We start from the raw sequence: 57416 nt of genomic DNA, 5'->3' as shown, positions 1-57416 counted from the left end.
TATTGTATATAAAGAGCGAAGGCGATATTAACCTCACCGTTCCGCTTTACGAAATAGGGGTGCAGGGTATTTTTACCAAAGCCCTGGACAGCGCGCTGCTTCAAAAAGAAATTGATGTTGCTGTACACTCTTACAAAGATGTTCCAACACAACCGGCAAAAGGAATTGTGAAAGCGGCAGTGCTCAAACGGGATTCGTACAAAGACATTTTAATATATAAAGCTGAAACAGCCTTCCTGGAAGAAGAACTGGGTTTTTCGGGAGGAAAATGGCTGGAGAAATATGATAATACCCCCGGTGGAATTTCAAACTTTACCATCGCTACCAGCAGCACACGCCGCAAAGCTCAATGGTTGCACCGCTATCCCCATCACAGCATTGACAATCTTCGCGGAAACATCAACAGCAGGCTTAGAAAACTGGAGGAAAGCAAGTGGCAGGGAGCTATTTTTGCCGCGGCTGGTTTGGATCGTATTAATCTGCGTCCGTCAACGGGTATTGAATTAGACTGGATGTTGCCTGCACCGGCCCAGGGAGCTGTTGTGGCCGTTTGCCGGGAAGAAGATCAATGGTTAAGAGAGGCTTTTGATGTATTAAATGATGAGTATACAGATATATGCACCCGAACAGAAAGAGACTTTTTGCGCGCATTATTGGGGGGCTGTTCTACACCAATAAGCGCACTGGCACAAATTGAAAATGGGTTCCTGCAATTTAAAGGGAGCATTGTTTCGGTTGATGGAAAAGAAAAAGTTGAAACAGAAAGAAAGGTAGCGTTAAATAAAGTTGATGGTTTAGGCAGGGAGGCGGCCTTGGAAATTTTAGCCAATGGCGGTGATAAAATAATTGAATCTATCCGGAATGGTGGAAAATAAAATTAAAATATTATCAACACGGACCCTGAACGGTGAATTGTTGCACAAAACAGTCTTGCAGGATATGGATGTGGAGGCGGATACTTTTATAAAAATCATTCCGGATGTTTCGAAGGAAACGGATGCATTCATTCAATCCCTGGCACTGCAGCCGGCAGCCGTTATTTTTACGAGTGTTAACGCAGTTAATGCGGTTACAACGCGGCTAACTGTTGTTCCTTCATGGAAAATTTTTAGTATCGGCGGAGCTACCAAAGATGCCCTGCTGCATTTTTTTGACGCGTCTTCCATTGTTGCTACTGCTAAAAATGCCACCCTCCTGTCTGAAAAAATAATTGCTTACGGAGATATAAAAGAAGTGGTATTTTTTTGCGGCAACAGGAGAATGAATCATTTACCGGAAAGGCTTGGCGATGCAGGAATAAGGGTAGAGGAACTGCTTGTTTACCAAACTGTGGGAACGCCCGTAGCCACCACTAAGGAATATGAAGGCATATTGTTTTTTAGCCCCAGTGCTGTAGATAGTTTTTTTTCAATAAATACCATACCTGTACATACTGTATTGTTTTCCATTGGTGAAAGCACTACCGCTGCAATAGAATCTTATTGCAGTAATAAAGTGATCACCAGTCAATGGCCGGGGGAATCCAACATGCTGGAGATGGTTGCAGATTATTTTAAATGATATGAAGAACGATTTGTTATTAAAAGCACTTAGCGGTAAACCTGCAGAACGACCGCCTGTATGGATGATGCGCCAGGCCGGCCGTTATTTACCTCAGTATATGAAATTGCGGGAGCAATACGGCTTTTTTGAGCGTTGTCAAACTCCTGAACTTGCCTGCGAAATTACTTTACAGCCTGTAGATATTATTGGCGTGGATGCCGCTATACTTTTTTCGGATATTTTGGTGGTGCCCCAGGCCATGGGACTTGAAGTGCAGTTGATAGAAAGCAAAGGCCCATTTTTACCGGATCCCATTAGAACGGAGGCAGATTTACAGCGGTTATTCATACCCGATGTTCATGAAAAGCTTCAATATGTTTTTGATGCAATACAATTGATTAAAAAAGAATTGAATGACCGTGTGCCCCTTATAGGTTTTGCAGGGGCGCCGTGGACAATTCTTTGTTATATGGTTCAGGGCAAAGGCAGTAAAACCTTTGATGAGGCCAAAGCATTCTGTTATACCCAGCCCCAGCTGGCGCATCAACTGCTGCAAATGATTACCAACACCACCATAGCCTATCTTGAGGGACAGGTTGAAGCGGGTGCGGATGTGATACAAATTTTTGACAGTTGGGGCGGATTATTGGGGCCTGCAGATTTTGAAGCCATTTCATTGAAATACATCAGGCAAATCGTAAACGCACTAAAAGATAAAGTGCCTGTTATCATTTTTGCCAAGGGCGCCTGGCATGCATTGGAATCTATGGCTGCAACCGGCGCACAGGGGTTGGGTATAGACTGGTGCATTACCCCGCAGATGGCCCGGAGCTTAGCCGGCAATAAAGTAACTTTGCAGGGTAATTTTGATCCCGCAAAACTATTATCGCCTGTACCTGTTATTAAAAAGGAAGTAAAAGAAATGCTCTTTGCTTTTGGCAGTGAACGGCACATTGTAAATCTTGGACATGGCATTTTGCCCAATGTACCTGTTGATCATGCCCGGGCGTTTGTAGATACGGTTAAGGAATGGCGCAACAGCGGGAGCAATAATGCGCATTTCGATTAGTACCTGAATGGGCGTATTGAAGTAGGCTGTATTAAACAAACTGAAAGAAATGAAAACCCATAATCTGTCGTCTGGCATTGACGAATCATTGACTACTCACCACTCACCCCGTCCGAACGGTTCAGCCGGGCGGGCACTCACCACCGACAGTTGGGTCAATTATATACATGAGCTCCAGGATCGCATATGCAATGCATTGGAGCGGGAAGACGGGAAAGCCGGGTTTATAGAAGATAAGTGGGATCGTGCAGAAGGCGGGGGAGGAAAAACGCGGGTGATAGCGAATGGGAATGTATTTGAAAAAGGAGGGGTAAACTCATCCGTTGTTTATGGGAAAGTGAGTGATGCGATGCGAAACCAGTTGAATATCAATGGCGATAACTGGTTTGCATGCGGGCTCAGTATTGTTATGCATCCCCTGAATCCTTTTGTACCCACTGTGCATGCCAACTGGCGCTATTTTGAATTATACAACGCATCAGGGAAAGTGGTGGACAGGTGGTTTGGAGGAGGCGCAGACCTTACCCCCTATTATTTGTTTGAAGAAGACGCAAGGCATTTTCACCAAACATTGCATGATGCTATTCTCCCTTTTGGTGAAGATCTATACCCTAAATTTAAGCAGCAATGCGATGCCTATTTTTCCAATACCCATCGGGGTAATGAAATGCGTGGGATAGGAGGCGTTTTTTATGATTACCAGCGGCCGGAAAATGAAGAAGACGCCAATCGTTTGTTTGCATTTCAGCAAGCCAATGGCAATTGTTTTATCAATGCATATATGCCGCTTGTAGCAAAAAGAAAACATACAGAATGGAACGAAACGCATAAGCACTGGCAGGAGATCCGTAGGGGCCGGTATGTTGAGTTTAACCTCATACACGACCGCGGAACATTGTTCGGGCTAAAAACAAACGGGCGAACAGAAAGCATTTTAATGAGCCTGCCTCCCACTGTACGGTTCGAATATGATTATCAGCCGGAACCTGGAAGTGAAGAAGACAAACTATTACAGGTTTGTTTGCATCCACGGAAGTGGGTGTGAGGGTTGAAAGAAGAAGGTAACGAAGCATGCAAGCCCGAAGCCGTAAATGCGAAATCCGAAAAGAAGAACCAAAAGACAAATAACAAGAACCAAATGAAAATACAGATGTTTCGTTCTTCAGCATGACAGGAGAATCCGAAGAAGAAAATCCGAAATCCGAACGGCTTCAATCTTAGATCATAAATTTCAAATTAAAAATGTATTTACAACGCAGAAACCGTATACTTCGCAATAACGCTTCCATAAGGAATATGGTAGCCGAAACAGTATTAACACCCGCCGATTTTATTGCACCCTTATTTATTGATGAAGGTGAACACATCTCTTACGAAATTCCATCCATGCCCGGATATTACCGTCATTCACTTGACAACACGATTAAGGAAGTGAAAACTTTGTGGAGCATGGGTATTAAAAGCACTTTGCTTTTTATAAAATGCAATGATGAGTGGAAAGACAATACCGGCAAAGAAGCATGGAATGAAAACGGATTAATGCAGAGAAGTATCAAAGCCATTAAAGATGCGGTGCCCGAAATGATTATAATGACGGATGTGGCATTGGATCCCTATTCTGAATATGGGCACGATGGTATTGTAAAAGAAGGCAAGATCGTAAATGATGAAACCGTGGATGCTTTGGTGAAAATGAGTGTAAGCCATGCTGCTGCAGGTGCAGATTTTGTAGCGCCGAGCGATATGATGGACGGCCGCATTGGGGCTATCCGGAAAGCCCTGGAAGAAAATAACTTCACGCATACGGGCATTATGGCCTATAGCGCCAAATATGCCTCCTGCTTTTACGGCCCATTCCGCGATGCTTTAGACAGTGCGCCGGGCTTTGGCGACAAAAAAACTTACCAGATGAATTATGCCAACCGTATTGAAGCCATAAAGGAAACCATAACGGATATAGAAGAAGGCGCTGATATTGTAATGGTAAAACCTGCCATGGCTTACTTGGATATTATCCGCGAAGTAAAAAATGCGGTAACTGTTCCTGTAAGCGCGTATCATGTAAGTGGTGAATATGCCATGATAAAAGCCGCTGCAAAAATGGGCTGGCTCGATGAGCCAAAAGCAATCATTGAAAGTCTTACTGCTATTAAAAGAGCCGGGGCCGATCTTATTGCAACGTATTTTGCCAAAGACGCGGCGGGGATGCTGACATGAGGGAAGTGAATAGTGAATGAGGCAATGGTGAATGAATACATCCGGGATGAGGCGTAAGTGTAAAACAATTATTTTGCAGATATTTCTTCATCTAAAAAATACTGCCTATGTTTCTCAAACTCAATCACCAAAAGTTAGAAGTATATACTTATTCAAGAGCATTTACATTAGCATGTTACAAGCTTACAAAAGCATTACCGGTAGAGGAAAAATTCGGAATGATTTCTCAAATAAGAAGAGCTGCATTGTCAGTACACCTCAATATTGCAGAAGGGGCCTCTAGAAAATCTGAAGTGGAGAGAAAAAGATATTATGAAATTTCAAGAGGTTCAATGTAGAAGTGGATGCGGCATTAGATATAGCCAGTGATTTAAACTATTTGAATAACGTTGATATGAAAGATTTAGAAGAAAAGATAGTCGGCACCTTTAAATTATTGACAGGTTTAATATTATCTTGTTCAAAGCATTAATATAGACATTGCAATTCACTATTAACTATTCACCATTCACTTATTCACCATGATCCATCAATCCAGTAAAGCCTTATTTGAACGTGCCCAACATTCCATCCCCGGCGGTGTAAACTCTCCGGTACGGGCATTCAGAAGTGTTGGTGGCACTCCGGTATTTATCGAAAAGGCCAAAGGCGCTTATTTGTACGATGTTGACGGCAATGAATATATTGATTTTATCAATTCCTGGGGACCGATGATCTTAGGTCATGCACACGAGCCTGTTATAAAAGCTATCCAGGATAAAGCCGTGGCATCTACTTCTTTTGGCGCCCCAACTGAACTGGAAATTGAAATAGCGGAACTGATAAAAAAGATGGCGCCGAACGTTGATCTGATCCGCATGGTGAACAGCGGTACCGAAGCCTGCATGAGTGCTGTAAGACTGGCGCGTGGATATACACAAAAGAATAAATTTATAAAGTTTGAAGGCTGTTATCATGGCCACGCAGACTGCTTTTTGGTAAAGGCCGGTAGTGGGGTAGCCACGTTTAATATTCAAAAGGTACCGGGCGTAACGGCAGGCGTTGCCAATGATACGCTTACCTGTGCATACAATAATATAAGTGCCGTAGAAAAATTAGTGGCAGAAAACAAAAATGAAATTGCCGCTATTATTATTGAGCCTGTAGCAGGTAATATGGGTTGCATTTTGCCGGAGGAAGGATATCTGGAAGCGCTTCGTAAAATTTGCGACAGGGAAAACGTACTGCTGATCTTTGATGAAGTGATGACAGGATTTCGTCTGGCAAGAGGAGGTGCACAGGAAAAATTAAAAGTCAATGCCGATATTATCACCTTTGGAAAAATAATTGGCGCGGGAATGCCGGTTGGTGCTTTTGCAGGCCGAAAGGAGATCATGCAGCATATAGCACCACTTGGGAGCGTGTACCAGGCCGGTACGCTGAGTGGTAACCCACTGGCGATGATAGCGGGTTATACCCTGCTTAATGAATTAAATATCAACCCTGTAGTATATGAGGAGTTGGAAGCCAAAGGCGCTTACCTCCAAAAAGGTTTAACAGAAGTGTTGAAAGCAAAAGCGCATCCTTTCCGTATCAATCGCATGGGAAGTATGATTAGCGTGCATTTCAGTGATCAGGAAATTGTAGATTTTAACTCGGCTGCGGAATCCAATATTGAAATGTTTAATAAGTTTTTTCATCATATGTTGAATTCCGGCGTATATTTGCCTCCCTCTGCTTTTGAAACATGGTTTATAAGTAATGCCATTACCTATCAAGACCTGGACCGTACCATTGACGCGGCGTCCCGTTTTTGATCCATCATATCAGTAAAGGTCACCCTGAGTGACCTTTTACCATTTTAACCAAGTAAGCATATCAAACATGACAAATACATCAGCCAGGCGCGGAATAATATTGATGAACCTGGGTTCACCCGACTCAACAGAAGTAAAAGACGTACACCGTTACCTCATGGAATTTTTGATGGATGGGAGAGTAATTGATTATAGCTACCTGGCGCGTTTGCTGTTGGTTGGGGGCATTATTGTGCCGTTTCGGGCGGCAAAGTCTGCAGCAGCCTACCGTTCTGTATGGACCAAAGAAGGTTCTCCTCTTATTGTAATAACGCAACAATTGCAGAAGGCGGTACAGGCAAAGCTGCAAGAGCCCGTAGAAATAGCCATGCGGTATGGAAATCCATCTGTTGCCGCTGCATATGATAATTTATTAAAGCGATTGCCCGGGCTGGAAGAAGTGATCGCTATACCCTTGTACCCGCACTATGCCATGTCGTCTTATGAAACGGCTGTAGAACACGCCAAAGCAGTGCACAAAAAAGGGAAATATCCTTTTTCGCTTTCTTTCATCCGGCCCTTTTACAATGAATCAAATTATATACAGGCATTAGCGGAAAGTATTGGACCCTATCTGCAGCAGGATTATGATCATATATTATTCAGCTACCACGGCGTACCGGGCAGGCATATACGCAAATCCGATATCACAGGCAATCATTGTTTACAAACGCCCGACTGTTGCCAAACAGCTTCTCCTGCCCATGCTTTTTGCTACAGGCATCAATGTTTTACAACAACCCGGCTTATAACCGAAAAATTAAACATTCCCGAAAACAAATACAGCATTTCATTTCAATCAAGGTTAGGAAAGGGATGGCTGGAACCTTTTACCGATATACGTTTGGCAGAACTTCCAAAAGAAGGTAAAAAGAAATTACTGGTACTTTGCCCTGCCTTTGTAAGTGATTGCTTAGAAACCCTTGAAGAAATAGCAGTGGAAGGAAAAGAAACCTTTTTGCATGCAGGAGGCGAATCCTTTACTTTTATTCCCTGTATGAATACCAGTACTGCCTGGGTGGATACCATCGCTTTATGGATGAAAGAATATGCGGATGGTGAACGCAGCATGATCTTTTAAAGCAATTTCATTTCATGAAAGCATTGGTATATAAATCTACAGGAAGCTGGTATGTGGTTAAAACCCGCGACGGGTCATTGTATAATGCCAGGATAAAAGGTAAGTTTAAGCTGGATGGCATTACCTCTACCAACCCGATAACGGTAGGTGATGAAATAGATATTGAAATAGAAGAAGGAGAAGACCAGAGTGCCATCATTACCCGTATATACGAGCGCCGCAATTATATTAACCGGCAATCTCCCTCCCATAAATACCAGCATCACATTATTGCGGCCAATCTTGATCAAACTTTACTGGTTTGCACACTCAGGGAACCGCGTACATCGCAGGGGTTTATGGACAGGTTTCTGGTTGCTGCCGAAGCATATCATATACCTGCAGTACTTGTATTTAATAAATCCGATCTGCACAGGGAAAAAGAAACGGTTCAGTTTGAAGAAAGAAAGGAAATGTATGAAGCAATAGGGTATACTGTGATTTTGATGAGTGTGGAAAAAAACGAAGGCATAAAAGATATACAACAAATTTTACAGCATAAAACTTCTTTGGTCAGCGGGCATTCCGGCGTGGGAAAATCTTCATTCATTAATACCCTTATCCCCTCCTTTGCCCTTAAAACGCAGGAAGTAAGTGGCTGGAGCGGTAAGGGCCTGCATACCACTACTTTTGCGGAAATGTATGATCTGCCCTTTGGTGGAAGGATAATTGATACGCCGGGGATACGCGAATTTGGGCTGGTGGATATTTCAAAACAGGAACTTTCGCATTATTTTCCTGAAATGCGAAATATAATATCCGATTGCCAGTTTAATAATTGCTTGCACATTAATGAGCCTGGCTGTGCAGTTAAAGCTGCTGTTGAAAATGAAACCATTCATATAGACAGATATATAAGCTATTGTAAAATTTTTGATTCCATCAACGGCAAAGAATACAAATAGCTATTGTAAAATGATCATCATGCCTGTTCAAAAAAGATATACGGTCTTTGTTGCGTTATGTATAATGTATATAATATCCTGTGTAGATGAAGATAAAAAAGCTGATACTAGCGATGGTATTCCCGAAAACAAAACACAACTTATCCCCTATAGTGTTGTAAATAGTATGCCTCACGACACTCTTGCTTTTACCGAAGGCTTATGCTGGTATAATGGAAAGCTATATGAAAGCACCGGGTCGCCCGGTGAATTGCCACAAACAAAAAGTTATTGGGGCATAATAAATACTGCTAACGGAAAAGTAGAGAACAGGCATGAACTGGATAGAAGTATTTTTTTTGGAGAAGGCATAACCATACTACACGACAGGCTTTTTCAACTTACTTACAAAAACAGGAAGGGGTTTGTTTATGATCTTCACTCCATGAAAAAAATCGGGGGATTTAGTTTTTTTAATGAAGAGGGTTGGGGATTAACCACTGATGGGCAATACCTGATTATGAGTGATGGTACCAGCAATATTACTTATATGGACCCCAAAACATATAAGCCCTTAAAAAATTTACCCGTTACCGAAAATGGAAATCCGGTTGATCAATTAAACGAGCTGGAATATATAGATGGCTGGCTGTTTGCCAATGTATATCGTACCAACTATATTGTAAAAATCAATCCGGAAACCGGCGTAATTGCAGGAAAAATGGATCTGTGGCCGCTGGTTAAAATGGCTAAGGATGAATATCCGCGAACGTTGGAAATGAACGGCATTGCATATAATCCTGGTTCAAAAACCCTATTTGTAACAGGGAAGATGTGGCCCAGGATTTTTGAAGTAAAACTTAATCAGTAGCAAAAACAGCTCTAAAGACGATGATAGAAATTGTGCTATGGTTTTGATTGAAACTCCGGGAACTGGCATTTTGGTAAAAGCCGTAGCACGGCAGCAAAAAAGAAATGTAATAGGCAACGCCCTTTTATAAACGCTGCTTCATTTTAAAACATTTGTATTTTGTTAGTGTAAATTTTCGTTAAAGCAACTGCTGCTAAAATTTTATTTGATCTGCAGTATCAATATTTGCTCATTCTTTCGTTTTTAAAATTAAAATTCATGAGAAGATTTACATTCCTCTTCCTGATTGCTTTCATAATGATATCTGCCGTGAATGGTCAAATACAAAAAGGGACTACGGTATGGGGTGGTAATATCGGTTTTAATACTCAAAAGTACGATCCCGGTCCAGGCGGAGGTTCAATCAACACCAATCGCAGCTTCAATGTAGCGCCGTTATTTGCCAAAGCTATAAAGCAAAACTTTATTGTTGGAGGCGACGTTACCTATGGAAATTCTTTCAATAAGCAAGAATCCCCTGCCAATGCTGTTTATAAAACAGATAATAATTCTTATGGTATCGGCGCGTTCATAAGAGGATATAAAAATCTAGGCAATTCGGGATTTTATCTTTTTCTGCAAAGCAGGTTAGGAGCAAATGTTACAAAAGGTAAAACCAGCAATACAGGCAATCCTGGTCCGGTTATGAAGAGCGACAATAATGGGTTTGATATTCGGCTTAACCTTTATCCGGGCGTATCTTATGCTATAACGCCTAAAATGCATATAGAGACCGGCTTAAATGATTTATTCCAGGTGGGCTATGGCAACAGCAAGACGACTTCCGGTAATCAAACTTCAGAAACAAAAACCAAATCAAGTGGTTTTAATGCAGGTATAGGGTTGGGCAGTTCCACGTTATGGACAGTTGGGGTAAAGTTTTTTCTGGGTTCCTGATGTACAAAACTTACGCAATTCCGCAGAGGCTTCTTTGCGGGTTTTGTGGTTTATGATGTTTATTGCAAAATGAAGGTGAGATGTGAGCATTTCACCTTTCATGTCTGCCATCTCGTGATTAACATGGCACTTTATAATTTACAGGTATCCCTCTGTTACCTTTGTGCCTGTCATTATTTCAAATGATCTTCCAAAACCCTGGCCAGCTCTTTTATCGCTTCATTGTCTTTTGCTACAGCATTTTTAAGCCGCACGGGCAAAATGGATACGCCGTCATATATATTATAGTGCAGAGTAAGCTTGTGTCCATTGAAATTGAAGTCCCAATAGGATGTATCAAGGTCATCAATTTTGTTGGTAAAATGTACCTGTAGCTTTTCTGCAAGTAAACCGGCAACTCCATAAAATTTGTCGAAGCCGCAGTTTTCATCAATTACAGCTTCAGTACAGCCATAATCGTTACGTAGGGTTAGGTTCATAACTTTATTTTTTAAGTGGTGAAACTAATTTTTAAAGGACTTCGCTTTGGGTGCTTTTTCGCCGCTCAAAATTCTTTCAGCACCAACACTTTTGCCATTGGCCGGGCATCCGTATTTTGGTGAACAGCCACATATATACGACACAAACAAAAGGCTGCATGCTGCATAAATGATCATTTTTTTCATAGCATTATAGTTAAGCGTTGGCGTTGGTTTCCCGTTTTATTTTTTATTAATAAAAACGGTTCAGGATGATTTTTGGTATATAAGTATACTAAAAGCTGTTAAAACAGAGTTATCCTGCTTATCACTTGGGCATAACCATTTTCAAAAAGAAACTGCATATATCGTTTTACAAAGGATATTTGCCTCTACTAATTATAACAAAAAGAGAAAGAAAATGTTACTGGCTACTGACCTTGATGGCACTTTTTTAGGGGGAACACCTGTACAGAAGGAGCAGTTGTACCGCATTATAAACAATGGTAAAGGCATTCAGCTTGTTTTTGTAAGCGGAAGAGGGTTGGCTACTATCCTCCCCCTTTTTAATGAGCCGTTCATGCCAAAGCCTGAATTCATTATTTGTGATGTAGGCGCCACTATTCTTAATGGCAATACGCTTCAGCCCATTGAACCGATACATTCTTTGATTGAAGAAAGATGGCCTGGCGAAGAAATGGTATCCGGATTATTAACCAGTGTAAAAGGACTGGTGCCGCAGAATGTGCCGCAACAAAGACGTTGTTCGTATTTTTTTAATGAGCATACCGATGTTGATGATCTGAAGTATAAAGTGGAACAACTGAATTGCGACCTGGTGCTCTCTGCCGGAAAATTCGCCGATGTGCTGCCAAAGGATATTAATAAAGGATATACCTTACAAATGCTGGCAAAGCAATGCCATTTCCCTATGGAAGAGATTTTGGTTGCAGGCGATACTTTCAATGATCTTTCTTTATTTGCCACGGGTTATAAGGGAGTAGTGGTTGGCAATGCCGAGCCCGGTTTGTTAGAGGCAACCGCCGGCTGGCATGCTATCTATCATGCAAAGGAAGAAGGCGCAGGTGGCATACTGGAAGCCATGCGATACTTTAGCCTCGTTGAAGAATAGATCAGCTATTGCTGTAATTATATTTTAGGTTAGTTTATATCCACCGGGCCTATACGAAATGCTAATGGTTTTATGCGGGGTATAGCCGATGTCAAACCCATCTTTTTCTTTATCTTTCTTATGCAAAATTCCAGAACGATGTCTGAAAAAAAATTCCAACCCTTTATAGCGCCCGAAACCAAAATGGCCGAGTTTACAATTAAGGCAGTGCTAACCGGTTCGGCTTTTGGTATTATTTTCGGCGCGGCTACAGTGTATCTTGCGCTTAAAGCCGGGCTAACCGTTTCCGCTTCAATTCCCATTGCAGTGATGGCCATAACCCTCAGCCGTATTTTTTTAAAGACCACTATACTCGAAAATAATATTATTCAAACCACGGGGTCCGCAGGTGAAAGCATTGCCGCAGGGGTTGTATTTACGCTACCCGGCTTTTTATTTTTAAGTGATAAAGCCAATGAAGATTATTTCAATTATGTTACCATACTGACCCTTGCCATACTGGGTGGTATACTGGGCACATTAATGATGATACCATTGCGGCGTCCTTTAATTGTAAAGGAACATAGTACGCTTCCTTACCCCGAAGGAACCGCCTGCGCTGCTGTGCTGAAAGCGGGAGAAAAGGGCGGGGATTTTGCCAAAACGGCTTTTATTGGTTTGGGGTTTGCACTGCTGTACGCTTTTTTACAAAGAATTGTTCATGTAATTGCCGAAACACCCGCGTTTATGACGAAGCAGGTCAATAAGTTTCTCCCTTCAGCCAAGATCAGCGGTGAAATAACACCTGAATACCTGGGAGTAGGTTATATCATAGGCCCTAAAATCGGGGGTGTGCTGGTGGCGGGCAGCGTACTGGCTTCTTTTGTACTTATTCCTTTGCTGGCAACATTGGTACCTGCTGATGCCTTTGCCGCCCAATTGGTAAAACTGGGTGTACTCGCCGGCGTGAATACAGAAGGAGGGAAAGGTGGCTGGAACCCCGACACGCACACCTTTGCAGATCTTTCAGATGCTATTTATTGGGCGTATATCCGGCAGATAGGCGCAGGCGCTGTTGCAGCAGGCGGCTTTATAACACTGCTGAAAACCTTACCCACTATCGTCTCTTCATTTAAAAGCAGCCTGGGATCTTTAAAAAATAAAAATACCGGCAACATGATCACTGAAGAAGCCCGTACAGAAAAGGACCTGAGCTTAAAACTGGTGGGCTTTGGAAGTTTGGGACTGGTATTGATCGTATCTGTTTTACCGTTCATACCCGGTGAAAATTTCATAAGCCGTTTGCTGGTGGGCATACTCATTGTAGTGTTTGGCGCTTTATTCGTAACCGTTTCTTCCCGTATTGTTGGTTTGATCGGTTCTTCCAATAATCCTATTTCGGGCATGACGATAGCTACTATTCTGGGTACCTGTTTAATTTTTATAGCCGTGGGGTGGACGGGCAAATCCTACGAGCCCATGGTACTGGTTGTAGGTGGAATGATATGTATAGCCGCGGCCAATGCCGGAGCTACCTCTCAGGATCTTAAAACCGGCTATATAATCGGTGCTACTCCACGTTACCAGCAGTTGGCCTTGTTTATCGGTGTCATCGTCTCTTCGCTGGCAATAGGGATAACCATAAAAGTGCTGGATACTCCCACGCCCGAAATGGTAGCGCAGGGCATCCATCATGCCATTGGCCAAAGCACATATGCCGCTCCGCAGGCCACATTAATGGCTACACTAATAAAAGGTGTTTTATCGTTTAACCTCGACTGGCAGTATGTGCTGGTGGGTGTGTTTATAGCTGTGGTGGTAGAACTCTGCGGCATTAAAGCATTGTCGTTCGCCATTGGTTTGTACCTTCCTTTGTCAACCACCTTACCCATTTTTATAGGCGGCGCTATACGTGGTATTGTTGACTGGCAGGCTAAAAAGAAAGGCGAAGTGTTACAACCCGGTGAAGAAGACCTGGGCAAAGGCAATTTGTTTGCAACGGGATTGGTGGCAGGCGGCGCTATAGCCGGTGTTATCGTTGCCTTCTTATCGGCCAACGATATTATTTTGAGCGGATTAAAAAAGCTGAGCTTTGAACATGGCATAACCAATGTACTGGGTGGCGCATTGGGCTATGAAATATTAGGGGTAATATTTTTTGCAGCGCTGGGCGGCTTATTGTATAAAGTAGCAAAAAAGAAATAGATTCCTGTTAAGCAGTTCGATATATGTCTCCATTTACTATCATAACATTCGTTACCGGCTGTACGCTTGTTGTTATGAGCATAATAACGCTCTTCTATACGCCTAAAAAAATCAATTCTTCTTACGGTTACAGAACAAAAGCTTCAATGCGCAACCAGCAAACCTGGGAGGAAGCCAACCGCTATTCTTCAAAATTGATGTTGTTTTGCGGACTTGCTCTTCTAATAATTGGTCTCCTTTCTTTTTTTGTTTCATTCTTAAACCAAACAGGTATAATTACCGGAACAATACTTACTTTTTTATTTACCCTGTTGCCCATTCCGCTTACGGAACGGCATTTAAGAAAGTCGTTTGACAAAGATGGGAACAGGAAAACAGAATGACCGGCCATTTTGCAGTCGGTATACAACGAAGGAGGGTCAGACTGCAAAATGATTAGATGTTCTTTGGCCTTATACCTGCATAAAAGGAATATACTTACCCGGTCTGACGCTGCACATACCGACAGGGTAATCCGAAATACGTTTGTATAAACCCTCCGCTTCATTTAGCTTATATTTATATCAACGTTTTGCATTACAGTAATGGCTACCTGAAGTTTTATTCTGTTCAACATTTAAAAAAATTCTTAGCAATGAAGCGCTATTGTTTACTCATCATTTCACTTTGTCTTTTGATTACTGCGTCAGTAAAAGCGCAAACAACTTCATCTGAGAAGCAAAATGAATACACACTCTTCTACGGCAAAAAAACCAATTACCGGATTGCCATTAATGCCACCGCATCGGAGTCTGAACGATGGGCGGCCAAAGAACTGCAGCACTGGCTGAAGGAAGCGAGCGGTGCCGATTTTCCTGTATCCGCTATTGGTGATTTGCATGCAGGCCCCCAAATCATACTGGGATATAATGAAAGCGTAAAGTCCGAAACCGGCGCCGAAGCTCCGGCAGATCTGGATGAATCTTTCGCGTATTTTAATGTAGGTCCTGATATTTTTATTTACGGTGGTAAACAGCGGGGAACAATGTACGGCGTAATGTCTTTCCTGGAAAACGAACTGGGCTGCAGGTGGTATACGCCTTCCGTTTCAGTTATTCCTAAAAAAGATGAATTGAAATTCTATGCATATAAGCATGCGGAAACACCCGGAATAAGAGTACGTAATGATTTTTATTTTGAAGCATTTGATCCCACCTGGGCCGCAAGAAATAAAATGAATGGCAGGATGGGTTTTGCAGAACAACCCGGCGGCGTGGAAGCCTACTGGTCGGTGCATACTTTTTATCCTTTAATGCCACCGGAAGAATTTTTTGACAAGCACCCCGAATATTATAGTTTGATCAATGGAAAGCGTACGCACGACAGAGCCCAGCTATGCCTTACCAATGCGCATGTTTTAAAAATTATTACAGAAAGGATTAAAAAGCAGATGCGGGATCATCCCGAATACCTGATATATTCCGTATCGCAAAACGACTGGTACAATCCCTGCCAGTGCAACAAATGCCAGTCCATTGTAAAACAGGAAGGAAGTGAATCCGGTCCGCTTATTCGTTTTGTGAACAAGGTAGCAGAGGCGGTTGAAAAAGAATTTCCGGATAAATTTATTGGTACACTGTCTTACCAGTATACCCGCACTCCACCTAAAACATTGCAGCCACGTAAAAATGTAGTAATTCGTTTGTGCCCTATTGAAGCCTGCGTTGCCCATAGTTTGGAAAGCTGTCCGCAAAACCAGTCGTTTTTGAAGGATCTCAAAACATGGTCCTCTATATCGCCGCACCTGTATATTTGGGATTACGTGGTAAACTTTGCGCACTACGTGATGCCCTACCCGAACTTCGGGGCGCTTCAACCCAACATCAAAACCTTTCAGTCAAATAAAGCGATCGGCATTATGGAGCAGGCTGCCTATCAAAGCCGCGGCGGGGAATTTTCCGAACTAAAATCCTACCTCATTTCCCGCTTGCTGTGGAACCCGGATTGCAATACAGAAGAAGTGATTGATGATTTTATGTATGGGTACTACGGAAGATCGGGTAAGTATATCCATCGGTATTTCGATTTGCTGCAAAGCCGTATTACTCCGGAAACACATATGCATATCGGGTTAAAGCCGGATGACAAGATATTTTCGGACGACTTCGTCAACGAGTCCGTTCAGCTATTTGAGAAAGCGAAAATAGTAGCAGATAATAATGAGATATTACATCGCGTTGAAATGGCTTCCCTTCCTGTATTATACCTGAAATGCAAACGCACGCCGGTTATTGCCCGCAATGATGGTACTTATGAAAATTTTAAACGCATTGCACAGCGCGAAAAAGTAACGCATTATGCCGAAGGATGGACTGCTGAGCTTGTTGAGCAAAACCGTAACAGGTTTAATGAAGCCGTGGAAAATGCCAAATAATAGCATCGTGTTCAATGATGGTTAGCGTTCCTGTATTTTTAAAAAAAGAATGAACCTCAATCGCTGACATTCTAAATCAGAATCATGAAATTCTTTTCTTCGAGGCTCCTTTTTGTGGCGATCAGTATGGTGGTTTTCGGTGCATGTGTTCCCCAAAAGCAAATGCAAACCGCCGCGGGGTCATTTATCAATGGTGATGCATTACCCGACGCTCCGGAACTGGCGGCAAGAGGACCATACAAAGTAGGTGTGCGAACTTTAACCCTTGTAAATAAAAGCCAGCCGGATATACTGCATTCGAAGGGAGGCGTTGATCCATTATACGATCGCCCGCTGAAACTTGAAGTATGGTATCCTGCTATTGTGCCTGAAGGCAAAACAATGCTTGCTGTTTACGAAGATGTATTGGGTAGCGCCAATGATTCATTAAGACCTGTTGTTCCATTTACATTTAAGGGCAGGGCATTGCGTGATGCTGCTCCGGTTAATGGATCAGCGGCCTTTCCCCTGGTCATTGTATCACATGGTTATCCGGGTTCAAGGGTATTGTTATCCTACCTCACTGAGAACCTGGCGTCCAAAGGGTATGTGGTAGTGGCAATTGATCACACCGAATCTACGCATAGTGATACAAAGGGTTTTCAAAGCACCTTGCTTAACCGTTCAAAAGATATCCTTTTTGTGCTTAATGAAATGGCGGAAGCAGGTAAAGCAGGTAGCGGAAGTTTTTTATCAGGATTAGCAGATGCCGGCAATACGGCGCTTATCGGGTACTCCATGGGTGGCTATGGTGTATTAAATGTAGCCGGGGCCGGTTACAGTGAAAAATTAGCAGGCTTTTTTACTGCTATGACGGGGGGAAGCAAAGCAATCAATGTACGCACTACCAATAACCCGCAGTTTGAAGCGTCTTTGGACTCACGGATTAAAGCCGTAGTGGCCTTTGCGCCATGGGGTATGCAAAGAGGCGTATGGGATGCAGAAGGATTAAAAGGCTTGAAAATACCTGTTTTTTTTGTGGCGGGAAGCAAAGATGATGTATCGGGGTATGAGGATGGAACAAAAGCCATGTATAACGGAGCGATAAATGCCAGCCGTTACCTGCTTACCTACGAAAACGCAAGACATAATGTAGCGCCCAACCCCCCTCCGCCTGAATCACTACAACCCGGGCTATCTATGCAGGAATATTATCATTATGCTGAACCGGCCTGGAATGAACGGCGCATCAACAATATTAATCAACACTTCTTAACCGCTTTTCTGGGAGTTTACCTGAAGAAAAAAGACTTTGACAAATACCTGTTGGTAAACGAATCCGCCGGTGCAAATGCATGGCCGGGATTTAAGCAACGAACACTGGTAGGCTTGGAATTGCTGCATGCGGCTCCTGGAAAATAAACGAAACACTTTTCTCACTGCCAATATTGATCCCGGCAGTTATTGAAAATGGAATACACTCATATAATTTCCCCACCTTCGCATAAATGCGCAGTACATGGATAATAATGCTATAATTGGAAAGATTACATCTGTAAATCACGAAAAACAATATGTATCCATTGAATACATCCATAAGGATAAAAAGAAAACGATTACCTGCAAAACAGATGATAAAGAAAAAGGAAAGAAGCCTCATCAATATCGCGCAGGCGATGCAGTGAGTTTTCAGATAAAAGGCGCCGACCGCGGCAAAAGGATAGTAGCCTGGGATTTGAAATTCCTGTATAATACTGCAATAGAGCAACTCATTCATAAAGCCGGAACCGATAATCGCTTTAAAGGGTATTTGAAATTAGTAGATAATCAATTTTTTGTAAAAGAATGGGATAATTATCTTTTCTTCCCGCTCGTATTATCCAAATGGGAAAACCCGCCTGCTGAAAAAAGCTTTAATGAGCCTGTTGAATTCAAATTACTTCATCCTGATAAGCCCAACAAGCTGGCAGCGGAGTTGTTTACACATGATTATATTCCTGAATTCCGCAAAGCTGTTCAACATTTTAAGAATAAAACTGAGATAGATGCTCCTGTTGCCAAAGTTTCACCTTACGGCGCGTATTTGGATCTTTTTGGCGATAAAATACAGGTTAAAATCCAACTACCGGCAGAAGAGCTTTCGACCTTAAAAACAGGTGATATGCTAAAAGTGATCATTACTCACTTAAGTAATACCCGCATTGTGGTGGAGAAAGTGAAGTAACATATTTTTTTAACCACATAGGAGGATTATAGATGCACATAGGTACACATAGTTTTGTTTTATCCCTATTGTGCTCCTATATTGCTATTGTGTCTATGTGTTCAATATCTCCCATTTTCTTTTTTAACATATAGGATCATTAGAAACACAAAGTTTTTTGTCTACCCATATTTGTTCCTATGTTACTACTGTGCATTTACGCTATGATTTTTGCTCCAAAATATTTGTGCAACACTTCGGGTAGTACTATATGATTTTCCTGTTGATTATTTTCGAGCAGGCAGGCTACTATACGGGGCAGGGCCAGCGAGCTTCCGTTTAAGGTATGGAGCAACTGGTTCTTTCCGTTTTGATCTTTAAACCGGATCTTCGCCCTGTTGGCCTGGTAAGCTTCAAAATTACTTACAGAACTTACTTCCAGCCAGCGTTCCTGGGCAGCGCTGTATACTTCAAAATCGTAAGTAAGTGCTGAAGTAAAGCCCATATCGCCACCACACAATTTTAAAATGCGGTAAGGAAGATTTAAAGTGCCCAGTAATTTTTCCACATGCGCTACCATTTCTTCTAATGCATCATAACTTTTGTCGGGATGGGTGAGTTGTACAATTTCTACTTTTTCAAACTGATGTACCCGGTTTAATCCACGCACATCCTTACCAAAACTACCCGCCTCTCTCCTGAAACAGGGAGAATAGGCCGTCATTTTCAGAGGCAGATTTTCTTCCTTAATAATTTCATCGCGGTAAATATTGGTTACCGGAACTTCGGAAGTAGGGATCATGTAAAAATTATCCGCAGGCATATAGTACATCTGCCCTTCTTTGTCGGGTAACTGCCCAGTGCCATAGGCGGAGGCTTCATTTACCATAAATGGTGGAAGATATTCTGTATAGCCTGCGGCCGTATTGTAATCCAAAAAATATTGAATCAGCGTTCTTTGCAGTTTAGCGCCCTGTCCTTTATACAGTGGGAATCCACTGCCGGTGATTTTTGCGCCGGTTTCAAAGTCAATGATATCATATCGCTTTATTAAATCCCAGTGGGGAACTGAATTTTCGGGCAATTGAGGTTTGGCGCCGCCTTCCCGCACAACCACATTATCTTCAGGGGTTTTACCCGCAGGCACCTTATCGGATGGCAGGTTGGGCAATTTTACCAACTCATCCATCAATAGTTTTTCTGTTTCAGCGAGCTTTTCATTCAGATCGCTTATTTGCAATTTATAGCCGGCTACTGCTTTTTTTGCATTTTCAGCTTCATCCTTCTGCCCTTTTGCAATCAGTTGTCCAATTGCTTTGGAACTGCTGTTCACTTTAAACTGAAGGGTTTCAGAATCTGTTTGAAGCTTTTTTCTTTCATCGTCTAATGCAATGATCTTATCTACCAAACCGGGGTTTGAAAAGTGTTTAACTGCCAGCCTTTCTTTAACCCGGGCTACATCCTGCCTGATGATATTTATCTGTAACATTTTCAGCAATTTCAGGCAAAGGTAATTGTTGGCTGATTTCAAATCCCCGTATTTTTGCTGTTATGAACAATATTGAAAGTGATTTACAAACGCGTTGGTGGAATCTTGAAGCACAATTAGTGGAACGCTTTGGAAAGAAACCGGATATGGAAGCCATTTTGTTTTTGATCGGCATACAGGAGTTTGGGGAATTAAGGGATAAGTTTACCAAGGAGCAGAAGCAGGATTTGATGCATGTAGCTGTTTGCAGTTTGTTTGCACAAAGCGGGTATTATGAGATGGAAAAGGTGGATGATGACGGCTGGCCGCATTTCAGGCAATTAAAACCCCTTCCGGTAATGGATTTACGCGAACAGGAAAATTTTATGAAAGACCATGTTTTGTTGTACTTTGAAAACAATCATCTGATATAAAAATTATCAGGGAAAGATTAATAAAAAGAAGGATCAGCAATTCATTCAACCGGATCTTTTTATCCAGGAAAGAGATTCTCATCAGTAACCGGGATTAATCCAACTGTTTTTTGTAATCTTTGCAACACAAAAACACAAACCATGAATTTTCCTGAAAACTTGCGCTACACCAAAGACCATGAATGGGTTCGTTTGGAGGGTGATACAGCGGTAATAGGCATTACCGAATTTGCCCAGAATGAATTGGGTGATATAGTGTATGTTGAAATTGAAACCCTGGATCAGCACCTGGCTGCAGATTCCGTATTTGGTACAGTGGAAGCCGTGAAAACTGTGAGCGATCTTTTCTTGCCCATAACAGGAACTATAATTGAAATCAACCCTGAATTAAACAATCAGCCCGAACTGGTAAACAGCGATCCTTATGGGGAAGGCTGGATGGTTAAAGTTAAAGTAGATGATGCTGCAGATATGGAAGCTTTGCTGAAGGCTGACGCCTATGCTGCACTCGTACAGGGCTGATGTTAATTGCGTATGAAAAAAAAATTGCTGCATTCCATATGGCCGCCTGTTGTGTGGTCCGTTATCATTTTTGTTTTATTGATTATACCGGGAAGCGATTTTCCTGAAGGGCCCGAAATCCCTCTTTTTGACAAAATCATTCACGTTTTCCTGTTTGGTGTACAGGTATTTTTATGGTGCAGGTATACCGGGTATTCAAATACCCAACCGCCTTTGTGGATATTTTTGCTCATTTTCCTCATTTCGTGCATATATGGTATCGGGATGGAGTATGTTCAGAAATACTGGGTAGCCAACAGGGGGTTTGAAACGGGTGATATGGTAGCTGATATTATCGGTTCCTTTTGTGGATGGGTGGGTTACCGCTTTTTCTTTTTGAAGAAACAGGAAGCCCTGTAAAAAAAATTGGCCTCTATAGAAATAGAGGCCGCAACCAAAACTAACTGCTTATGAGAAAATTGACTGTTTTTATAATCTCTTTATATTAAGACACAAAACAAAGAAGAAAGGTTTATTCCTGTTTTGTTAAATATTTCTAAAGAACTTTTTCTAAACGTAATATACAAAATTTAATTGCAATTACAATGCCATTGTTTGTGAATACAAAGATCATCAAAAAGTAGCCACTACACTCTTAATGGTTTGTAAAAATGTCTTAAAGAACTGTTATTCATTCAGTTTTCATTTTGAAATAAGCGTTTCTCCCTTGTTACGAGAATAATATCTCTTCCCGATACCTACTGTTACCCGTGCTGCTTCATTTTTTATGCACAATGTGTATCTTTAGTTCTCTTCAACTCCTGATTTTTGAAACAACGCTTTTACGCTTTAGATGTATTTAGGGGAGCCACAGTAGCTTTTATGATACTGGTAAACAACCCCGGAAGCTGGAAATATATATACCCGCCGCTGGATCATGCGGGGTGGCATGGCTGCACTCCTACCGACCTGGTATTTCCGTTTTTTTTGTTTGCAGTAGGGAACGCCATGGCCTTTACTATGCCCCGGTTCAGGGAAGCCGGAGATGCAATGATGTGGAAAAAAGTAGCCAGAAGAACAGTATTAATATTTTGCATTGGTCTCTTTTTGAATGCTTTTCCTTTCGTAAGATATAATGCTGAAGGGGTTTTAGAATTAAAAGCTTTTCAAAACCTCAGGATATTAGGGGTGCTTCAGCGGATTGCACTATGCTACTTTCTTGCTGCTGTTATGGTTTATTATTTACGCCCTGCAAGGCTTTTTACAGCAGGTGTGGCGCTGTTGCTCCTGTATTGGGTGATGTGTTTGTTTTGGGGCGGCGCTGATCCTTACAGCCTGCAAGGTTGGTTTGGAACGGCGATAGACAAGACGGTGCTGGGTGAAACGCATATGTATCATGGAGAAGGAGTGGCATTTGACCCTGAAGGATTAATGAGCACCATACCTGCGGTGGTGCAGGTAATATTGGGTTATTGGGCGGGCAATTTCATTATCCGGACAAAGAATACGCCGGTTGAGAAAAAGCAGGAGCCTGCACAGGCGGCGAATGGTCTTTATCCGCTGCTGACAAAACTATTTGTTGCAGCCATGCTATTGATCTTTACCGGGCTATGTTGGAACACCATTTTCCCGATCAACAAGAAAATATGGACGAGTTCTTTCGTAATATATACTTCAGGGATGGCAATTGTTGTATTGGCCACGCTGATTTACTTCATTGAAATAAGAAAATGGCGTGGCGCCTGGAGTCATTTTTTTGATGTATTTGGAAAAAACCCGTTATTCATTTTTGTATTAAGCGGCATTTGGGTGAGGTTATACGGATTGGTGCGGATAGCAGATGGAATAAAAGAAGGAAAGCCGGTACATAAAGGCTTAGGCGGCTGGATGTACGATCATGTGTTTGCTCCTTTGTTTGGCAATATGAACGGCTCCTTATTGTATGCTGTCTTTCATATCCTCATCTTCTGGGCTATAGCCTGGTGGCTTGATAAAAGAAAAATCTATATTAAAGTATAATAATCCCTTCATTGTATGACCAAAGCTCCTTCTCCCCGGTTTTTAGCCCTTGATGTTTTAAGAGGCATGACCATTTGTTTCATGATCATTGTAAATACGCCCGGAACCGGCGCCGAACCATTTGCTCCTTTATTGCATGCCTCATGGCATGGGTTTACCCCTACCGACCTGGTATTTCCCACCTTTATGTTTGTTGTGGGCAATGCCATGAGTTTTTCCATGCCCAAATACAGACAATTGGGAACCGGCAGCGTGTTGGGTAAAATATTTAAACGTACAGTAATCATTTTTCTGCTGGGCTATCTCATGTACTGGTTTCCTTTTTTCAGGGAAGCGCAGGGGGGCGGGTACGAGCTTTCACCCATCAGCCATACCCGTATTTTGGGTGTGTTGCAACGTATAGCCCTTGCCTATTGTGCGGCAGGCTTAATGATCCATTTTTTATCAAAAAAAACAGTGTGGGCTTTAAGTATTATTTTTTTGGTGAGTTACTGGCTGATTCTATATGTTGGCGGCGATTACAGCATGACAGGCAATGCGGGGCATAAATTGGATGTAATGCTGTTTGGGGAAAACCATTTGTACCATGGGGAGGGCGTAGCTTTTGATCCTGAAGGGCTGTTGAGTACTTTGCCGTCTATAGTAAACGTAATAGCTGGTTATTATGCGGGTATTTTTATTCAGCGAAAAGGAAAAAGTTTTGAAACGGTGGCTAAGCTGATGATTGCCGGTTTTGGACTGCTTTGCGTCGCTTATTTCTGGGATTTTGTATTTCCCATCAATAAAAAGCTTTGGACGAGCACTTTTGTGTTGTATACTGTAGGGCTCGATCTTGCCATTTTGGGCATACTTATTTTTATTGTAGAAATAAAAGCGATAACAAAAGGAACTTACTTTTTCCAGGTTTTTGGGAGAAATCCTTTGTTCATCTATATACTGTCCGAAATATTGTACGTTGTGTTTTATATGATCAAAACAGGCCCGGAAACACCACTGTTTGTGGGGATCAATAATAGCATTTTTCAAAAAATACTTCCCGGCGCCTGGGGTTCATTCGCCTTTGCACTATGCTTTATGCTCCTGTGCTGGTTAGTGGGCTACTGGATGGACAGGAAAAAGATTTATGTGAGAGTTTAAGTAAATGGTGAGTTGTGGAAGTCGCAGGGGCAATAATCATTATTCCGGGACTGAACAAATACTTTTAGCATTATTCCGGTGACCTGTCTCCCGGGAACAATACCTTTGCATAAACCCGCAACTATGCCATTTAGCCTTAATGAACTGGTAACGGTTATATTTACCCTTTTTGCGGTGATTGATATTATAGGGTCGGTACCTATACTGATTTCAATCAAGCAAAAAATGGGTGGCATAAATGAATTCAGAGCCACGCTCATTTCAGGTGCATTAATGATCTTATTTTTATTTGCAGGAGAGGAATTTCTGCAAATTCTGGGGTTAGACATTAAAACATTTGCCGTAGCCGGTTCGGTGGTCATTTTTATACTGGGATTGGAGATGGTGCTGGGACTGGAGTTTTTTAAAAGTGAAAAAGATGTAAAAGCGGCTACGCTGGTCCCTATTGCTTTTCCGCTCATTGCGGGTTCCGGAACACTCACTACCATTGTATCGCTTAAGGCCAATTTTCATGACCTTACCATATTCCTGGGTATTTTTATCAATCTTATTGTGATATATGTGGTATTGCGATCGCTTAATTTCATAGCCCGTTTGTTGGGTAGTGCCGGATTAATTGCGGTGCGTAAGTTTTTTGGTGTAATTTTGCTCGCCATTGCCGTAAAAATATTTGCGGAAAATGCACATGGGTTGATTAAGTAATTTGAAAATTTTGGAATTCAATCATTTTCAAATTGGCTAATTTTCAAATTTTTGAGGGCTAGTAGTACAATGCCCGCCCGACTGAACGCCGTTCTGACGGGGATAGTATAAGAGTTTCCGAGACGTCCCGGCTGACGTAAAAGGCTATAGGTTCGAATAGTATAAATTAGTTCTTGGCCTCGTAGTACAATGGATAGTATAAGAGTTTCCGAAGCTCCAGATCCAGGTTCGATTCCTGGCGAGGCCACGCTACCGCTTTTCCCATGTTTTATGCTTATGTGTTAAAAAGTATTGAGCATGACTACTATTATAAGGGCCATCGGGATCTTGAAAAAAGATTACACCAGCACAATTCAGGAATGACAGAATCAATCCGGCCTTATATTCCTCTCACATTAATCTATTTTGAAGCGTTTGAAACAGAGCCGGAAGCAATAAAAAGAGAAAAATACTATAAGTCTGCTGCCGGAAGACGATATTTAAAAAAAGTACTGCCCTCGTAGTGCGATGCCCCCCCGGTTGAGCACCGTTCGGACGGGGATAGTATAAGAGTTTCCGAAGCTCCAGATCCACCCGCCCGAACGCCGTTCGGTACGGGCGGGGGTTCGATTCCTGGCGAGGCCACACTACCGCTTTTCCTATGTTTTATGCTTATGTGTTAAAAAGTATTGAGCATGGCTATTATTACAAGGGTCATTGCCAGGATCTTGAAAAAAGATTACACCAGCACAATTCAGGAATGACAGAATCAATCCGGCCTTATATTCCTTTCGCATTAATCTATTTTGAAGCGTTTGAAACGAAACAGGAAGCAATAAAAAGAGAAAAATACTATAAGTCTGCTGCCGGAAGACGATATTTAAAAAGAATACTACCTCGTAGAACAATGTCTGCCCGCCTGCCCGACTGAGCCATTCAGGCGGGGTTGAACGCCGTTCGGACGGGCCGCCCGGATGAATCTTCTGCCCTCCCAGATGACAACAGTCGGACGTGATCTGGCGTTCGGGCGAGTGTTACTCACCTATACTGTAACAATTCTAATGAGCAAAGCGAATAGCAATATAATAAATAGTCATCCCGCAATTGATGATGGATTGCCCAAAGGATAGGGTGGAAGTATTCTGGCATTTAAAGGGACTTGCGTAAGAGATATCACTCCCCAACCCATCCCACCTAATTATCCTATTTTTGCCGGCAATTACATAAAGTTATTATTATGCAAAAAGGACCCGTATCGCAGTTTATTCAACATCACTACAGGCATTTTAATTCCGCCGCGCTGATGGATGCGGCTAAAGGATATGAAACCCATTTACTTGAAGGCGGTAAAATGATGATCACGCTCGCCGGCGCCATGAGCACCGCCGAGCTGGGACTGTCGCTGGCCGAAATGATCCGGCAGGATAAAGTGCAGATCATTAGTTGTACAGGTGCAAATCTGGAGGAAGATATCATGAACCTGGTGGCACACAGTCATTATAAACGCGTGCCCAATTACCGCGACCTGAGTCCGCAGGAAGAATGGGACCTGCTGGAAAATCATTACAACCGCGTAACCGATACCTGCATCCCCGAAGAAGAAGCTTTTCGAAGGATCCAAAAACATATTGTAAAAATATGGAAGGAAGCAGATGCATTGGGCGAACGTTATTTCCCGCACGAATACATGTACAAACTGTTGCAAAGCGGTGCACTGGAGCAGTATTATGAAATTGATCCTAAGGATAGCTGGATGCTGGCCGCAGCGCAAAAAAATATTCCTATTGTTGTGCCGGGTTGGGAAGACAGCACCATGGGCAATATTTTCGCGTCCTATATTATTAAACAGGAGCTAAAAGCCAGCACCATGAAAAGTGGCATAGAATATATGGTTTGGCTTACCGAATGGTACAGGGCCAACAGTGGCGGAAAAGGAGTCGGTTTTTTCCAGATCGGCGGCGGTATTGCCGGCGACTTTCCCATATGCGTGGTGCCCATGATGTACCAGGACCTGGAATGGCATGATGTACCTTTCTGGAGTTATTTCTGCCAGATCAGCGATTCCACTACTTCCTACGGCTCTTATTCAGGCGCAGTGCCCAATGAAAAAATTACCTGGGGTAAATTGGATATCAATACGCCAAAATTCATCGTGGAAAGTGACGCCACCATTGTAGCGCCGCTGATATTTGCCTGGCTGCTGGGATGGTAAAACAAATAAAAATTTATAAAAGCCGGTGATTTTATTGCCGGCTTTTTATTGTATTAAAATACTTTTAACCGTCCTTAGATATTTCATGCGCTAAAGAAAAAACAGATCATCAACCATTGTAAACGATGCAAAGAAAAAACATTCTCGCCATTTCAGGCAGTACCAGGAAGCATTCATCAAACCTCAACCTGGTAAAAGCCATTGAAAAATTATATGCAAATGAATTATCCATAAGGATCTACGATGGTTTATTAGACCTTCCGCAATTCAATCCTGACGATGATACTGAAAATCCACCCGCGCCGGTAACAGATCTCCGCAAACAAATAAAGGAAGCAAATGGCATCCTGATCTGTACGCCGGAATATGCCATGGGCATCCCCGGTAGTTTGAAGAACTTATTAGACTGGACCGTTTCCTCTTCCGATTTTTCAAACAAACCGGTAGTTGCGATAACGGCGTCTTCGCTGGGACAAAAGGCACACGCTTCGTTAGTAGGTACGTTGCAGGTGATTGAAGCAAGGATCACCGAAAACACACAACTGCTGATCCCTTTTATTAAAACAAAAGTGAATGACCGGCAGCAGATCACAGATGAAAATACATTAAAGGATGTGAGGAGCATAATGGATGCATTTATAGCCGTGTTAAATAATTAAAGCATCTTCACAGCGAATTGGAGCTATAAACGGCCGGTCATCATTAACAGCCCGTTCATTACCGCCTGCCCGCGTTTTTTATTCATACGTTTATTTTTTTCGTAGCTTAGTTCTTTTGTATAACTAACAGCATAGCATATACGAAATTTCCCTTACTTACATTTTAACCACATCAATGAAACGCAGAAATTTTATCGGATTGGGAACTGCTGCTGGCATAGCCGCAGGCTCAGCGTCGCTTCTTTCTTTTAAAGAGAAAGACTTCAGCCAAAAGAAAGAGAAAAGATTTCAGAAAGGAGTGAGTCCATGGCCCATTTGCCTTGATACGGCTACTATACGGCCGGCATCGCTTACCGATAAAGTAAAAATAGCCGCCAAAGCGGGCTTCGATGCCATAGAACCCTGGGATGGTGAGCTTGCGGAATACGAAAAAAATGGCGGCAATCTTAAAGATCTCGGCAAACAAATCAAAGACCTGGGTTTATTTGTGCCCAGCGTTATTGGCTTATGGAATGCCCTGCCTCCTACAAAAGAACTATTTGATGCTTCACTTAAAGATACCCGCCGCCGTATGCGCATGGCATCGGATATTGGTGCGCAGCATATACAAACCATTCCCAATACCGTTGGTGAAGATTTTGACCGTAAATGGGTGGCAGACCGTTACCGGGATATTATTGAAATAGGCCTGAAAGAATATAACATATTACCCGCCCTTGTTTTTGTAAAGTTCTTTCCGCTAAAAACACTGGGGCAGGCAGTTGGTATTGCCTTAGACGCCAATCACCCTAAAGCGATGGTCATTCCGGATGTATACCATATGTATATAAGTGAAGGTGGATTTGAAGGCATTAAGCTGATGAAAGGCGATGCATTCGCTATTTTTCAATTCAACGATGCACCATCCACTCCTGCCTTGGCGCAATTAGAAGATAAGCACAGGGTATATCCCGGCGATGGCATATTGCCACTCACTTCTATTTTAAAAGATTTAAAAGGAACCGGCTTTAAAGGATGTGTGTCGCTGGAAATGTACAATCCCGAATACTGGAAGCAGGATCTCCAAAATGTAGCGGAAACGGGGCTCAGGAAAACGCTGGAAGTAATACAAAAAGCGGGGGTGTAAAGAGAATTGTTGATTCACGAAATGAAGATGGGTTGTTGCATGTTACAGGTTACAGGGGCTGTCCTTACCCTTGTTAGCTTCCCACCCTGAAACTTGTACTCTGTAACCTTTCTCACCCTGCAACTTGTACCCTGCAACCCGCACCGGCTACCTCCATTGCATCAACGCTGAATTCAGGGCCTGCTCTACACGCCAGCGGGGCTTGTGAAAATATATCATGCCATGGCCGGGCAGCATAATATCAGAATCTACTTTGGCAAAGCGCCGCAGCGATTCCGTATATATTTTTTTATCGAAATCAATGGAACCATCCCAGCCAAAATCACCCACCAGCAGGGTGCCGATCACATCGCCGCTGATGACGAGTCTCTTGCCTGTCCATTCAAATAAAAAAGCCGTACAGCCCATGCTGTGTCCGGGCAAATGCATGGCTTCTATTTCAACACCCAACAAACTGAACTTTTCTCCATCTTTCACCAATTGATCAACAGTAACAGGAGTAAAAGTTTTGTGATAGAGGTAACCACAGCAACGTTCATCACCCGAAGCCACGGCATCGGCAGTTTCACGTATGGCTACCAACTTCACGCCTCTCTTTTTAAGTATATGCGCTCCGCCGGCATGATCATAATGCGGATGCGTAAGCACACAATAACGTATATCGTTGGGCGACAAATCCCAGTACCGCATATTATTAAAGATCTGCTCTATCGTATCTCCACAACCACAATCAAACATGATCAGCCCTTCAGCCGTTTTTAAAATATAGGAGTTACCATCATTCCATAAAGCATCCGGCACATCAAATGTTATACCATTGATATCACCCCCAACCTGGAAAAGATCTTTTAAAACCTGCATAGCTTTTATTTACAATGAGAAAAATAAAGTGTTTGAATACTATATGCCCAAAAATTGGCACACAATTGTAAGGTAGTATAGAAAAAGAAATCATGAAAAAGAAAAGAGGGCAGCAATACCTGCAACAAAAGCGTGAAAAAACAAATCCATTAAAGAAAGAAGACATTCAGGGCAATCCGGATAATCATATTGACCAGGATTATCCCGGATTTCCACACGCTCCTGCTAAAGAAGAGATCATTCATCCAAAAACCAAAACAGAAAAAAAGACAGCCGCTGTGCATCAGAAAGACGGAGAGAAATGATTATGCTTTAATTTTAAACCATGCGATCACTAAAGCTCTACATGGTACTGCTGGGCTGCAAACCCGAAGGAAGGCATACAGAACAGCATGATGTTTTTTTTGGGATTGGCTATGAATTGGGCGATCTTTTGCCGGATATGTATGCTTTTTGGCCGGAAGCTAACGGCAAAATACATATAGATTCCTGGCGGGAGGTAACGCAGGTAGCTGGTTATACGGTAAAAGTTATACCCCGAACTGAACTTTCTGCGGATATTCAACGAATGGCAAAATTGTTTTTCATAAATCTCGGAGGATACAAGGAAAATGACCCGGAAGAGTATCATTACAAAATGCTGGTAGCCTGTGCAGACAAAGGCATTGCGGTACAAGAGGCAAAACAAACCGCATTTTACCGTCATACCGGCTTTGCCGGCGCTGTTTCACATATTGATGATAAATATGGTGTGGATGTGGATGATATATATGAGATCGGCGATATTCTGCCTGATACTGTTAAAGAAAAATATGCAATTGTACTATCTCCTGCTACACAAAATACAGAAGACGAAATGCATGTTGGATATCTTAAAGTGGAAAAATTGTCCAGAGTCTGAAAGCCATCAGCATCAAAGCACCTGGTTAAACTCCAGCCTTTCCCCATCGGGACCAATAATGTTAAAGTATTTACACCCGTTTTGCCAGAAATTTAGAAATACAGGCGCCGCTTCCGCAATAGTAAATCCTTCTTTTTTCAATACGGCAAAAGCTTCATTAATATCAGGCACATCAAAAGCAATATGATCTATATGCCCGTCTTTACGGTTGCCGATACTTTCCAGTTCCCTGCCGGGCAACTGGTACAATTCAATAATCATATCCTTCTGCTTCATCATAACACAGGTGCCAGGCTCCTGGTTATGCAAAAATTCTGCCTGCATTACATTGATAAATCCCAACTGTTTATAGAAAGTCTCTGACACAATGATGTTGGTAACCGGAATTCCAATATGTTGTATGGAACGTATAGAAAGCGGAAGAGGATTTTTCATTATCACATTATAAAAACTTAGCTCCCTCTTTGTGAACCCGTATTGGTTTGTTTGCTTACAAAACCTGTGGCTTTGGGTTTTTGTATGAATTTGGATCCCTGGTTACTGGCCAAATTGGCTTTCTTATTTCCCTTTTTTTTGCCCTTGTTGTTTTGTTGATTCAGCAATGACATAATGCTATATTTTTTTATAAAGATACGTCTTATACCGCATTCTGAGCCTTCATAAAAAGCAAAAATGCAATGGGATGAAGATACGGGTAATTTATTCTACAGGATTACAATTATTTCATTAAAGGTATGCAGTAATAGCTGTGGTATGATTTATGAACTTAATGAAGGAAAATGTTCATATGGAAGATATTAAAAATTTATCCGATGATGCGGCTATTAACAAACTCAAAGCACTTGCTGAAAATAAAATATGCCTTTTTTGCACGTTCGAAGGAAACGAAATTGTTTCAAGGCCAATGAGCACACAAGGCATTGATGATAATGGAACCATTTGGTTTTTTAGCAGCAGGAATAGTCTTAAAAACATACAAATAACAGCGGATAATAAAGTTTATCTGATGTATGCCGATACAGGCGCACAACATTACCTGTCGCTTACAGCGTATGCTCAAATTGTAGATGACCGAAAAAAAATTGAAGCGTTGTGGACTCCACTGGCTAAGGCCTGGTTTGAACAGGGTAAAGAAGACCCGGATATTACACTCATAAAAGTACATCCCGATGTAGGGCATTACTGGGACACGAAAAATGGCAAGCTTATTTCCATGATAAAAATTGCTGCGGCAGCCCTCACAGGAAACCAACCGGATGCAGGGGTTCATGGTAGCGTAAAATATTAATCAATAAAAAAGGTACACGAAAACCGGGCATTAACCATTTTGCCGGGTATCTAAAACACTTTCAATAGGACGTAGGGGGAAAGAGTCCCTAAAACAGAAATGATTCTCAAAAACGAAATGCCTAAAAATATATTACGATGGAAAATAAAAAGCATGGTAAAAAAGGAAAGCCTGAATTTCCGGATATCAAAAAAATCGAAAAAAATATTCACCCCGGCAGTAAAAAAATAACAGAAGTTCCGGAAACACCAGACGATATTCCATATAAAAAATCACCGGAGGAAGTACCGGATATTACGCCCGATGAAACAGATAAAAATCTGGACGATCCGGATATAGATTCAGACCCGGATGCAGATGTAACCCCTGATGAAAGAAAAGACCTTGCAAATGCGGCGGAAAAGATGCCAACAGATGATGAAAATGTTTTGCGGCGCGCAAAATTAGATATAACAGACGATGAAGGGGAATTACTGAATGAGGGCAGCGGCTTAAGTGGCAGCGACCTGGATGTGCCGGGAAGTGAAGCGGATGATGCTGATGAAGAAATAGGTGAAGAGGATGAAGAAAACAATTCCTTCAGTACAGACAATGAAACAGAAGACAGGAATAAAGATATAGAGTAGTATTATACCCGCATCGCATCGGGCAACCAATCTTTAATAGCCTGTTTAATTGCAGCAGGAGGCAGTCCTTCTTTTAACGTACGGTGTATAAGTGGAACAAGCTCTTGATCGGAAGCAAACCGCAATGCAGCCAGTTGCCTGAAGCTTAACTGCTGTTCTATATTTTCTAAACGTTGCTGTGTAAGCTGGTAATAACGCACACGAAGTTCCAGCCGCACTATACGGTTTTGAGTGGTTAGCGCATAATGTTGCCTCACCATAAAGCTCAGCCATCCTGTAATCACGGTTAACAAAGTAACCATTATCCACAGCCATTGGTTGGCAGCATCAATCCATACTCCCCGGATGCTGATAAAAAGCAGTAATATAATAACCGGGTAAAAAATAAAGTGGTGCGGAGGGTAATAGCGCACATGGTTTCTATACTGCTGATTTTTCATATTGCTGATTTTTATTCGGGTAAGCATACAAATTACATGTCTTTTTGCTTCTGGTGAAATCCTATACGGATCATTAGAAAAGAAGAGTCCTTATTATGCAAAAAATTTATGCTTTATCTTTCATGAGTATATGCGAACTTTATTCTGCATCGTAAGTATGTAACCCAATCTTATTTAAACATCTGTTATGAATTCCCGCCGCGATTTTTTACAAAAATTATCTATCGGAATAGGTGCTGCTGCACTGGCCCCGTTATCTTCTTCCGCATCTTTGTTTCCCTCTTTTAAAAAACCGGGTAAAAAACTTCGTGTGGCCCTTATGGGCCTTGGCGGCTATGCCAATATTGTAGCCAGGGCCATGAAAGAATGCCAACTGGCAAGCCTTACAGGTATTGTTACCGGAACGTCTTCCAAAATCGCTGTCTGGAAATCTAATTATGGAATACCCGATAAGAATGTCTATAATTATGGCAATCTCCATACCATAGCCAACAATCCTGATATTGACCTGGTATATATTACTACGCCCAATTCACTGCATCACAAGCATGTATTGCAGGTAGCCGCCACAGGTAAACATATTATTTGTGAAAAGCCCGTTGCCGATAATGCACAGCAGGCAAGGGAAATGATTGCCGCATGTAAAAAAGCAGGTGTGAAGTTTTATGTGGGCTACCGCCTGCATTTTGAACCCCATACCCGCGAATTGATAAGAATGCGTAAAGCCGGTGAATTTGGCAGGATCATGCACGTAAATAATTACATGGGCTTTAAAATCGGCGATCCAACACAATGGCGTTTAAAAAAAGCGCTTGCAGGTGGAGGCGCCATGATGGATGTAGGTGTATATGCGCTTAATGGCGCCCGTTATGCTACCGGCGAAGAGCCCATTTGGGTAACGGCCCAGGAAACCAAAACAGACAGGGTTAAATTCGCCGAAGTAGACGAAACTGTTACTTTCCAGCTTGGCTTCCCCAGCGGCGTTGTCGCCTCCTGCGGAACAACGTACAATTTTAATAATTACGAAAGGCTGTACCTTATCGGTGAAAAAGGTTTTGCAGAACTTAGCCCTGCTTTTGGGTACGGGCCTATCGGGGGGAAAACCCACCTGGGACCCATGAATCAGCCGCTGATCACACACCAGGCGGCACAAATGGACGGCCTGGCCGATTGCATACTCAACGGGACACCCGATCCCGATATGACCGGCGAAGAAGCGTTGAAAGATATGATAGCGATTGATGCCGTGTACGAATCGCTGCGGAAAGAAGGACGAAAAATTTATTTAGATAAAAAATAAAACCACGCTTAGAATAAGGCGTGGTTCAATCATTTGAAATCTTGTCAGGAGGTTGTAAAGCAAACGTTATTTGGTTTTTATTCAAGGGTACTGACGGGACTTCACAGTTTCTTTCAAGGGATAAATTGGATACGGTTTTTCAGGTTGACTTTTGTTTTTTCCTAAGTATCGGATCTTTCTTTCTAAGGATCAGGTTTCGGGACCCGGGGCAGTTGTTCAAAGGATTGGGATTTCAGTTTTCATTGGGTTAACGTCATCAACTATAACAGTACAAATATGTAAAACATTAACCGGGTATGAAACTTAATTCGATTAAGTATTGTTTTGCTTCGACTACAGGGAAAAAAGGTTCGATAAACCACTTTGCTTTGAACTAACTTATTTTAAATAAGCCCGTGAATAAGTCTATTATACTGATGCAGGGTTCGCTGCTATTGGCTGTTTACGGCTTTTCGCAGGCAATGAAGTGCTTAAAATAATCATTCAGCCCGACTCAAGCAAAGAGCAAATTGTATTGTATTGCGCTAAAAAGACCCTTATAAAGTTGAAAACGGGGACGGAATATACTATGGGTTCAATAAGCGGTATTTTGATAATGATGGACTACTGTTAGAAGGTTCGTTGATCCTGCAAAAAATGGCAGCACTTGAAATGGTACTTAGAATAAGCCTCCTGTTTTCGACGCCTCAAAATGACCGTACCTGCTTTTTTTATATACCCATAATGTTGGCATTTACCCTGAACGTACTTACCAGTTTTACAGTTATATCTGTATTCATGATTTTGCTTGTAGTAACTTTTAGCCTTATGCGGTATTTTTCCTTTATGAGGTAGGGTTTGAGCTCTTCCAGTCCGGTTTCAAGCAATATTTCTTTTCCTGTGGTATCCGGAATATTGTATTTCCATGCAATGCGCATTTCTTTTTCTCCCTCAGCGGAAATATACAATTCTATGTCTTTTAAGAAATCCAGGTTACGATCAGCCGGATTGGTAACGGCTATCAGCATCTTTTTAAGCTTGATGGATTGCACCAGGTTTTTGGCCGTATTGTGTCCTTTAAATTCAGATTCTGATTGAGTGGTAACATCTGGCGTAAATACATCAAAAGGCAGGTTCGACGCAATGCCAGCGCTAATAGTAGCTTCACTGGTATATGTAAGGTCGAATTGGGTAAGCTTATCTAATTTTTTACAGGACAAAACAGTAGTAAAACAAATCAATAAAATTGGTAAAATATATTTCATTCAACGGAGTTTAAAAGTCTAAGATGGTAAAACGAAAAATCCATTTGATTATTTCCCTGCACAGTAAGCTACCTGCTTTTAACTTTTAGAAAGACTGCACAAAAAAACCGGCTCAGCGTTGCTTAACCGGTTCCAATTTCTTTCCACTACTATTAGTTCACTCTACAATTTCCTGATCTTAATGTTTTTATACCACACTTCATTGCCATGATCCTGCAATACGATGTGACCTGATTTAAATTTGGCAAAATCTTCCAGATCTTTAAACTTACTGCCTGCTACCAGCTTGTTCCAGTTATCATCCCACAGCGTGGTTGACACTACTTTAACGCCGTTTTGCCAAAGCTCCAATTTGGAATCTTTTAATTTAATTTCTACAATATTCCATTCTCCAACGGGCTTTACGTTTTCTGGTTTACTGGTAATCAAATCATACAAGTCGCCGGCGCGGTGTTTAATGATCTTTGCATCCGGGTGCCCGTTATTATCCAATACCTGCATTTCAGGGCCGGTATAATGGGCATATTTATATTTGGGATCTTCCTTTACCAGGAACATGATACCACTGTTGCCATTAGGCGAAATCTTCCATTCAAGCTTTAACTCAAAATCGCCAAAAACTTCATTGGTAATGGCATCGCCGCCGGAATCCCTGTCTTCTTTCTTCCCCAGGTGAAATGCACCATCGTTCACATTCCATGCGCTGCCCAACTGAGGCTTATTAAATGAATGCCAGCCATTGGTCGTAGTCCCGTCGAATAGCAATTGCCAGCCCTGCTTTTTTTCTTTTTTGGAAAGTGTATTGTCTTTTTGCTGGGCAACCGCATCAGTGAGTAAAGCGCCACCGGCCAGCAATAAACTGCTTAAAACTATTGTCCTGAAAATTTTCATAATATTTATTTAATGGTAAGAATGTATTTGACCATGGCTTCCACATCATCATGTGCTAAAGATGCATGCGGGGGCATGGGAATCTCTCCCCAAACACCTGAGCCGCCATCTATTATTTTTTTAACAAGCTTTGGAATATCCGCTTCTTTGTATTTTTTAGCAACTTCAGCATAGGCAGGTCCTACCAGCTTATTGGTTTCCTGGTGGCAGGCCAGGCAATCCGATCCTGCAATCAACGCTTTCCCGTCTTTAGCTGGTGCAGCAGCCGTTGCCTGGGTTCCGCTGGCTTTGGCTGTGTCGGCCACCGCTACCTTATGCCCGGCATTTATCTGTGGATTTACATTGATGCTAATTGGTTTTTTTACTTCGGCATTGGAACTGCCACAGGCGTAACAAATTGTAATTAAGGAAAATACTGCTACCACTTTTTTCATGCTTGCTTTTTTTAATGTCATCGTATTGTCAAAAATCAGGGCATAAATATCCGAATAAATACTACGCAAGACCCAAAACTTTACGATTAAATTTTTCATCACTGCCTGTTCCTGCAAAATCATCAAAGGCCTTTTCGGTTACCCGGATAATATGATCTTTAATAAACGGCGCTCCTTCCGCTGCGCCTGTTTCAGGATGTTTAATGGCACATTCCCATTCCAGCACAGCCCAGCCGGCGTAATTGTATGCAGCCAGTTTACTGAAAATAGACTTGAAATCTACCTGCCCATCGCCTAAAGAACGAAAACGGCCTGCACGTTGTACCCAGCCCTGGTATCCGCCATATACACCTTGTTTCCCGGTAGGATTAAATTCCGCATCCTTTACATGAAACATGCGTATGCGTTCGTGGTAATTGTCTATATAATCTAAGTAATTCAAACATTGTAAAACAAAATGGCTGGGATCATATAAAAGGCAGGCGCGTGAATGATTGTTTACTTTTTCTAAAAACATCTCATACGAAATCCCGTCATGCAGGTCTTCTCCGGGGTGTATTTCGTAGCACAGATCTATACCATTTTCATCAAATACATTTAAAATGGGCAACCAGCGGCTGGCCAATTCCGTAAAGCCTGTTTCTACTAATCCTGCCGGACGCTGGGGCCAGGGATACACCGTATGCCACAATAAAGCGCCGCTAAAAGTAGCATGCGCCTTCAACCCAAGATTCTGAGATGCTTTAGCTGCATATTTTAATTGTTGCACAGCCCATTCGGTACGTGCCTTTGGATTACCGCGGTAGGCCTCAGGAGCAAATCCGTCAAACAAATCGTTATAAGCCGGATGCACTGCTACTAACTGTCCCTGCAAATGAGAAGAAAGTTCGGTGATCTGCAAGCCCGCCCCGTTTACTATACCTTTAATTTCATCGGCATAGGTTTTACTTTCTGCTGCTTTCTGCAGGTCAATAACGCGGCTGTCCCATGTGGGTAGCTGAGCGCCAACATAACCTAACCCTGCCGCCCATTCGCAAATAGATTTTAAATTATTAAAGGGTGGCTGATCGCCCAGGAACTGGGCAAGAAATATAGCTGGACCCTGGATATTTGTCATGATTGTAAAATTTGAAAAAAATTATTAATTGAGGTGGAAGATGTAGGTATAGGCCGGACAACCTTACATCTTATACTTTATTCCTTACCCCTTATGCTTTACACCACAAATTCCGTCCATTTTTCATTGCTCGCACCACTCTTTACCACGTTATCTATAAAAGCCATTCCTCTTACCCCTTCATACACCGTTGGAAAATCTAATATTTCTTCTGAAGGCTTTTGTCCATCAATATGTGCAGACACTGTTAATGCGAAATTGCGGTAAATATTACCAAATGCTTCTAAGTATCCCTCGGGATGGCCGCCAGGTACACGGGTATTGTGTTTGGCATAATTACCCAAATAACCACCGCCCGTGCGATATATTTGTGTGGGCTGATCCAACCATTTTACCAATAGAGTATTGGGTTCCTGCTGTGCCCATTCTAATCCTCCTTTTTCGCCATAAATCCTGATCTTAAGCGCATTTTCTTCACCTGCCGCTACCTGTGATGCCAGTAATGCACCCGCGGCTCCGTTATCAAACTTTAATAATACATTGCCGTCATCATCCAAAGGTCTGCCTTCTACCATAATATTAAGATCTGCCGACAATTTGGTAATTTTTAATCCTGTTATATATTCTGCAAGATGCGCTGCATGTGTACCAATATCGCCCATACAACCACTCTTTCCGGATTTGGAGGGATCTGTTCTCCAGGCGGCCTGGGCATTCCCTTCTCTTTCTGTAAGCCTGCTCAGCCATCCCTGCGGATACTCCACCCAAACTTTCCTTATTTTTCCCAGAACACCTTCTTTGATCATTTGTTTAGCCTGCTTAACCATAGGATAGCCGGAATAGGTATGCGTAAGGCATAACACCAATCCTGTTTCCTCTACCTTTTTTTGCAATTGCCTGGCTTCGTCAATCGTAAAAGTCATAGGTTTTTCAATCACTACATGAAATCCTTTACTTAATGCAAGCATAGCCGGAGCAAAATGTGCGAAGTTAGGCGTAACAATAGTTACAAAGTCTATCCGCTTGTCTGCAGGCAGCAGGCTTTCTTTTTCTAACATTTCTTCATAAGTCAAATAAGTTCTGTCTTCCGGCAAAAAAAGTACTTTACCAGAATCCATGGCTATATCAGGCTTTATACTTAAAGCCCCGCAGGATAATTCTATAAGCCCGTCCATATTAGCGGCAATGCGGTGAACCGCGCCGATGAAGGCATCTTTGCCCCCACCGATCATACCCATTCGTAATTTTCTGTTCATGAAAAAGATATTAACGTATTAAATAATCAGAAGAGGCTTAAAAATAAAACATTTACATTTACTGGCAACTTGTTTTTTGATAAGATACAATTTTGTGCTGCCGGAAAAATGAATTCATTCCCTCTCAAAAGCAGGTAAGTATTATTGCCAGCGCTATATAAGAGAGTTAAACGGGTTAACATTTAAAAAGGATTTATTTATTAAACATTCCATAACTTAACTTTCCTAATTTATTATTATGTCTGGTTCTTCATCAAATCCCCGCAGGCGTGCTATTAAAAATATGGTTGTAGGATCTCTGGCTATGGGTACTACCGCAGGTGCTTTTGCACGCCCCTCTTCATCAAAAGAACAGGAAGTTTATACCATGAAAGGAAATATCAATCACTCCGTATGCAGGTGGTGCTACGGTGGCATTCCACTCGAAGAACTTTGCGCAGGTGCAAAAAAGATGGGTATCGTGGCCATTGACCTGGTGGGCCCGAAAGATTGGCCGGTTTTGCAAAAGCATGGCTTGTATTCATCCATGTGCAATGGCGCCGAAATTAACCTGGAAGATGGGTGGAATCATACGGAATTCCATTCTACGCTCATAAAAAATTATGCTGAAATGATTCCACTGGTAGCAAAAGCAGGATACAAGCAACTGATCTGCTTTAGCGGCAGCCGCAGGAATTTAGATGATGACACCGGCTGGAAAAACTGTACCGAAGGATTGAAAAAGGTGATAGGAATTGCCGAAAAACATAATGTAACACTGGTAATGGAATTGCTCAACAGTAAGATTGATCATAAGGATTACCAATGCGATAAAACAGCATGGGGAGCGGAATTGGCTAAACGGATAGGATCAGAAAATTTTAAACTGCTTTACGATATTTATCATATGCAGATTGATGAAGGAGATGTGATCAGGACCATCAGGCAATACTATCCCTATCTTTCGCATTTTCATACAGGCGGCGTTCCGGGCAGAAAGGAAATTAACCAATCGCAGGAGTTGTACTATCCCGCTATAATGAAAGCTATTGTTGACCTGGGCTTTAAAGGATATGTTGCACAGGAATTTATTCCAACACCCAAAGACGCCGAAGGCCAATTGGCTTCCCTGCAGGAGGGAGTAAGAATATGCGACGTATAAGAAAATACCGTGTTTTTTAATACACTAATACGCTTTAGAATTAAATAGGGAAGCATGCTAAACAATTGAATAGTTTCCGTAAAACCGGCAATTGGTTGAAGCCTGCATTTCATAAATACATTTATACAGCTAATCCTTAAAATTATAAGCTATGCCTGATAATGTTTATGATGCTATTGTAATAGGCTCCGGAATCAGCGGCGGTTGGGCCGCCAAAGAGCTCACCGAAAAAGGACTGAAAGTACTGATGCTGGAAAGAGGACGCAATATTGAGCATGTAAAAGATTATGTGAACGCCAACAAAGCCCCATGGGAATTTCCGCACAGGGGTGGGCGTACGCAACAGATGATCAAAGATTACCCCGTATTAAAACGCGACTACCCGCTTAATGAAACCAACTTAGATTACTGGTGCAGCGATAAAGACAGTCCTTATACAGAAATAAAACGCTTTGACTGGTTTCGCGGCTACCATGTGGGTGGCCGTTCCCTGATGTGGGGAAGGCAAAGCTATCGCCTGTCGGACCTGGATTTTGAAGCAAACGCGAAGGAGGGCATTGCTATAGATTGGCCGGTACGCTATAAAGAAATTGCACCATGGTACGACTATGCCGAACGGTTTGCAGGAATCAGTGGCTCTAAAGAAGGGTTACCCCAACTGCCGGACGGACAATTTCTTCCACCCATGGAAATGACCTGCGTGGAAAAAGATGTTGCTGCGCGTATCAAAGAAAAATTCGATGGCAAACGGCATATGATCATCGGCCGTACGGCTAATATTACGGTGCCTTTTACCGATCAGGGAAGAGCCAGTTGCCAGTACCGTAACAAATGCTGGCTGGGATGCCCCTTTGGCGCATATTTCAGCACACAATCCTCTACTTTGCCGGCGGCTATGAAAACAGGTAACCTTACACTTCGCCCCTGGAGCATTGTTACAAAAATTTTATACGATAAAGACAAGAAAAGGGCAACTGGTGTTGAAGTGCTTGACGGCGAAAACAATAAAACATATACCTACAATGCAAAAATCATTTTCGTCAATGCTTCCGCATTAAACAGCGCATGGATACTAATGAATTCCGCTACCGATATATGGCCCGATGGCTTGGGCAGCAGCAGTGGTGAGTTGGGGCATAATGTAATGGATCATCACCTGGGCGTAGGCGCCGGTGGGCAGGTGGAAGGTTATGAAGACCAATATTACTTTGGACGGCGCGCCAATGGCGTATATATTCCCCGTTACCGCAATTTCTTCGGAGATAAAAGAGATTATCTGCGTGGCTTTGGCTACCAGGGTGGCGGTGGCCGGGGTGGTTACAGCCGCTCTGCAGAAGAAATCTCTATTGGCGCTGATCTTAAAGACGCGCTTGTTGAACCAGGAACCTGGACAATGGGTATAGGTGGCTTTGGAGAAACGTTGCCTTACCACGAAAACAGGATATATCTTGATAAGAATACCTATTCAGACAAGCAGGAACAGTTTAATGATCCTATAACCGGTAAAGACCTCGGTATGCGTCCTGTGCCTGATAAAAATGGCAAACAGCGCTTAGACAAATGGGGGCTGCCAGTGCTGGCTTTTGATGTGGAGTATAAGGAAAATGAAAAGAAAATGCGCAAAGACATGCTGAACGATGCCATTGAAATGCTGGAAGCCGCAGGCGTTAAAAATGTAAAAGGGCGTGATGGCGATGGTACATTAGGAAGAGGTATACATGAAATGGGCACAGCGCGTATGGGTAAAGACCCTAAAACATCGGTACTGAACAAATGGAACCAGGTATGGGATGCACCCAATGTATTTGTTACTGATGGATCATTTATGACATCAGCCTCATGCGTAAATCCGTCGCTGGGTTATATGGCTTTTACAGCCCGGGCGGCAGACCATGCCGTGAATGAATTGAAAAAAGGAAATCTTTAATATATCATGCCAAACGACAGTACAAATATCAACAACAAAGCCGTGGCCCAAAATACATATGATGCCATTGTGGTAGGCTCCGGAATCAGTGGCGGATGGGCGGCTAAAGAACTTTGTGAAAAAGGATTAAAGACCCTTGTGCTGGAAAGAGGAAGGAATGTTGAGCACATAAAAGATTATACGGGCACTACGCTTGACCCGTGGGAACTGAAGCATCATGGTAACCGCACACAACAGGATAAAAAGGATAGCCCCATTCAAAGCAAATGTTATGCTTATAACGAAGTGTCGAAACATTTTTTTGTAAACGATGAGGAGAATCCCTACAGCCAGGTGAAACCATTTGACTGGATAAGGGGATACCATGTTGGAGGGCGGTCATTAACCTGGGGCAGGCAATGCTACCGCTGGAGCGATATAGATTTTGAAGCGAATGCTAAAGATGGTCATGGTGTGGATTGGCCCATACGTTATAAAGACATTGCTCCCTGGTACGATTATGTAGAGCCTTTTGTAGGTATAAACGGATCTGTTGAAGGACTTCCGCAATTACCCGATGGGAAGTTTTTGCCCCCGATGGAAATGAACTGCTTAGAAAAGCATGTGGCGGAAAGGATTAAAAAAGAATTTTCAGATGGCAGAAGAATGATCATTGGCCGGTCGGCCAATCATACGCAAAAAGTGGGCGACCGTGGTCCGTGCCAGTATAGAAACAAATGCCATGAAGGTTGTCCTTTCGGCGGTTATTTCAGCAGCAATTCGGCAACGCTTCCTGCTGCTAGAAAAACAGGCAACCTCACCCTTCGTCCTTTCTCCATTGTTACGGAAGTAATTTATGATAAAGAAAGCAGGCGCGCTAAAGGCATCCGGATCATTGACGCCGAAACCATGAAAACAGAAGAATATTTCGCTAAAATAATTTTCCTTAATGCATCCACTTTAGGTACGGCATCTATTTTACTTCATTCCGTCTCCGATGCTTTTCCAAATGGTTTGGGAAACAGCAGCGAACAGGTAGGCCATAATTTGATGGATCATCATTATGGTGTTGGCGCCAGCGGATCATTTGAAGGATTCCAGGATCAGTATATTTATGGAAGGCGGCCGAATGGCATTTATATTCCGCGCTTTCGCAATATCAGCGAAAAAACAAAACAAAGCGATTATGTGAGAGGTTTCGGCTACCAGGGCGGCGCTTCCAGGGGCAGGCAATGGAGTGCCGATGGAGTGGGGGAAGAACTAAAAGACCAGTTGCTGGAGCCCGGCAACTGGAGTATGGGTATTGGCTCATGGGGAGAACATTTGCCTTATTACGAAAATAAAGCAACGCTCAACAAAGATAAAAAAGACAAATGGGGGATGCCCACGCTGGATATAGATTGCGAGTTTAAAGCCAATGAGCTGGCAATGCGTAAAGACATGATGAACAGCGCTGCGGAGATGCTGGAAAAGGCCGGGTTAAAAAATGTAAATACCTATGACAGTATGCCTGCGCCTGGGTTTTGTATTCACGAAATGGGTACCGCCCGGATGGGACGTGATCCCAGAACATCTGTATTGAACGGCTTTAATCAGATGCACGAAGTAAAAAACGTGTTTGTTACAGATGGAGCCTGCATGGCATCTTCGGCTTGTCAAAACCCTTCTATAACATATATGGCTTTAACAGCAAGGGCAGCGGATTTTGCGGTAAAGGAATTGAAGAAAGGGAATATTTAATAAATTATTTTGATTACTTAAAATATCAATTATGAACAGACGCGAAGCCTTATCAAGAGTAGCGCTTATACTGGGCGGTACTGTGGTGGGAGCCAATGTTTTTTTGGAAGGATGCAAACCCGGCGATAAAAAAGCGGCAACCACCCGAACCTTCAGTGATGGCGACATTGCTTATTTAGATGAGATAGCCGAAACCATTATACCCACTACCAACACACCAGGCGCCAAAGCTGCCAAAGTGGGGGCCTTTATGACCGTAATGGTGAACGACTGTTACGAAGAAAAAGATCAAAAGGTGTTTTTTGAAGGCATGAAACTATTAAATGAAGCAAGCGACAAAAAGTTTGGCAAATCATTTATGGATATTGATGCTGCGCAGCGTAAGACATTGCTTATGGAAATAGATACGGAAGTAAAAAAGTATATGGCTGAAAAAAAGGGAGAAGATCCCAAACATTATTTCCGCATGATGAAGGAACTGACCCTGCTGGGTTATTTTACATCGGAAATTGGCGCCACACAGGCTTTACGTTATGTAGCAGTGCCCGGAAAATATGAAGGCTGTGTACCTTATAAAAAAGGCGACAGGGCATGGGCGACTTAAGAATAGTTTATAGTTTGTTGTTTATGGTTTTGAAGTATTGGGTTACAGATGCCGGCAATGTTTGGTAAAATCCCCTGTAACCGGAATTGACATAAAAAACGTTTAAGAGAAGTTTATTGAATTTCGTTTCAATAAACTTTTTTCTTTTTATAGATATTAAAAAAACAAGCCCGGAGTTGCAATAGCTAAATATCATGTTTTATGAAAAAGCAAAACCTGTTTTCGCAGCAAAAACTTAGATTTGATCATGCAACATTTTAAAAAACATAGCGTTACACCTGCTATGCAAAAATGGTTTTTTTTTCTGCTGTTTGTTACCGCATGCTTTACGGCATGTAATGGAAACAAAAAAACGCCCGATGTATCCAACATCAAAGTAAATCTTGAAGTACAACGGTTTGAACAGGATTTTTTTGCAATAGATACCAACAACATTTCTGCGGCAATGCCTGCCTTACTGCAAAAGTATCCTGTTTTTTTACCTGATTTTATCCAGCATATCCTTGGGCTTTCGCTTATTGACGACGGAGGAAAATCTGATGCAGCCATTAAAATGTTCCTTCGCGATTACAGGCTGGTAAAAGATACAGCATCAAAAGTATTCAGCAACTTTACGGCTATTGAAGATGACCTTAAAAAAGGACTGCAGTTCACCAAATATTATTTCCCTGCGTATCATACACCCGAAAAACTCATCACTTTTATTGGCCCCCTCGATGCTATTTTTGAAACTACGTTGGGAAAAACCGGTGATGTGATAACACAGGATGCGCTTGCTGTTGGATTACAGTTGCACCTGGGTAATAATGCTTCCTTATACCAAAGTCAGGTTGCGCAATCCCTCTTTCCTAAATACGTATCCCGGAAATTTGAACCGGCTTATATAGTAGTTAACTGTATGAAGAATATTGTTGACGATATATATCCACCCCGTGCAGCAGACAAAACTTTATTAGACCTGACCATAGATAAAGGCAAACGGCTGTATGTATTGGATAAGCTGTTGCCGCATGTGGCGGATACTTTAAAAATTGGTTATACTGAAGCCCAGTTGAAAGGTTGTTATGCCAATGAAGGACTGATATGGAGCTTCCTCATTCAAAACAACCTGATATACAACAGCGATCCGTTAAGGATTCAATCTTATGTAGAAGAAGGCCCGCTTACGCAGGAACTGGGGGAAGGCTCGCCAGGAAATATCTCCTTATTCCTGGGATGGCAGATCATAAAAAAATACATGGAAAAATTTCCGGATACTACTATTGATGCACTGCTGCAATTGGATGCCAGACAAATTTTACAGGATTCAAAATACAAACCCCGCTAAAATCAGCGGGGGCTATATTCTTCTTATTCTTTTGCGCTTTTTTTTCTTCTATTATATACCATGCGCCTGTTGTACCTGTGCGTTACTTTTTTCAACACATAGGATCATAGGAATATAGAACTGACTTCCCGCTTCTATTGTGTTCCTATGTACCTACTTGTGCCTATGTGTTAAATTTTCTTTCCTTGTCAGTTACTCTAATATGCCGTATTTTCCTGATTGAAATTCCAGTATGGCTTCCTGTATTTCTTCCTGGGTGTTCATAACAAAAGGACCGTAACTGGCAATGGGTTCATTAATGGGCTCCCCGCTTAATAATAGTACTACCGCATTTTCAGTGGCTTTGATCGTAATTTCTTCGCCATCGTTATTAAATAAAACGAAGCTGTGCTCCGCGGCTTTTTCACCATTCACTTCTATGCTTCCATTTACCACCAGAAGTGCGGTGTTGTGTTCCTTAGAGATGTTTGTGGTTACTTCGCCGCCTTTGTTCAGTTTAATATCAAATAAATTAACCGATGAATAAGTAACGGCAGGGCCTTTTACGGCATTGAACGTTCCCGCAATTACATTTACCAGTCCGCTGTTGTTGGGTAATTGTACTTTGCCCATTTGTGCGGCAGTAATAGGTTGGTAGTGCGCTGGTGTTGATTTATCTTTTTTAGGAAGGTTTACCCAAAGCTGCACCATTTCAAAAGGTCCGCCTTTTTTTGAAAATTCTTTTTCGTGAAATTCTTTATGGAGAATACCAGCTCCTGCCGTCATCCATTGCACATCGCCGGGATGGATGATACCGCTATTGCCCGTGCTGTCATAATGTTCCACACTACCTTTATAAGCAATCGTTACGGTTTCAAATCCCTTATGTGGATGCACATCTACTCCCCGGATATGGTTGGATGGGCCAAAGTCAAATTCGGCGTTAAAATCCAGCATCAAAAAAGGGCTAATGCGCTTTTGGGAAATATTGGCTCCGGGAATAAAATTAAATACCCTGAAACCATCGCCCACCATTCCCGGACGGGCGGGGCGGGACGTAATTTCTTCAATTGTTTTTCTCATGATTTCTGTTTAGCTTTTTGATATATTGTTACAGGCAGATTAAGTGCTGCCTTTCATTTTTATTGAATACTAATATTCCATTTTGCACTTTTCAGCGCATCATCGGTAATAGAAATCGTTGGTTTGTTTTCAGCACTGCGTTTGCCAAGCGCTTCCCTGATCTCATTCTGCAACAATCCACTGCCACCACCATAGTGCTGAATTATAATAATGTCAGTATCCTGGTGTGTAAAAATTTTACGAAGCTTTTTTTCTTCTTCGTCACCAATGCCATTGGTGAGTAATACCACATCAAAATGATGATGATGAAATTTTTCAATAGCATCCTCATCCGTAGCCGCACCTGTTCCAATCCATTCCGGATTATTATTAACCAATCTTACTACAGTTTGCAAAATGCTTTCATTTCTGCCTATTATCAAAATTTCTGTTCGCGTGTTCATATTATTATTTTACGTTGTTGTTCGATCATTAAATATTCATGGGAACATCCATCAGCAATACTTCCGCATCGCTATCGGCTGTAATGGAAACTTTATTTGTTTCCCATACTCCAAATCCATCACGGGTATCAAGCTTTTGCCCTTCAACGGTTACCTTTCCTTTCAATACAAAAATATAAGCACCATTTTCCTTTCTTTTGATTTCGTAGATTACCTGCTTCTCCTTTTCAAAATCGCCCAGGCTAAACCAGGCCTCCTGCTGAACGGTAACCCCATCGCTGTCCTTTGAGCGTGGCAATACGATCTGCTGTAACTTGTTTTTCCTGTCTGCGGGCTGAAGCGTTACCTGGCTGTATTGCGGTTGAATATTTTTACGATCGGGGTAAACCCATATTTGTAAAAACTTTACAGGCTTGTCTGAATTCGCATTATACTCGCTGTGCGCTACACCGGTGCCTGCGCTCATGGCCTGGATGTCGCCTTTGCGAATGATTGTTTTGTTTCCCATACTGTCGCTATGCTCCAGGTCGCCTTCCAGTGGAATGGAAATGATTTCCATATTGTCGTGCGGATGTTTTCCAAAACCTTTACCCGCGGCTACTGTATCATCATTAAGTACCCTTAAAGCGCCAAAATGCATTCGTTCAGGATTGTAATAATTTGCAAAACTAAAAGTGTGATAACTGTTCAGCCAGCCATGATCTGCATGCCCTCTCGTAACTGCCTGGTGTAATACTGTGTTTGCCATATTATTTGATTTTAATAAAGCAAAATTACTTTGATGCCCGGAGGTGGAAAATAATGCAGATTAAGCCAAAAACTTAATCCAGGTTAATGGCTTTTATTTTTTAGCGGTTCCCTGGTTTAGCATTTTACTCAAAAACTCCGGTGTAACGCCAATGTATGCCGCAATCTGTTTTTGTGGCAGGCATTGTATGAGCGAAGGGTAGAGCCGGCAAAAATTTTCATAACGTTCTTTTGCGGACAAACTCAGGTTGCCGATTAAGCGGTGCTGGTAAGTAGCCAAAGCATTTTCAGCCAATATGCGGAAGAATCGTTCAAACTTAGGAACAGCAGTATATATTTTTTCAAGGTCAGATTTAAACAAAAGAATAATGGCTGTATCATCAATAGCATCTATATACAATGTTCCGGGTTGTTGCGTTATAATGCTCTGCATATCGCCAATCCACCAGCCTGGTGGAGCAAACTGCAGCACATGTTCAAATCCGCTCCTGTCAATAGAATAGCTGCGCAAACATCCCTCAATAACAAAAGCCTGGAATTTATTTACATCACCTTCCTGGAAGAGAAACTGTTTTCGCCTGATATTTTTGTATTGCAAAAAAGAAGCAAAGTATGCTTCCTCTTCAGTGGTGAGGCTGATATGCATAGCAATATTTTTCAGTAGTAGCTCGGTATTCATTTTACTAAGCAATATGCACAAAACTAACGGGTTTTATTATGGCCGGAGACACAGCTATGGATTTTATTATATAGCCATTATGTGCCTTATGTATTTTATATCTTTGAAACAACATACACTATTCATATCACTGCTATGCAAAAATTATTATCCCTGCTGCTGATAACATGCATATGTCAATTAAAAATTTGCGCCCAAACAGCAGATGAAAAAGCGATTCTAAAAATATTAGGTGATCAAATCCTGTACTGGAACAAGGGCGACCTTGATCATTTTGTAAAAGGATACTGGAACAACGATTCGCTGATGTTTATTGGCAGCAGCGGCATTGTATATGGCTACCAGAATACATTGAACCGGTATAAAAAAAGCTATAGTGATACTGCAAAAATGGGCAGGCTCCGGTTTGAGGTGCTCCATATAAAAAAACTTTCGCCGGAATATTATTATGTAGTGGGCAAATGGTTCCTTAAACGAAGCACAGGAGATGTGGGAGGCCATTATACTTTACTGTTTCGCAAAATTAAAGGAAAATGGAAAATTGTTGCTGATCACAGCAGTTAAACTACATTGCGGTGATCAGGTGGGTATACATTATATACCGCTATTTCCTCATTGCTGTTTGCTATTGGTGAGGGGGAAACCCATTTTTACAGAGATTCCGCCAAATATAAACATGTATGGTAACTGGTTTTATCGGTCGTAATGAAGAAACCTACCTGTTAAAAGAAGCTTTACATTCCGGACAACCGGAAATGGTAGCCGTAATTGGCCGCCGACGGGTTGGAAAAACATACATGATAAGGCATGTACTCGAAGGCGCATGCAGCTTTGAAATGACTGGCTTGCAATAAAAAAGTTGTTTTTTTTGATGAACTGCCGTGGATTGCCACCGCCCGGTCGGGGTTCCCGGAAGCATTCGGTTACTTCTGGAACGATTGGGCAAGCCGCAATAACATTATGGTGGTGATTTGTGGTTCCGCGGCGGGCTGGATGATTAATAAAGTAGTGCATCATAAAGGAAGCCTGCACAACAGGATTACAAAGCTTATACATTTAAAACCCTTTACCCTTAGTGAAACCGAACAGTTTTTAAAAACAGCGCATATCACCCTCAACAGGTACAGATCATACAATTGTATATGATTACAGGCGGCATTCCGCATTACCTGAAAGAAATAAAAAAAGGCAAAATTGTAGCGCAGCAGATTGATAAGATGTGTTTTTCGGCAAACGGATTACTAAAAGAGGAATTTGATAAATTGTACGCTTCCTTGTATGATAAGCCGGATACGCATATTGCAGTTATCCGTGCCCTCGCTACCAAATGGATGGGAGTTACCCGATCCCGGATACTTGAGCTAACAGGAATGAATGATGGCGGCAGCCTGACGCGCATCCTTACAGAACTGGAACAATCCGATTTCATATTATCTGTGCCGCCATTCAACAAAAAGAAGAAAGATATACTGTATCGCCTGGTAGACAACTATTCTCTGTTTTACCTGAAGTTCATGGAAGGAAAAAGAAAAAGCGGGGAGGGCAGTTTTATCAGTCTTGAGCATACGCCGGTGTGGAAAACCTGGTGTGGCTATGCGTTTGAAAATATTTGCTTTATGCATTTACAACAAATGAAAATGGCGATGGGTATTGCAGCCGTATATACTGAAGCTGGCAGTTATATACAAAAGGCTGGCAACGAGAATAAAGGCGTGCAGGTAGATATGCTTATAGACAGGGCAGACAATATCATTAACGTGTGCGAAATGAAATTTTATGACGCTCCTTTTACCATAACAAAAAAATATGCAGCGGAATTAAGAAATAAAAGAGCAATGGTAAGAATGGTTGCTCCATCCAAAAGAAGTATTTTTATTACCATGGTTACCTGCTTTGGTATACTGGAAAACAGTTATGCAACAGAGTTGATTCAAAGCCAGGTAAGAGCAGTGGATTTATTTGGCTGATTATTGGGTCACTCAAGACTTTCTGCCGCATAAAGGGGAGCTTTATAGAAATGGGATATATCTATATTTGGCGGAATGTGGGATTTTTATAAGGATTTCGCCAAATATAAATTGTCCTGAACAGCTATATATTTAAAAATAGAAGCGGCAGCTTAAAACCCGCACAGCATTTTCTCTTACTTACTCCATATCCTGTAGAAATAATAGATGAGTGCCCCGAAACTAATTACAAACCATGTATAGAACATTCCATTAAAAGCATTAAAGCCTCCCCTGACCAATGCCCATTCGAGGTATAAGCCAAAGAAGATGGTAATGACAGACCATATAATAATAGCTGTTATCACCCGCAGGATCTTAGTTATGAGTCGTTTTAACTCGGGTTCAATATCACTGCTCATAGTAAATGCTTTGGTTATTAATCTAATAATAATTGACTGAAGGCTGCTGAATCGCCGTTAAATACATTAAAATCTACTTTACTGCTTATGCCATTAACCCTCCCTGTTTCGCTGTGTTGCCAAAATACCCAATTCCTTTCAATGCGGGGCTTATTCGGCTGCAGGTAGTGCGCCACCCATAAAGGATAATCGTCAAAGTCTTTTCCCAAATAATGATTGTAAAAATCAACATTGGTATAAATAATGGGTTTTACCTTATAGTAGGTTTCAATAGTGGTGAGCCATTCTTTAACCCTTATGCGAAGATCCCTGGGTTTTACTCCGTATAACTGCTCTACATCCAGCACCGGTGGCAGATCGCCCGGCTCCAGCGTTACCTGCGCTATAAAATTATCCGCCTGTTTTTTACCACTTTTAGTGGCCAGAAAAAAATGGTAGGCGCCTCTTGTCATTCCCTCTTCCCTTGCCTTATACCAGTTGCGTTTAAACAATTTATCTACGTTCACCAATCCTTCAGTGGCTTTAATAAAAGTAAAGCTCAACTGCATGTCTTCAACGTTCATCTTCTTCACTTCTTCCCAGTCTATCACATCCTGGTGATGAGAAACATCTATACCATGAATATTATAATTTACAGGGATATCAATGCCAAAGGCGGTGTACCGCACAAAATGCACATGATATTCCTTCCAGCGCATATAACCATATATCCCGGCAGCAGTTAACAGCATCATGCCTGTCATTACCAGCAAAGCCTTCCAGCCAGGAATTGTCTTTTTTTTTCGCGCCATCCGGTTTTAAATACGAAGAAATACAAAAGCACCAAGAATCAAATCACTAAGAACAAATAAATCTCAAATTCGAAGCAGGAAATCCGAAGCGGAATGTAATCTCAAATATTAAATTTCAAATCCTTCCTACCCGAAGCGAACAACAATAAACCACAAACCCCAAACTATAAATACCCCCTACACCAACACGCCCTTGCTTTCATACATCGTTTCTCTGAGCTGTTTTACTCTTTCGTCTTCCAGGTACTCATCAAATGTAGTAAGCCTGTCTATTATACCCTTAGGTGTTAGTTCAATTACGCGGTTGGCAACGGTCTCCATAAAAGTATGGTCATGAGATGTAAGCAATACAACGCCTTTAAAATTCACCATGCTTTCGTTGAACGACTGAATGCTTTCCAGGTCAAGATGATTCGTGGGCTCATCTAATATTACAAGATTGGGATTTTGTATCATCATCCGGCTGATCATGCACCTTACTTTTTCACCCCCGCTGAGCACACTCGTTTTTTTCAGGATCTCATCGCCACTGAAAAGCATTTTTCCCAGAAACCCACGCAAAAAGGGTTCATCAACATCTGCAACATTTGGTGGTACAAATTGCCTTAGCCAATCCATGAGGTTAATATCCTTTTGCTCAAAATACGGAGCGTTGTCATTGGGCAAATAGGCCCTGGTAATAGTTGTGCCCCATTCGTACTTTCCTTTATCTGCCTGCATTTTGCCATTAATGATCTCAAAAAAGGAAGTGAGTGCAAGATGATCTTTTGAAAAGAAAGCGATCTTATCGCCCTTGTTTACCGAAAAGCTAACATCGCTGAACAACACTCTTCCATCATCCGTCTTTTTGAATAGTTTTTCTATATTCAAAACCTGGTTGCCCACTTCACGGTCTTGTTTGAAAATAATGCCCGGATAACGCCGGTTGGAAGGTTCGATATCTTCAATTACTAATTTTTCCAATGCCTTTTTACGGGAAGTAGCCTGCTTGCTTTTGGAAGCGTTAGCACTAAACCGGGCGATAAACTCCAGCAAGTCTTTGCGCTTATCTTCCATCTTCTTATTCTTGTCCGACAACTGGCGGGATGCCAACTGGCTGCTTTCGTACCAGAACGTATAGTTGCCGGTATAGATCTTTATTTTTTGCCGGTCCACGTCCGCTACATGTGTACATACTGAATCAAGAAAGTGCCTGTCGTGGCTCACTACGATCACAATATTTTCGTAATCAGCCAAAAAGTTCTCCAGCCAACTGATGGTTTCCACATCAAGATCGTTGGTAGGCTCATCTAATATCAGTATGTCGGGGTTGCCAAATAATGCCTGTGCCAGTAATATCCGCACTTTTATGGCTCCGGGCAGTTCTTTCATGAACGCCTGGTGATATTCTTCACCAACACCAAGCTCACCCAGTAAGGTTCCTGCATCGCTTTCCGAAGTATAGCCGCCCATTTCACCAAATTCGCCTTCCAGTTCGCCGGCACGCATGCCATCGGCTTCCGTAAAGTCTTCTTTGGCATAAATAGCATCTCTTTCCTGCATTACCTGCCACAGCTTTTGATGACCCATCATTACGGTTTGCAGGGCAGTGTGCTCATCAAAAGCAAAGTGATTCTGCTGCAAAACCGCCATACGTTCCCCGGGAGTAATATCTATCGTTCCTTTACTGGGATCAATTTCTCCTGAAAGAATCTTTAAAAAAGTGGATTTCCCTGCTCCGTTCGCTCCAATAACGCCATAACAATTTCCCTTGCTGAAACTAAGGTTTACCTCGTCAAATAATACCCTTTTTCCAAAGGATAATGATATATTGTTCACTGTAATCATAACTGCTTCTTATTTTAATTCCGCCTTTAGCGAAAAACAAGCCGCAAAGGTACGATTTAATGCGCATGTGGAGAAGAACTGTAGTTTGTAAGACGCATGCTTTTTACTATGCCGGCGAAACATGAGAAGTGAGAAACGAAACACCTCTTTCACCTTTATCCCCGTCCAAATGCCCGCCCCGATGACACCATTCGGACGGGGGGCAGGCGGACCCGTCCGAATGGCATTTAGCCGGGCGAACTCTCACTTTTCACGATAACATACAGGCATCATTTGCCTGAATTAACAATAACAGCATCTCAGATCCGATTCTCACATTTTCATCTACTTTATTGATCGAAGCATTTTGACACCTCACCGAAATGCGGATTTTTTTACCTCCGGCTTTTCACTCGGAATTCCCGCGCCAAACAATGTCATTTTCTTGACTATTATCAAGGTCTATTAATATTAATAATTTATAATATGCTGTTAATAAGCATATTATATAAATGATGCCAAATTATCAAGTTTATCGCTAAATGTGTTTTCCCAAATTGAATAAGTGTATTACTGTTTTTGACTAAGCAATAACCCTTATTTGAGTGCCGTTATCTTTCTGCAATAACTTGAATGATATGAAAATATTTCTACCCCTTACCTTTCTTTTGTTTTTAAACATATTTACTGCAAAGAGTCAATGCAGCTCCGGCAGCACAAATGTTTATGGGACTAATAATGTCTGGATCGGTTATGTATATAACAACGCGAACTTAGGGTCTTTCCAAGGCCGTGTAAATGAAGGTTCAGCCGCCAGTCCTAACTTTGACCAGAATTTTGGAGGAAGCAATGTAAACTATCCCATCATCGGCGGCTGTACTGTACAAACAGAAACCTTTAGTGTCCGTTACAGGTTGTCTAAAACCTTTACCAGCGGTAATTATATTTTTACGGTAGGTGGAGATGATGGTTACAGGCTGAGCTTAGATGGCGGTTCCACATGGGTGATTAACCGCTGGACTGACCAGTCGTATACTGCCACCACTTATACAGCAACACTGAATGGTACCTATAATATGGTATTGGAATATTATGAAAATGGGGGAGAAAACAGGATCTCATTTTCATTGGCTGCCGCCTGCAGCGCAACAGAAAACACCAGCATTTCGGGTACGGGAAATACCTGGAACGGCTATGTGTATGATGGTATTAATTTTGACATTTATACAGGCATGGTGCAGATGGGCTCTGTTTCTGATCCTTCATTCGATGAAAATTTTGGAGGTGCTAATGTTTCGTATTCTACCAGTGGTTGTGCTATTCAAACTGAAACTTTTAGCGTACGCTACAGGTTAAGCAAAACTTTCGCACCGGGAACCTACATGTTTACCGTTGGCGCCGATGACGGCTACAGGTTAAGCTTGAACGGAGGATCGAGCTGGATCATTAATAACTGGGGGCTTCATTCTTATACCACAACCAGCTATAGTGCTTCACTGAACGGAACCTATGATATGGTACTGGAATACTATGAAAACGCCGTTGATAACAGGATATCTTTCGCCATGCAAACATTGAGCTTACTGCCCATTACCCTGCAATCATTCACCGCAAAAGAAAAAGAGAATGCTGTACAATTGAACTGGAATATATCTTCCAACAGTAACCCCCAATCATTTGAAATAGAAAGGAGCATAGATGCAACATCATTTTCCGCTATTGGCACGGTGCAGTCCAATAGTAGTTCTGCAACACAATATAGTTTCACCGATCAGGCTCCTTTCCGGGGTACCGCTTACTATCGTTTAAAAATGACGGATATGACCGGCATTACCACTTATTCGGCAACAATCAGTATTCGTGTAGCCGCAGCTTCAGCAAATAAAATAAACATTTACCCCACAATAGTAACCGGTAATTCCTTTTTTGTAACAGCCGGCAGCAATATACGCAATGCCGTAATTACCATTACCGGTTTAAGTGGCAACATCATAGCTAAACAAAACGCCGGTAATATTACAGCAGGCCAGGCCGTTCGCGTTTCTACCGGCGCTGCAAATACCGGTAAAGGAATATATGTGGTTATCATATCGGGCAGCGACTTTGGAACTACTACGGGTAAAATTATTATACCATAGCTGTAGATTAAGAATCCATAATTCTTTAAAACAAAGATTAGCACGGCAAAAGGTGTCAGTTCAAACTGACGCCTTTTATCGTGCTATCAAATATCCGGCTTCTCATTTTGAAAACGCATGCACTCCACTAAATACAAACTCACAAAAGATGTTTATATTTATTGATTCAAACCACCTGCGGCTTTTAAAACCCTGTTTTGTATGAATTTTTTATTTCCCCGTTTATACCAGTTTTTACTCCGTAAAGTTTTGTTTTTTTTGCTCCCCACCTTATTAATGAACCTGCTTCTTTCGGGCTGCCGGGCGCCTGATCAAAAGACCAGTAAGGAGAAACCGCTTTCCGATGCGCAAAAGCACCTCCCCGAATATGCGCTAAGGGGGTTGAAAGGAGCGGCTGATCTGCAGATCAGCCTGTTCGCCCATGAACCCATGCTGGTAAATCCCACCAATATGGATATTGACGAAATGGGCAGGGTGTGGGTATGCGAAGGCTACAATTACCGTTACTCGCTCAATCCTGATAATCCTTATAAAAAAGAAGGAGACAGGATCGTAATACTTGAAGACAGCGATGGCGATGGACAAGCTGATAAGCAAACCGTTTTTTACCAGGGAGAAGATATCAACTCCGCATTAGGCATTGCAGTACTGGGCAATAAGGTGATCGTATCGCGAAGTCCGGGTGTTTATCTATTTACCGACGAAAATAACGATGGCGTGTCCGATAAAAAAGATACACTTTTTACCGGTATCAGCGGCCAGGAACATGATCATGCCATACATGCATTTAATTTTGGCCCGGACGGCAAGCTGTATTTTAATTTCGGAAACGAAGGCAAAGGATTAAAAGATAAACATGGCAACCCTGTAAAAGATATTTCGGGAAAAGAAATTATAGCTAACGGCCACCCCTGGAGGCAGGGCATGGTATTCAGGTGTGATACAAATGGTAGGAATGTGGAAGTATTGGGTAATAATTTTCGCAACCCCTACGAGGTAGCAGAAGATTCTTATGGAACCCTTTGGCAATCGGACAACGATGATGACGGCAATCGCGGTGTACGCATTAACTATGTAATGCCCTATGGCAATTATGGATTTACAGATGAAATAACCGGGGCTTCCTGGCCGGAAAGACGTATGAACCTCGAAGATTCCATTCCTTACCGTCACTGGCATTTAAACGATCCCGGCGTAGTGCCCAATATGTTACAAACCGGTGCCGG

At 42.1% G+C, this 57416-nt stretch carries 62 protein-coding genes and 1 tRNA gene (2 of these 63 running past the window's edge); 44 read left to right on the top strand and 19 right to left on the bottom strand.

Annotated elements, in window-relative coordinates; all coding sequences use genetic code 11:
• From FRX45_RS09375 to FRX45_RS09325, 11 genes are all read left to right on the top strand, one after another.
• Positions 1-875, top strand: the 3' portion of a protein-coding gene (locus FRX45_RS09375) for a hydroxymethylbilane synthase (RefSeq protein ID WP_152268158.1). The gene continues 103 nt to the left of window position 1, outside the view; 875 of the gene's 978 nt are visible here — the last part of the coding sequence; the start codon falls outside the window, past its left edge; its stop codon occupies positions 873-875.
• On the top strand, positions 862-1560 hold the full coding sequence (locus tag FRX45_RS09370; protein ID WP_152268157.1) for a uroporphyrinogen-III synthase: 699 nt from the start codon (positions 862-864) through the stop codon (positions 1558-1560). Before FRX45_RS09375 ends, FRX45_RS09370 begins: the two co-directional genes overlap by 14 nt.
• Position 1561: 1 nt before the next feature.
• Complete coding sequence (gene hemE / locus FRX45_RS09365) at positions 1562-2611, top strand: uroporphyrinogen decarboxylase (protein WP_152268156.1); 1050 nt, start codon at positions 1562-1564, stop codon at positions 2609-2611.
• Between the two features lie 49 nt (positions 2612-2660).
• Positions 2661-3656, top strand: a complete 996-nt coding sequence (hemF, locus tag FRX45_RS09360) for an oxygen-dependent coproporphyrinogen oxidase (protein WP_152268155.1) — start codon at positions 2661-2663, stop codon at positions 3654-3656.
• A 197-nt stretch (positions 3657-3853) separates the two neighbouring features.
• On the top strand, positions 3854-4828 hold the full coding sequence (gene hemB, locus FRX45_RS09355) for a porphobilinogen synthase (protein WP_152268154.1): 975 nt from the start codon (positions 3854-3856) through the stop codon (positions 4826-4828).
• Positions 4829-4935: 107 nt separating this feature from the next.
• Positions 4936-5166: a four helix bundle protein gene (locus tag FRX45_RS23505; RefSeq protein WP_226805149.1), complete on the top strand. Its 231-nt coding sequence runs from the start codon at positions 4936-4938 to the stop codon at positions 5164-5166.
• Between the two features lie 183 nt (positions 5167-5349).
• On the top strand, positions 5350-6624 hold the full coding sequence (hemL, locus tag FRX45_RS09345; RefSeq protein ID WP_152268153.1) for a glutamate-1-semialdehyde 2,1-aminomutase: 1275 nt from the start codon (positions 5350-5352) through the stop codon (positions 6622-6624).
• A gap of 67 nt (positions 6625-6691) precedes the next feature.
• The gene (gene hemH, locus FRX45_RS09340) at positions 6692-7744 is read left to right on the top strand and encodes a ferrochelatase (protein WP_152268152.1); all 1053 of its coding nucleotides are present in this window, start codon (positions 6692-6694) and stop codon (positions 7742-7744) included.
• A 14-nt stretch (positions 7745-7758) separates the two neighbouring features.
• Positions 7759-8688, top strand: a complete 930-nt coding sequence (rsgA, locus tag FRX45_RS09335) for a ribosome small subunit-dependent GTPase A (protein WP_152268151.1) — start codon at positions 7759-7761, stop codon at positions 8686-8688.
• Positions 8689-8707: 19 nt separating this feature from the next.
• Positions 8708-9538 carry a glutaminyl-peptide cyclotransferase gene (locus FRX45_RS09330; RefSeq protein WP_193311646.1) on the top strand — a complete coding sequence of 277 codons (831 nt, stop codon included), beginning with the start codon at positions 8708-8710 and terminating at the stop codon, positions 9536-9538.
• A gap of 258 nt (positions 9539-9796) precedes the next feature.
• The gene (locus FRX45_RS09325; RefSeq protein ID WP_152268149.1) at positions 9797-10474 is read left to right on the top strand and encodes a hypothetical protein; all 678 of its coding nucleotides are present in this window, start codon (positions 9797-9799) and stop codon (positions 10472-10474) included.
• 173 nt (positions 10475-10647) lie between these two features.
• On the opposite strand, the gene FRX45_RS09320 is transcribed toward FRX45_RS09325, so the two are convergent.
• Together FRX45_RS09320 and FRX45_RS23260 are read right to left on the bottom strand one after the other, a co-directional pair.
• On the bottom strand, positions 10648-10953 hold the full coding sequence (locus FRX45_RS09320; protein WP_152268148.1) for a DUF3630 family protein: 306 nt from the start codon (positions 10951-10953) through the stop codon (positions 10648-10650).
• Positions 10954-10977: 24 nt separating this feature from the next.
• Entirely contained in the window at positions 10978-11139 is a 162-nt protein-coding gene (locus FRX45_RS23260) for a hypothetical protein (protein ID WP_193311645.1), read from the bottom strand.
• Positions 11140-11353: 214 nt separating this feature from the next.
• On the opposite strand from FRX45_RS23260, the gene FRX45_RS09315 reads away from it, so the two are divergent.
• The 6 genes from FRX45_RS09315 to FRX45_RS09290 all read left to right on the top strand — a co-directional run bounded on the left by FRX45_RS09315 (position 11354) and on the right by FRX45_RS09290 (position 18864).
• Positions 11354-12064: an HAD-IIB family hydrolase gene (locus FRX45_RS09315; protein ID WP_152268147.1), complete on the top strand. Its 711-nt coding sequence runs from the start codon at positions 11354-11356 to the stop codon at positions 12062-12064.
• 138 nt (positions 12065-12202) lie between these two features.
• The gene (locus FRX45_RS09310) at positions 12203-14248 is read left to right on the top strand and encodes an OPT family oligopeptide transporter (RefSeq protein ID WP_152268146.1); all 2046 of its coding nucleotides are present in this window, start codon (positions 12203-12205) and stop codon (positions 14246-14248) included.
• Positions 14249-14271: 23 nt separating this feature from the next.
• Entirely contained in the window at positions 14272-14631 is a 360-nt protein-coding gene (locus FRX45_RS09305; RefSeq protein ID WP_152268145.1) for an SdpI family protein, read from the top strand.
• 251 nt (positions 14632-14882) lie between these two features.
• On the top strand, positions 14883-16661 hold the full coding sequence (locus FRX45_RS09300; RefSeq protein ID WP_152268144.1) for a DUF4838 domain-containing protein: 1779 nt from the start codon (positions 14883-14885) through the stop codon (positions 16659-16661).
• A gap of 84 nt (positions 16662-16745) precedes the next feature.
• Positions 16746-18062, top strand: coding sequence for an alpha/beta hydrolase family protein (locus FRX45_RS09295; protein WP_152268143.1), 1317 nt, complete (start codon positions 16746-16748; stop codon positions 18060-18062).
• 97 nt (positions 18063-18159) lie between these two features.
• The gene (locus FRX45_RS09290; protein ID WP_152268142.1) at positions 18160-18864 is read left to right on the top strand and encodes a hypothetical protein; all 705 of its coding nucleotides are present in this window, start codon (positions 18160-18162) and stop codon (positions 18862-18864) included.
• Positions 18865-19060: 196 nt separating this feature from the next.
• Here the strand turns inward: FRX45_RS09290 and serS are convergent, their stop codons facing one another.
• On the bottom strand, positions 19061-20332 hold the full coding sequence (gene serS, locus FRX45_RS09285) for a serine--tRNA ligase (RefSeq protein ID WP_152268141.1): 1272 nt from the start codon (positions 20330-20332) through the stop codon (positions 19061-19063).
• 62 nt (positions 20333-20394) lie between these two features.
• On the opposite strand from serS, the gene FRX45_RS09280 reads away from it, so the two are divergent.
• The 12 genes from FRX45_RS09280 (at position 20395) to FRX45_RS09225 (ending at position 29080) form a co-directional block, all read left to right on the top strand.
• Positions 20395-20745, top strand: a complete 351-nt coding sequence (locus FRX45_RS09280) for a hypothetical protein (RefSeq protein ID WP_152268140.1) — start codon at positions 20395-20397, stop codon at positions 20743-20745.
• A 141-nt stretch (positions 20746-20886) separates the two neighbouring features.
• Positions 20887-21267 (top strand): glycine cleavage system protein GcvH, encoded by a 381-nt coding sequence (gene gcvH / locus FRX45_RS09275; RefSeq protein WP_152268139.1) that lies wholly within the window; start codon positions 20887-20889, stop codon positions 21265-21267.
• 12 nt (positions 21268-21279) lie between these two features.
• Positions 21280-21666 carry a VanZ family protein gene (locus FRX45_RS09270; protein ID WP_152268138.1) on the top strand — a complete coding sequence of 129 codons (387 nt, stop codon included), beginning with the start codon at positions 21280-21282 and terminating at the stop codon, positions 21664-21666.
• Positions 21667-22074: 408 nt separating this feature from the next.
• A complete protein-coding gene (locus FRX45_RS09265; RefSeq protein WP_152268137.1) occupies positions 22075-23265 on the top strand; it encodes an acyltransferase family protein in 1191 nt (396 codons plus the stop codon).
• Between the two features lie 15 nt (positions 23266-23280).
• Positions 23281-24402, top strand: coding sequence for an acyltransferase family protein (locus FRX45_RS09260; protein ID WP_152268136.1), 1122 nt, complete (start codon positions 23281-23283; stop codon positions 24400-24402).
• Positions 24403-24525: 123 nt separating this feature from the next.
• A complete protein-coding gene (locus FRX45_RS09255; protein ID WP_152268135.1) occupies positions 24526-25104 on the top strand; it encodes a MarC family protein in 579 nt (192 codons plus the stop codon).
• A 175-nt stretch (positions 25105-25279) separates the two neighbouring features.
• Positions 25280-25351 (top strand) — tRNA-Arg (locus tag FRX45_RS09250).
• A gap of 16 nt (positions 25352-25367) precedes the next feature.
• The gene (locus FRX45_RS23835; protein ID WP_152268134.1) at positions 25368-25607 is read left to right on the top strand and encodes a GIY-YIG nuclease family protein; all 240 of its coding nucleotides are present in this window, start codon (positions 25368-25370) and stop codon (positions 25605-25607) included.
• 137 nt (positions 25608-25744) lie between these two features.
• Positions 25745-26014 carry a GIY-YIG nuclease family protein gene (locus FRX45_RS09240; protein WP_152268133.1) on the top strand — a complete coding sequence of 90 codons (270 nt, stop codon included), beginning with the start codon at positions 25745-25747 and terminating at the stop codon, positions 26012-26014.
• A gap of 306 nt (positions 26015-26320) precedes the next feature.
• A complete protein-coding gene (locus FRX45_RS09235; protein WP_152268132.1) occupies positions 26321-27295 on the top strand; it encodes a deoxyhypusine synthase family protein in 975 nt (324 codons plus the stop codon).
• Positions 27296-27420: 125 nt separating this feature from the next.
• A complete protein-coding gene (locus FRX45_RS09230) occupies positions 27421-27954 on the top strand; it encodes an NADPH-dependent FMN reductase (protein ID WP_152268131.1) in 534 nt (177 codons plus the stop codon).
• Between the two features lie 175 nt (positions 27955-28129).
• Complete coding sequence (locus FRX45_RS09225) at positions 28130-29080, top strand: sugar phosphate isomerase/epimerase family protein (protein ID WP_152268130.1); 951 nt, start codon at positions 28130-28132, stop codon at positions 29078-29080.
• Between the two features lie 147 nt (positions 29081-29227).
• Here FRX45_RS09225 and FRX45_RS09220 read toward each other — a convergent pair whose 3' ends face one another.
• Positions 29228-29941, bottom strand: coding sequence for an MBL fold metallo-hydrolase (locus tag FRX45_RS09220; RefSeq protein WP_152268129.1), 714 nt, complete (start codon positions 29939-29941; stop codon positions 29228-29230).
• A 92-nt stretch (positions 29942-30033) separates the two neighbouring features.
• On the opposite strand from FRX45_RS09220, the gene FRX45_RS09215 reads away from it, so the two are divergent.
• On the top strand, positions 30034-30246 hold the full coding sequence (locus tag FRX45_RS09215; protein WP_152268128.1) for a hypothetical protein: 213 nt from the start codon (positions 30034-30036) through the stop codon (positions 30244-30246).
• A 20-nt stretch (positions 30247-30266) separates the two neighbouring features.
• The gene (locus FRX45_RS09210) at positions 30267-30842 is read left to right on the top strand and encodes a DUF1543 domain-containing protein (RefSeq protein ID WP_152268127.1); all 576 of its coding nucleotides are present in this window, start codon (positions 30267-30269) and stop codon (positions 30840-30842) included.
• Between the two features lie 12 nt (positions 30843-30854).
• Here FRX45_RS09210 and FRX45_RS09205 read toward each other — a convergent pair whose 3' ends face one another.
• Together FRX45_RS09205 and FRX45_RS23255 are read right to left on the bottom strand one after the other, a co-directional pair.
• Positions 30855-31277, bottom strand: a complete 423-nt coding sequence (locus tag FRX45_RS09205) for a VOC family protein (protein WP_152268126.1) — start codon at positions 31275-31277, stop codon at positions 30855-30857.
• A gap of 17 nt (positions 31278-31294) precedes the next feature.
• Entirely contained in the window at positions 31295-31450 is a 156-nt protein-coding gene (locus FRX45_RS23255) for a hypothetical protein (protein WP_193311644.1), read from the bottom strand.
• A gap of 179 nt (positions 31451-31629) precedes the next feature.
• Between FRX45_RS23255 and FRX45_RS09200 the strand changes: the two genes are divergently transcribed.
• A complete protein-coding gene (locus FRX45_RS09200) occupies positions 31630-32130 on the top strand; it encodes a pyridoxamine 5'-phosphate oxidase family protein (RefSeq protein ID WP_193311643.1) in 501 nt (166 codons plus the stop codon).
• Between the two features lie 137 nt (positions 32131-32267).
• On the top strand, positions 32268-32756 hold the full coding sequence (locus FRX45_RS23250) for a hypothetical protein (protein ID WP_193311656.1): 489 nt from the start codon (positions 32268-32270) through the stop codon (positions 32754-32756).
• Between the two features lie 2 nt (positions 32757-32758).
• On the opposite strand, the gene FRX45_RS09190 is transcribed toward FRX45_RS23250, so the two are convergent.
• A complete protein-coding gene (locus FRX45_RS09190; protein WP_152268123.1) occupies positions 32759-33196 on the bottom strand; it encodes a DUF6526 family protein in 438 nt (145 codons plus the stop codon).
• Between the two features lie 187 nt (positions 33197-33383).
• Between FRX45_RS09190 and FRX45_RS09185 the strand changes: the two genes are divergently transcribed.
• A complete protein-coding gene (locus tag FRX45_RS09185; RefSeq protein WP_152268122.1) occupies positions 33384-34496 on the top strand; it encodes a Gfo/Idh/MocA family protein in 1113 nt (370 codons plus the stop codon).
• 710 nt (positions 34497-35206) lie between these two features.
• On the opposite strand, the gene FRX45_RS09180 is transcribed toward FRX45_RS09185, so the two are convergent.
• The 5 genes from FRX45_RS09180 to FRX45_RS09160 all read right to left on the bottom strand — a co-directional run bounded on the left by FRX45_RS09180 (position 35207) and on the right by FRX45_RS09160 (position 39438).
• A complete protein-coding gene (locus FRX45_RS09180) occupies positions 35207-35740 on the bottom strand; it encodes a hypothetical protein (RefSeq protein WP_152268121.1) in 534 nt (177 codons plus the stop codon).
• Positions 35741-35902: 162 nt separating this feature from the next.
• Positions 35903-36631, bottom strand: a complete 729-nt coding sequence (locus tag FRX45_RS09175) for a 3-keto-disaccharide hydrolase (protein WP_152268120.1) — start codon at positions 36629-36631, stop codon at positions 35903-35905.
• A 5-nt stretch (positions 36632-36636) separates the two neighbouring features.
• Positions 36637-37065, bottom strand: coding sequence for a c-type cytochrome (locus tag FRX45_RS09170; RefSeq protein WP_152268119.1), 429 nt, complete (start codon positions 37063-37065; stop codon positions 36637-36639).
• Positions 37066-37126: 61 nt separating this feature from the next.
• Entirely contained in the window at positions 37127-38182 is a 1056-nt protein-coding gene (locus FRX45_RS09165) for a sugar phosphate isomerase/epimerase family protein (protein WP_152268118.1), read from the bottom strand.
• A gap of 98 nt (positions 38183-38280) precedes the next feature.
• Complete coding sequence (locus FRX45_RS09160) at positions 38281-39438, bottom strand: Gfo/Idh/MocA family protein (protein WP_152268117.1); 1158 nt, start codon at positions 39436-39438, stop codon at positions 38281-38283.
• Positions 39439-39676: 238 nt separating this feature from the next.
• On the opposite strand from FRX45_RS09160, the gene FRX45_RS09155 reads away from it, so the two are divergent.
• The 5 genes from FRX45_RS09155 to gldB all read left to right on the top strand — a co-directional run bounded on the left by FRX45_RS09155 (position 39677) and on the right by gldB (position 46156).
• On the top strand, positions 39677-40579 hold the full coding sequence (locus FRX45_RS09155; protein ID WP_152268116.1) for a hydroxypyruvate isomerase family protein: 903 nt from the start codon (positions 39677-39679) through the stop codon (positions 40577-40579).
• A gap of 151 nt (positions 40580-40730) precedes the next feature.
• Entirely contained in the window at positions 40731-42506 is a 1776-nt protein-coding gene (locus tag FRX45_RS09150) for a GMC oxidoreductase (protein ID WP_152268115.1), read from the top strand.
• A gap of 6 nt (positions 42507-42512) precedes the next feature.
• Positions 42513-44225, top strand: coding sequence for a GMC oxidoreductase (locus tag FRX45_RS09145; RefSeq protein ID WP_152268114.1), 1713 nt, complete (start codon positions 42513-42515; stop codon positions 44223-44225).
• Between the two features lie 31 nt (positions 44226-44256).
• Positions 44257-44829 carry a gluconate 2-dehydrogenase subunit 3 family protein gene (locus FRX45_RS09140; RefSeq protein ID WP_152268113.1) on the top strand — a complete coding sequence of 191 codons (573 nt, stop codon included), beginning with the start codon at positions 44257-44259 and terminating at the stop codon, positions 44827-44829.
• 247 nt (positions 44830-45076) lie between these two features.
• Positions 45077-46156, top strand: coding sequence for a gliding motility lipoprotein GldB (gldB, locus tag FRX45_RS09135; protein WP_226805142.1), 1080 nt, complete (start codon positions 45077-45079; stop codon positions 46154-46156).
• 192 nt (positions 46157-46348) lie between these two features.
• On the opposite strand, the gene FRX45_RS09130 is transcribed toward gldB, so the two are convergent.
• The 4 genes from FRX45_RS09130 to FRX45_RS09115 form a co-directional block, all read right to left on the bottom strand.
• A complete protein-coding gene (locus FRX45_RS09130; protein ID WP_152268112.1) occupies positions 46349-47218 on the bottom strand; it encodes a pirin family protein in 870 nt (289 codons plus the stop codon).
• Between the two features lie 59 nt (positions 47219-47277).
• Complete coding sequence (locus tag FRX45_RS09125; RefSeq protein WP_193311642.1) at positions 47278-47661, bottom strand: response regulator; 384 nt, start codon at positions 47659-47661, stop codon at positions 47278-47280.
• A gap of 28 nt (positions 47662-47689) precedes the next feature.
• On the bottom strand, positions 47690-48409 hold the full coding sequence (locus tag FRX45_RS09120; RefSeq protein ID WP_152268111.1) for a pirin family protein: 720 nt from the start codon (positions 48407-48409) through the stop codon (positions 47690-47692).
• Positions 48410-48502: 93 nt separating this feature from the next.
• Positions 48503-49087, bottom strand: coding sequence for a Crp/Fnr family transcriptional regulator (locus FRX45_RS09115; RefSeq protein ID WP_152268110.1), 585 nt, complete (start codon positions 49085-49087; stop codon positions 48503-48505).
• Between the two features lie 135 nt (positions 49088-49222).
• Between FRX45_RS09115 and FRX45_RS09110 the strand changes: the two genes are divergently transcribed.
• The 3 genes from FRX45_RS09110 to FRX45_RS23495 all read left to right on the top strand — a co-directional run bounded on the left by FRX45_RS09110 (position 49223) and on the right by FRX45_RS23495 (position 51054).
• Positions 49223-49651: a YybH family protein gene (locus FRX45_RS09110; RefSeq protein ID WP_152268109.1), complete on the top strand. Its 429-nt coding sequence runs from the start codon at positions 49223-49225 to the stop codon at positions 49649-49651.
• A 116-nt stretch (positions 49652-49767) separates the two neighbouring features.
• Positions 49768-49941 carry a hypothetical protein gene (locus FRX45_RS23500; RefSeq protein ID WP_226805141.1) on the top strand — a complete coding sequence of 58 codons (174 nt, stop codon included), beginning with the start codon at positions 49768-49770 and terminating at the stop codon, positions 49939-49941.
• A gap of 288 nt (positions 49942-50229) precedes the next feature.
• Positions 50230-51054: a hypothetical protein gene (locus tag FRX45_RS23495; RefSeq protein WP_226805139.1), complete on the top strand. Its 825-nt coding sequence runs from the start codon at positions 50230-50232 to the stop codon at positions 51052-51054.
• 176 nt (positions 51055-51230) lie between these two features.
• Here FRX45_RS23495 and FRX45_RS09100 read toward each other — a convergent pair whose 3' ends face one another.
• The 3 genes from FRX45_RS09100 to FRX45_RS09090 all read right to left on the bottom strand — a co-directional run bounded on the left by FRX45_RS09100 (position 51231) and on the right by FRX45_RS09090 (position 54073).
• Positions 51231-51455, bottom strand: coding sequence for a hypothetical protein (locus tag FRX45_RS09100; RefSeq protein WP_152268108.1), 225 nt, complete (start codon positions 51453-51455; stop codon positions 51231-51233).
• A gap of 17 nt (positions 51456-51472) precedes the next feature.
• A complete protein-coding gene (locus FRX45_RS09095; protein ID WP_152268107.1) occupies positions 51473-52246 on the bottom strand; it encodes a glycoside hydrolase family 25 protein in 774 nt (257 codons plus the stop codon).
• Between the two features lie 177 nt (positions 52247-52423).
• Complete coding sequence (locus FRX45_RS09090) at positions 52424-54073, bottom strand: ABC-F family ATP-binding cassette domain-containing protein (RefSeq protein ID WP_152268106.1); 1650 nt, start codon at positions 54071-54073, stop codon at positions 52424-52426.
• A gap of 617 nt (positions 54074-54690) precedes the next feature.
• On the opposite strand from FRX45_RS09090, the gene FRX45_RS09085 reads away from it, so the two are divergent.
• Together FRX45_RS09085 and FRX45_RS09080 are read left to right on the top strand one after the other, a co-directional pair.
• Complete coding sequence (locus FRX45_RS09085) at positions 54691-56190, top strand: PA14 domain-containing protein (RefSeq protein WP_152268105.1); 1500 nt, start codon at positions 54691-54693, stop codon at positions 56188-56190.
• 201 nt (positions 56191-56391) lie between these two features.
• A protein-coding gene (locus FRX45_RS09080) for a PVC-type heme-binding CxxCH protein (protein WP_152268104.1) crosses the window boundary here: on the top strand, positions 56392-57416 show its start. It continues 2053 nt past the right edge of the window; only the first 1025 of its 3078 coding nucleotides appear in the window; its start codon is at positions 56392-56394; its stop codon lies beyond the right edge, outside the window.

It is taken from the genome of Agriterribacter humi (genome assembly GCF_009192765.1).
Lineage (GTDB): Bacteria > Bacteroidota > Bacteroidia > Chitinophagales > Chitinophagaceae > Agriterribacter > Agriterribacter humi.
This window is presented reverse-complemented; position numbering and strand designations above follow the sequence as displayed.

Coding starts and splice junctions, on each gene's coding strand:
- FRX45_RS09370 (WP_152268157.1), top strand. CDS start 862: ATGGTGGAAAATAAAATTAAAATATTATCAACACGGACCCTGAACGGT.
- hemE (WP_152268156.1), top strand. CDS start 1,562: ATGAAGAACGATTTGTTATTAAAAGCACTTAGCGGTAAACCTGCAGAA.
- hemF (WP_152268155.1), top strand. CDS start 2,661: ATGAAAACCCATAATCTGTCGTCTGGCATTGACGAATCATTGACTACT.
- hemB (WP_152268154.1), top strand. CDS start 3,854: ATGTATTTACAACGCAGAAACCGTATACTTCGCAATAACGCTTCCATA.
- FRX45_RS23505 (WP_226805149.1), top strand. CDS start 4,936: ATGTTTCTCAAACTCAATCACCAAAAGTTAGAAGTATATACTTATTCA.
- hemL (WP_152268153.1), top strand. CDS start 5,350: ATGATCCATCAATCCAGTAAAGCCTTATTTGAACGTGCCCAACATTCC.
- hemH (WP_152268152.1), top strand. CDS start 6,692: ATGACAAATACATCAGCCAGGCGCGGAATAATATTGATGAACCTGGGT.
- rsgA (WP_152268151.1), top strand. CDS start 7,759: ATGAAAGCATTGGTATATAAATCTACAGGAAGCTGGTATGTGGTTAAA.
- FRX45_RS09330 (WP_193311646.1), top strand. CDS start 8,708: ATGCCTGTTCAAAAAAGATATACGGTCTTTGTTGCGTTATGTATAATG.
- FRX45_RS09325 (WP_152268149.1), top strand. CDS start 9,797: ATGAGAAGATTTACATTCCTCTTCCTGATTGCTTTCATAATGATATCT.
- FRX45_RS09320 (WP_152268148.1), bottom strand. CDS start 10,953: ATGAACCTAACCCTACGTAACGATTATGGCTGTACTGAAGCTGTAATT.
- FRX45_RS23260 (WP_193311645.1), bottom strand. CDS start 11,139: ATGAAAAAAATGATCATTTATGCAGCATGCAGCCTTTTGTTTGTGTCG.
- FRX45_RS09315 (WP_152268147.1), top strand. CDS start 11,354: ATGTTACTGGCTACTGACCTTGATGGCACTTTTTTAGGGGGAACACCT.
- FRX45_RS09310 (WP_152268146.1), top strand. CDS start 12,203: ATGTCTGAAAAAAAATTCCAACCCTTTATAGCGCCCGAAACCAAAATG.
- FRX45_RS09305 (WP_152268145.1), top strand. CDS start 14,272: ATGTCTCCATTTACTATCATAACATTCGTTACCGGCTGTACGCTTGTT.
- FRX45_RS09300 (WP_152268144.1), top strand. CDS start 14,883: ATGAAGCGCTATTGTTTACTCATCATTTCACTTTGTCTTTTGATTACT.
- FRX45_RS09295 (WP_152268143.1), top strand. CDS start 16,746: ATGAAATTCTTTTCTTCGAGGCTCCTTTTTGTGGCGATCAGTATGGTG.
- FRX45_RS09290 (WP_152268142.1), top strand. CDS start 18,160: ATGGATAATAATGCTATAATTGGAAAGATTACATCTGTAAATCACGAA.
- serS (WP_152268141.1), bottom strand. CDS start 20,332: ATGTTACAGATAAATATCATCAGGCAGGATGTAGCCCGGGTTAAAGAA.
- FRX45_RS09280 (WP_152268140.1), top strand. CDS start 20,395: ATGAACAATATTGAAAGTGATTTACAAACGCGTTGGTGGAATCTTGAA.
- gcvH (WP_152268139.1), top strand. CDS start 20,887: ATGAATTTTCCTGAAAACTTGCGCTACACCAAAGACCATGAATGGGTT.
- FRX45_RS09270 (WP_152268138.1), top strand. CDS start 21,280: ATGAAAAAAAAATTGCTGCATTCCATATGGCCGCCTGTTGTGTGGTCC.
- FRX45_RS09260 (WP_152268136.1), top strand. CDS start 23,281: ATGACCAAAGCTCCTTCTCCCCGGTTTTTAGCCCTTGATGTTTTAAGA.
- FRX45_RS09255 (WP_152268135.1), top strand. CDS start 24,526: ATGCCATTTAGCCTTAATGAACTGGTAACGGTTATATTTACCCTTTTT.
- FRX45_RS23835 (WP_152268134.1), top strand. CDS start 25,368: ATGTTTTATGCTTATGTGTTAAAAAGTATTGAGCATGACTACTATTAT.
- FRX45_RS09240 (WP_152268133.1), top strand. CDS start 25,745: ATGTTTTATGCTTATGTGTTAAAAAGTATTGAGCATGGCTATTATTAC.
- FRX45_RS09235 (WP_152268132.1), top strand. CDS start 26,321: ATGCAAAAAGGACCCGTATCGCAGTTTATTCAACATCACTACAGGCAT.
- FRX45_RS09230 (WP_152268131.1), top strand. CDS start 27,421: ATGCAAAGAAAAAACATTCTCGCCATTTCAGGCAGTACCAGGAAGCAT.
- FRX45_RS09225 (WP_152268130.1), top strand. CDS start 28,130: ATGAAACGCAGAAATTTTATCGGATTGGGAACTGCTGCTGGCATAGCC.
- FRX45_RS09220 (WP_152268129.1), bottom strand. CDS start 29,941: ATGCAGGTTTTAAAAGATCTTTTCCAGGTTGGGGGTGATATCAATGGT.
- FRX45_RS09215 (WP_152268128.1), top strand. CDS start 30,034: ATGAAAAAGAAAAGAGGGCAGCAATACCTGCAACAAAAGCGTGAAAAA.
- FRX45_RS09210 (WP_152268127.1), top strand. CDS start 30,267: ATGCGATCACTAAAGCTCTACATGGTACTGCTGGGCTGCAAACCCGAA.
- FRX45_RS09205 (WP_152268126.1), bottom strand. CDS start 31,277: ATGAAAAATCCTCTTCCGCTTTCTATACGTTCCATACAACATATTGGA.
- FRX45_RS23255 (WP_193311644.1), bottom strand. CDS start 31,450: ATGTCATTGCTGAATCAACAAAACAACAAGGGCAAAAAAAAGGGAAAT.
- FRX45_RS09200 (WP_193311643.1), top strand. CDS start 31,630: ATGGAAGATATTAAAAATTTATCCGATGATGCGGCTATTAACAAACTC.
- FRX45_RS23250 (WP_193311656.1), top strand. CDS start 32,268: ATGGAAAATAAAAAGCATGGTAAAAAAGGAAAGCCTGAATTTCCGGAT.
- FRX45_RS09190 (WP_152268123.1), bottom strand. CDS start 33,196: ATGAAAAATCAGCAGTATAGAAACCATGTGCGCTATTACCCTCCGCAC.
- FRX45_RS09185 (WP_152268122.1), top strand. CDS start 33,384: ATGAATTCCCGCCGCGATTTTTTACAAAAATTATCTATCGGAATAGGT.
- FRX45_RS09180 (WP_152268121.1), bottom strand. CDS start 35,740: ATGAAATATATTTTACCAATTTTATTGATTTGTTTTACTACTGTTTTG.
- FRX45_RS09175 (WP_152268120.1), bottom strand. CDS start 36,631: ATGAAAATTTTCAGGACAATAGTTTTAAGCAGTTTATTGCTGGCCGGT.
- FRX45_RS09170 (WP_152268119.1), bottom strand. CDS start 37,065: ATGAAAAAAGTGGTAGCAGTATTTTCCTTAATTACAATTTGTTACGCC.
- FRX45_RS09165 (WP_152268118.1), bottom strand. CDS start 38,182: ATGACAAATATCCAGGGTCCAGCTATATTTCTTGCCCAGTTCCTGGGC.
- FRX45_RS09160 (WP_152268117.1), bottom strand. CDS start 39,438: ATGAACAGAAAATTACGAATGGGTATGATCGGTGGGGGCAAAGATGCC.
- FRX45_RS09155 (WP_152268116.1), top strand. CDS start 39,677: ATGTCTGGTTCTTCATCAAATCCCCGCAGGCGTGCTATTAAAAATATG.
- FRX45_RS09150 (WP_152268115.1), top strand. CDS start 40,731: ATGCCTGATAATGTTTATGATGCTATTGTAATAGGCTCCGGAATCAGC.
- FRX45_RS09145 (WP_152268114.1), top strand. CDS start 42,513: ATGCCAAACGACAGTACAAATATCAACAACAAAGCCGTGGCCCAAAAT.
- FRX45_RS09140 (WP_152268113.1), top strand. CDS start 44,257: ATGAACAGACGCGAAGCCTTATCAAGAGTAGCGCTTATACTGGGCGGT.
- gldB (WP_226805142.1), top strand. CDS start 45,077: ATGCAACATTTTAAAAAACATAGCGTTACACCTGCTATGCAAAAATGG.
- FRX45_RS09130 (WP_152268112.1), bottom strand. CDS start 47,218: ATGAGAAAAACAATTGAAGAAATTACGTCCCGCCCCGCCCGTCCGGGA.
- FRX45_RS09125 (WP_193311642.1), bottom strand. CDS start 47,661: ATGAACACGCGAACAGAAATTTTGATAATAGGCAGAAATGAAAGCATT.
- FRX45_RS09120 (WP_152268111.1), bottom strand. CDS start 48,409: ATGGCAAACACAGTATTACACCAGGCAGTTACGAGAGGGCATGCAGAT.
- FRX45_RS09115 (WP_152268110.1), bottom strand. CDS start 49,087: ATGAATACCGAGCTACTACTGAAAAATATTGCTATGCATATCAGCCTC.
- FRX45_RS09110 (WP_152268109.1), top strand. CDS start 49,223: ATGCAAAAATTATTATCCCTGCTGCTGATAACATGCATATGTCAATTA.
- FRX45_RS23500 (WP_226805141.1), top strand. CDS start 49,768: ATGGTAACTGGTTTTATCGGTCGTAATGAAGAAACCTACCTGTTAAAA.
- FRX45_RS23495 (WP_226805139.1), top strand. CDS start 50,230: ATGATTACAGGCGGCATTCCGCATTACCTGAAAGAAATAAAAAAAGGC.
- FRX45_RS09100 (WP_152268108.1), bottom strand. CDS start 51,455: ATGAGCAGTGATATTGAACCCGAGTTAAAACGACTCATAACTAAGATC.
- FRX45_RS09095 (WP_152268107.1), bottom strand. CDS start 52,246: ATGGCGCGAAAAAAAAAGACAATTCCTGGCTGGAAGGCTTTGCTGGTA.
- FRX45_RS09090 (WP_152268106.1), bottom strand. CDS start 54,073: ATGATTACAGTGAACAATATATCATTATCCTTTGGAAAAAGGGTATTA.
- FRX45_RS09085 (WP_152268105.1), top strand. CDS start 54,691: ATGAAAATATTTCTACCCCTTACCTTTCTTTTGTTTTTAAACATATTT.